General features: G+C 72.6%; 37 protein-coding genes (1 of these 37 running past the window's edge). 20 read left to right on the top strand and 17 right to left on the bottom strand.

Features of this window, described 5'->3' with window-relative positions:
* Window positions 1-2,481: the 3' portion of an insulinase family protein gene (locus FJ309_09085; GenBank protein ID MBM3954753.1), read on the top strand. Its footprint begins 288 nt before the window's first position; the window shows 2,481 of its 2,769 coding nt (coding positions 289-2,769); its start codon lies off the left edge, out of view; the stop codon is at window positions 2,479-2,481.
* Between the two features lie 11 nt (window positions 2,482-2,492).
* Here the strand turns inward: FJ309_09085 and FJ309_09080 are convergent, their stop codons facing one another.
* From FJ309_09080 to FJ309_09070, 3 genes are read right to left on the bottom strand one after another with little or no spacing between them, the layout of a single operon-like run.
* On the bottom strand, window positions 2,493-3,425 hold the full coding sequence (locus FJ309_09080) for a sugar phosphate isomerase/epimerase (GenBank protein MBM3954752.1): 933 nt from the start codon (window positions 3,423-3,425) through the stop codon (window positions 2,493-2,495).
* A 38-nt stretch (window positions 3,426-3,463) separates the two neighbouring features.
* A complete protein-coding gene (locus FJ309_09075; protein ID MBM3954751.1) occupies window positions 3,464-4,528 on the bottom strand; it encodes a beta-RFAP synthase in 1,065 nt (354 codons plus the stop codon).
* A 5-nt stretch (window positions 4,529-4,533) separates the two neighbouring features.
* Window positions 4,534-5,427 (bottom strand): DUF447 family protein, encoded by an 894-nt coding sequence (locus FJ309_09070; protein ID MBM3954750.1) that lies wholly within the window; start codon window positions 5,425-5,427, stop codon window positions 4,534-4,536.
* On the opposite strand from FJ309_09070, the gene FJ309_09065 reads away from it, so the two are divergent.
* From FJ309_09065 to FJ309_09050, 4 genes are all read left to right on the top strand, one after another.
* Window positions 5,401-6,882, top strand: a complete 1,482-nt coding sequence (locus FJ309_09065; protein ID MBM3954749.1) for a dihydropteroate synthase — start codon at window positions 5,401-5,403, stop codon at window positions 6,880-6,882. The genes FJ309_09070 and FJ309_09065 overlap by 27 nt on opposite strands.
* On the top strand, window positions 6,735-8,402 hold the full coding sequence (locus FJ309_09060) for an anthranilate synthase component I family protein (protein MBM3954748.1): 1,668 nt from the start codon (window positions 6,735-6,737) through the stop codon (window positions 8,400-8,402). The genes FJ309_09065 and FJ309_09060 overlap by 148 nt, the downstream gene beginning before the upstream one ends.
* Window positions 8,399-9,070 (top strand): aminodeoxychorismate/anthranilate synthase component II, encoded by a 672-nt coding sequence (locus FJ309_09055; GenBank protein MBM3954747.1) that lies wholly within the window; start codon window positions 8,399-8,401, stop codon window positions 9,068-9,070. The genes FJ309_09060 and FJ309_09055 overlap by 4 nt, the downstream gene beginning before the upstream one ends.
* A gap of 322 nt (window positions 9,071-9,392) precedes the next feature.
* On the top strand, window positions 9,393-10,943 hold the full coding sequence (locus tag FJ309_09050; GenBank protein MBM3954746.1) for an ammonium transporter: 1,551 nt from the start codon (window positions 9,393-9,395) through the stop codon (window positions 10,941-10,943).
* A 142-nt stretch (window positions 10,944-11,085) separates the two neighbouring features.
* Here FJ309_09050 and FJ309_09045 read toward each other — a convergent pair whose 3' ends face one another.
* Both FJ309_09045 and FJ309_09040 read right to left on the bottom strand, forming a co-directional pair.
* The gene (locus tag FJ309_09045; protein MBM3954745.1) at window positions 11,086-11,850 is read right to left on the bottom strand and encodes an SDR family oxidoreductase; all 765 of its coding nucleotides are present in this window, start codon (window positions 11,848-11,850) and stop codon (window positions 11,086-11,088) included.
* Window positions 11,847-13,544 (bottom strand): hypothetical protein, encoded by a 1,698-nt coding sequence (locus tag FJ309_09040; GenBank protein ID MBM3954744.1) that lies wholly within the window; start codon window positions 13,542-13,544, stop codon window positions 11,847-11,849. Before FJ309_09040 ends, FJ309_09045 begins: the two co-directional genes overlap by 4 nt.
* Window positions 13,545-13,858: 314 nt before the next feature.
* On the opposite strand from FJ309_09040, the gene FJ309_09035 reads away from it, so the two are divergent.
* Both FJ309_09035 and FJ309_09030 read left to right on the top strand, forming a co-directional pair.
* Window positions 13,859-15,109 carry a PLP-dependent transferase gene (locus tag FJ309_09035; protein MBM3954743.1) on the top strand — a complete coding sequence of 417 codons (1,251 nt, stop codon included), beginning with the start codon at window positions 13,859-13,861 and terminating at the stop codon, window positions 15,107-15,109.
* 248 nt (window positions 15,110-15,357) lie between these two features.
* On the top strand, window positions 15,358-17,271 hold the full coding sequence (locus FJ309_09030; protein ID MBM3954742.1) for a hypothetical protein: 1,914 nt from the start codon (window positions 15,358-15,360) through the stop codon (window positions 17,269-17,271).
* 245 nt (window positions 17,272-17,516) lie between these two features.
* Here the strand turns inward: FJ309_09030 and FJ309_09025 are convergent, their stop codons facing one another.
* Complete coding sequence (locus FJ309_09025) at window positions 17,517-18,947, bottom strand: hypothetical protein (GenBank protein ID MBM3954741.1); 1,431 nt, start codon at window positions 18,945-18,947, stop codon at window positions 17,517-17,519.
* Between FJ309_09025 and FJ309_09020 the strand changes: the two genes are divergently transcribed.
* Window positions 18,942-19,235, top strand: a complete 294-nt coding sequence (locus tag FJ309_09020) for a hypothetical protein (protein MBM3954740.1) — start codon at window positions 18,942-18,944, stop codon at window positions 19,233-19,235. The genes FJ309_09025 and FJ309_09020 overlap by 6 nt on opposite strands.
* Before the next feature lie 6 nt (window positions 19,236-19,241).
* Here FJ309_09020 and FJ309_09015 read toward each other — a convergent pair whose 3' ends face one another.
* Together FJ309_09015 and FJ309_09010 are read right to left on the bottom strand one after the other, a co-directional pair.
* Window positions 19,242-20,000 (bottom strand): hypothetical protein, encoded by a 759-nt coding sequence (locus FJ309_09015; protein MBM3954739.1) that lies wholly within the window; start codon window positions 19,998-20,000, stop codon window positions 19,242-19,244.
* A 496-nt stretch (window positions 20,001-20,496) separates the two neighbouring features.
* Window positions 20,497-21,957: a transcription termination factor Rho gene (locus tag FJ309_09010; protein ID MBM3954738.1), complete on the bottom strand. Its 1,461-nt coding sequence runs from the start codon at window positions 21,955-21,957 to the stop codon at window positions 20,497-20,499.
* Window positions 21,958-23,003: 1,046 nt separating this feature from the next.
* On the opposite strand from FJ309_09010, the gene FJ309_09005 reads away from it, so the two are divergent.
* A complete protein-coding gene (locus FJ309_09005) occupies window positions 23,004-24,314 on the top strand; it encodes a hypothetical protein (GenBank protein MBM3954737.1) in 1,311 nt (436 codons plus the stop codon).
* 60 nt (window positions 24,315-24,374) lie between these two features.
* Here the strand turns inward: FJ309_09005 and glpK are convergent, their stop codons facing one another.
* Window positions 24,375-25,907 (bottom strand): glycerol kinase GlpK, encoded by a 1,533-nt coding sequence (gene glpK, locus FJ309_09000; GenBank protein ID MBM3954736.1) that lies wholly within the window; start codon window positions 25,905-25,907, stop codon window positions 24,375-24,377.
* Window positions 25,907-27,625 (bottom strand): glycerol-3-phosphate dehydrogenase/oxidase, encoded by a 1,719-nt coding sequence (locus tag FJ309_08995; GenBank protein ID MBM3954735.1) that lies wholly within the window; start codon window positions 27,623-27,625, stop codon window positions 25,907-25,909. Before FJ309_08995 ends, glpK begins: the two co-directional genes overlap by 1 nt.
* Window positions 27,626-27,753: 128 nt before the next feature.
* On the opposite strand from FJ309_08995, the gene FJ309_08990 reads away from it, so the two are divergent.
* The gene (locus FJ309_08990; protein MBM3954734.1) at window positions 27,754-28,794 is read left to right on the top strand and encodes a hypothetical protein; all 1,041 of its coding nucleotides are present in this window, start codon (window positions 27,754-27,756) and stop codon (window positions 28,792-28,794) included.
* 34 nt (window positions 28,795-28,828) lie between these two features.
* Here the strand turns inward: FJ309_08990 and FJ309_08985 are convergent, their stop codons facing one another.
* From FJ309_08985 to FJ309_08975, 3 genes are all read right to left on the bottom strand, one after another.
* Window positions 28,829-29,974 carry a tetratricopeptide repeat protein gene (locus FJ309_08985; protein ID MBM3954733.1) on the bottom strand — a complete coding sequence of 382 codons (1,146 nt, stop codon included), beginning with the start codon at window positions 29,972-29,974 and terminating at the stop codon, window positions 28,829-28,831.
* Window positions 29,975-30,112: 138 nt separating this feature from the next.
* Window positions 30,113-30,430: a hypothetical protein gene (locus FJ309_08980; protein ID MBM3954732.1), complete on the bottom strand. Its 318-nt coding sequence runs from the start codon at window positions 30,428-30,430 to the stop codon at window positions 30,113-30,115.
* A 30-nt stretch (window positions 30,431-30,460) separates the two neighbouring features.
* Window positions 30,461-31,360: a hypothetical protein gene (locus FJ309_08975; protein ID MBM3954731.1), complete on the bottom strand. Its 900-nt coding sequence runs from the start codon at window positions 31,358-31,360 to the stop codon at window positions 30,461-30,463.
* 581 nt (window positions 31,361-31,941) lie between these two features.
* Between FJ309_08975 and FJ309_08970 the strand changes: the two genes are divergently transcribed.
* The 4 genes from FJ309_08970 (at window position 31,942) to FJ309_08955 (ending at window position 36,573) form a co-directional block, all read left to right on the top strand.
* Window positions 31,942-33,573, top strand: a complete 1,632-nt coding sequence (locus FJ309_08970; protein MBM3954730.1) for a sodium:proton antiporter — start codon at window positions 31,942-31,944, stop codon at window positions 33,571-33,573.
* Between the two features lie 69 nt (window positions 33,574-33,642).
* Window positions 33,643-35,100, top strand: a complete 1,458-nt coding sequence (locus tag FJ309_08965; GenBank protein MBM3954729.1) for a ribonuclease D — start codon at window positions 33,643-33,645, stop codon at window positions 35,098-35,100.
* A gap of 80 nt (window positions 35,101-35,180) precedes the next feature.
* Window positions 35,181-35,879, top strand: a complete 699-nt coding sequence (locus FJ309_08960) for a DUF1080 domain-containing protein (protein MBM3954728.1) — start codon at window positions 35,181-35,183, stop codon at window positions 35,877-35,879.
* A 154-nt stretch (window positions 35,880-36,033) separates the two neighbouring features.
* On the top strand, window positions 36,034-36,573 hold the full coding sequence (locus FJ309_08955; protein ID MBM3954727.1) for a peptide chain release factor-like protein: 540 nt from the start codon (window positions 36,034-36,036) through the stop codon (window positions 36,571-36,573).
* 96 nt (window positions 36,574-36,669) lie between these two features.
* Here the strand turns inward: FJ309_08955 and FJ309_08950 are convergent, their stop codons facing one another.
* Window positions 36,670-38,472: a DUF885 domain-containing protein gene (locus tag FJ309_08950; protein ID MBM3954726.1), complete on the bottom strand. Its 1,803-nt coding sequence runs from the start codon at window positions 38,470-38,472 to the stop codon at window positions 36,670-36,672.
* Complete coding sequence (locus FJ309_08945) at window positions 38,469-41,411, bottom strand: c-type cytochrome (GenBank protein ID MBM3954725.1); 2,943 nt, start codon at window positions 41,409-41,411, stop codon at window positions 38,469-38,471. The genes FJ309_08950 and FJ309_08945 overlap by 4 nt, the downstream gene beginning before the upstream one ends.
* Window positions 41,412-41,574: 163 nt before the next feature.
* Here FJ309_08945 and FJ309_08940 point away from each other — a divergent pair, with 163 nt between their 5' ends.
* The 3 genes from FJ309_08940 (at window position 41,575) to FJ309_08930 (ending at window position 49,027) form a co-directional block, all read left to right on the top strand.
* Entirely contained in the window at window positions 41,575-42,534 is a 960-nt protein-coding gene (locus FJ309_08940) for an aldo/keto reductase (GenBank protein MBM3954724.1), read from the top strand.
* Window positions 42,535-42,707: 173 nt separating this feature from the next.
* On the top strand, window positions 42,708-45,758 hold the full coding sequence (locus FJ309_08935) for a hypothetical protein (protein ID MBM3954723.1): 3,051 nt from the start codon (window positions 42,708-42,710) through the stop codon (window positions 45,756-45,758).
* Window positions 45,755-49,027 (top strand): hypothetical protein, encoded by a 3,273-nt coding sequence (locus tag FJ309_08930; GenBank protein ID MBM3954722.1) that lies wholly within the window; start codon window positions 45,755-45,757, stop codon window positions 49,025-49,027. Before FJ309_08935 ends, FJ309_08930 begins: the two co-directional genes overlap by 4 nt.
* A gap of 22 nt (window positions 49,028-49,049) precedes the next feature.
* Here FJ309_08930 and FJ309_08925 read toward each other — a convergent pair whose 3' ends face one another.
* Both FJ309_08925 and FJ309_08920 read right to left on the bottom strand, forming a co-directional pair.
* The gene (locus FJ309_08925) at window positions 49,050-52,394 is read right to left on the bottom strand and encodes a hypothetical protein (protein ID MBM3954721.1); all 3,345 of its coding nucleotides are present in this window, start codon (window positions 52,392-52,394) and stop codon (window positions 49,050-49,052) included.
* A 196-nt stretch (window positions 52,395-52,590) separates the two neighbouring features.
* Window positions 52,591-53,295, bottom strand: coding sequence for a sigma-70 family RNA polymerase sigma factor (locus FJ309_08920; protein ID MBM3954720.1), 705 nt, complete (start codon window positions 53,293-53,295; stop codon window positions 52,591-52,593).
* A 1,151-nt stretch (window positions 53,296-54,446) separates the two neighbouring features.
* On the opposite strand from FJ309_08920, the gene FJ309_08915 reads away from it, so the two are divergent.
* The 3 genes from FJ309_08915 to FJ309_08905 all read left to right on the top strand — a co-directional run.
* On the top strand, window positions 54,447-54,659 hold the full coding sequence (locus FJ309_08915; GenBank protein MBM3954719.1) for a hypothetical protein: 213 nt from the start codon (window positions 54,447-54,449) through the stop codon (window positions 54,657-54,659).
* Between the two features lie 184 nt (window positions 54,660-54,843).
* Window positions 54,844-57,033: a DUF4114 domain-containing protein gene (locus FJ309_08910; protein MBM3954718.1), complete on the top strand. Its 2,190-nt coding sequence runs from the start codon at window positions 54,844-54,846 to the stop codon at window positions 57,031-57,033.
* Between the two features lie 516 nt (window positions 57,034-57,549).
* Window positions 57,550-57,671: nuclease (locus FJ309_08905; GenBank protein ID MBM3954717.1), on the top strand; the 122-nt coding region annotated here is incomplete at its 3' end.

Here is a 57,671-nt window from a genome sequence, read left to right as displayed (position 1 = left end):
GAGGTGCCCAAGGCGCTCCGCGACCACGGCGCGAGCTTCAACGGCACGACCAACGTCGACCGCACCAATTACTTCGAAACCGTGCCGGCCACCGACGAGAACCTCGACTTCGCGATCCACCTCGAATGCGACCGACTCGTCAACAGCTTCATCAAGCGCGAAGACCTGCTGTCGGAGTTCACGGTCGTCCGCAACGAATTCGAACGGGGCGAGAACAGCCCCGAGCGCGTCCTCGCCCAGCGCGTCCAGGCGGCGGCCTACGAGTGGCACAACTACGGCAAGAGCACGATCGGCAACCGCTCCGACATCGAGCGGGTGCCGATCGACAACCTCCGCGCCTTTTACGAGCGCTTCTACCAGCCCGACAACGTCGTCCTCATCGTGACCGGGAAGTTCGAGGAGGAGAAGGCGCTCGCCCTGGCGGCCAAGTACCTCGGCTCGATCCCGCGCCCGTCGCGGAAGCTCAACACGACCTACACCGAGGAACCGGCGCAGGACGGCGAGCGGACGGTGATCCTCCGCCGCGTCGGCAAGGTCGGGTCGGTGATGATCGCCTACCACATGCCGGCCGCCGCCCACCCCGACTGGGCACCGCTGTCGATGCTCGCGAGCATTCTCTCGGAGGACAAGATCGGCCGGCTCGAGAAAAACCTCGTCGAGCCCGACATCGCCACCGGTGCCAGCGCGTTCGCCGACGACGCCCACGACCCCGGCTTGTTCAGCTTCATGGCACAGCCGGTCGAAGGGAAGCTCGACGAGACGGAGCGCACGCTGCTGGCGGTGGCCGAGAGCGTCGCCGAGACGCCGTTCAGGGCCGAGGAGCTCGACCGCGCCAAGCTCCGCGCGCGGCGCCGCGCCGAGAACACACTCGCCGACGCCGCCTCGATGTCGCAGGCGCTGTCGTCGGCGGCGGCGCTCGGCGACTGGCGGTTGTGGTTCCTGCAGCGCGACCGGATCGACGCGGTGACCGTCGACGACGTCAACCGTGTCGCCGCCACCTACTTCAAGCCCCACAACCGCACGATCGGCAAGTTCATCCCCGTCGAGGCGCCGCAGCGGCTCGCGGTCCCGCAGGTCGAGTCGATCGCCGAGGTCGTCAAGGACTACCGGGGTGGCGTGGCCCGCGAGGCCGGCGAGGCCTTCGACCCGACGCCCGAGAACATCGACCGGCGCACGAAGATCGTGGAGATTGACGGCATCAAGGTGGCCATGCTGCCGAAGAAGAACCGCGGCGACACGGTGTCGGTCGCGATGGCGCTGCGCTACGGCAACGAGCGCTCGCTCCACGGCCTGGCGACCGCCGCCGGGATGCTGCCGCGGATGCTGATGGCCGGCACGAGCAAGTACGACCGCCAGCAGCTGCGGCAGAAGTTCGACGAACTGGGCGTGCGTATGGGGGGCGGCGGCCGCGGCGGCCGGGGGGGTGGCGGTGGCGGTGGAGCGGGCGGGCTATCGTTCGGGATGGAGGCCAAGAAGGGCACGCTTCCCGACGCGATCCGGCTCCTCGGCGAGGTCCTCCGCGATCCGGCGTTCTCGGCGGAGGAGTTCGACCAGATGCGCGCCCAGTCGCTCGCCGGGATGGCGCGGATGGAGACCGAGCCGCAGATGCTCGCCGGCGTCAAGCTCGGCCGGGCGCTGTCTGACTACCCGCCCGGCGACGTCCGCCACGCGCGGTCGATCGAGGAGAGCCGGGCGGAGCTCGAGAAGGCGAATCTCGACGAGGTCAAAAAGCTGTACCGCGAGCAGCTCTCGGCGGCGGTCGGCGAGATCGCGATCGTCGGTGATTTCGATCCCGACGCCGCCCTCGCCGCGATCCGCGACGTCGTCAAGGACTGGAAGTCGTCGACGCCCTACACGCGAATCGAGCGGACGGCGAAAAAAGACCTCACCGGGGCCAAGGAGGACATCCTCACGCCCGACAAGGACAACGCCGTGTTCATCGCCGGGCTGTCGTTCCCGCTCGACGACGAGTCGCCCGACGAGATGGCGCTCGAGGTCGGCAATTTCATCCTCGGCGGCGGGGCGCTGTCGAGCCGGCTCGGCGACCGGATCCGGCAGAAGGAGGGCCTGAGCTACGGCGTCAATTCGTCGGTCAGCGTGCCGGCCCGCGGCGACGATGCCCGGTTCACGATCAGCGCGATCACCAATCCCGGCAACATCGACGCCGTCGAGAGGGCGGCGCTGGAGGAGCTGAAGCGTTTCATCCAGTCGGGCCCCAGTGAGGAGGAGCTGGCCGCCGCCAAGACGGCCTGGCTCGAGGCCCGCAAGACGGGTCGTTCGAGCGACGGCACGATCGTGGCGCAGCTCGTCAGCAACCTCGAACTCGGCCGGACAATGGCCCGGGTCGCGGCCGACGAGAAGCGCGTGGCGGAACTGACGCCGCAGCAGATCCAGGACGCCTTCCGCCGGCACGTCGATCCCGACAAGCTCGTGATCATCCGTGCCGGCGACTTCACCAAGAAGGCCGCGCCGGCCAAATGAAGCCGGTCCGGTCAGCCTGCCAGCGCCGTCCGCAGCGCCGCCAGGTGCCGCGGCACGGCGGCGTAGGGATCTTCGTCTTCTTCGTATTCGAGCGCCACGCGCCCCTGGTAGCCGGCGTCGCGCAGGATGCCGACGATCCGCCGTGCGTCAGCCGGCTCGGCCGGCACCCCTTCGGTGCGGCGGATCGACACCTTGTACTGGACGTTGACCGCATAGGGCGCGCAGTGCGCGAGGTCGGCGTAGGGATCGGCCGAGACGAAGTTGCCGGTGTCGAGGCTGATCCCGAGCCAGTCGCTGTCCACGCCGCGGACGACCGCGAGGAGGCCGTCGGGGTCGGCGACCACGCCGCCGTGGTTCTCGACGCCGAGCATCACGCCGCGCGTCGCGGCGTGGGCGGCGCACTCGGTGAGCGCGGCGATGCACTGCCTCCGCGCGGCGGCGTCGTCGAGGCCGTCGCCGGACGGCCCGGCGAAGACGCGCATGTGCCCGGCTCCGAGCAGCGCGGTGCGGTCGATCCAGCGCTTGACGTCGGCGATCTCGCCGTCGAGCCGCGGGCCGGCGGGGAGCGTGAAGCGGTTGCCGACGGCGGTCCCGGCGATCGCGATCCCGCGGAGGTGGGCCTGGCGGCGGAAGGCCGCCAGGTCGGCGTCCCCGACGGCGGGATCGAAGTAGTAGGCGGTCAGCTCGGCATCGCAGCCGTGGTCGGCGCAGTAGTCGATGAACCCCGGAATCGACAGCGCCCGCGCCGGATCGGCGACGGCCTGCGCCATGCCGCGCGACCAGGGGAAGTACTGCCGGAAGCCGTAGGCGGCAAGCGCGGGGACGAACCGTGGAGCACCGCGGCGTCGCGGCGGATCGGCGGCGGACAGGCCGCGCGGCGTCACCGCCGCCAGGGCCGTCGCCGCGATCCAGCCGCGCCGCGTCGTCTGACGGCATCCCGCCATGGCATTCCCGTCGCGTCCCATCGCTGCCTCCCTTCAGGTCACTCGACGACGCGCATCACGGCGCCGTCGGAGTCGAACTTGGCGATCGACAGTTCGAATTGGCCGGTGAGCCCGAGCGCCTCGAACTGCTCCACCACCGTCCCCGCCGAGGCGAGCGAGTCGCAGAGCGCCATCACCGCCGGTCCCCAGCTGCTCTGCGCCCGGCCGACGACCCCGAGCTCGCCGAGGAGCTCGATGAGCTGGGCGGTCGCCTCGGCATGCGGCTGCTGCGCGCTCTCCGCCGCGAACGGCTCGCCGGCCAACTGCCCATAGGCATGGACCGCCTCAGAGAAGGCGTCGAACCGCCCCTCGACCGCCGCCGGGAGCAGTTCGAGCAGCAGCAGCCGCGACAGCTCGGCGGAGATCTCCCGTGGCACCGGCGCGAGGCGTTGGAACGCCTGGCGCTCCGCCTCGCCCGACAGCCCTTCGGCGTTGCGTTCGACGATCACGACACAGCGCCAGGCGCTCGGCAGACGCACCCGCGCGACCATCGGCGAACGCGCTTGGTCGGTGCCGCGGTCGTCCGGGGAGGTGAACCGGCCGGCCTCGACGATCAACCCGCCGCGGGCGAAGCCGTAGAGGCCGACGCTCGAGCGCTTCCCGCGCCCAGCGGCCCGCGCCAGCGTTACCGCGTCGTGGGTCTCGAAGTGCAAGGGCTCCCCCTCGTCGGCGCGCGGACCGCCCCCTTCGCCCCCGGCGAGATGGAGATGACGCATCCCGGCGGCGACGGCGAGGGCGAGCTGCGTGCCGCTGCCGAGGCCGACATGGGCGCGCGGCACCGCCACCACCTCGATCTCGCAGCCCGCGTCGGCCGGCAGATCCCACGATCGGCTGCAGGCATGGGCGAAGCGCAGGGCGCGCTCGACGAGCTGGCCGCGGCCACGGAAGTCGGGGGCATTGCCCATCCGCAGGTGGACCCCCGGGCGGTCGACCATCACGCCGACGCCGCCGAACGAGCGGACGCTCGGCGTTCCGAACGAGAGCATCCCGAGGTGGAGCCGCGCCGGCGTCTTCACCTCGACGAGGCGGCCGGCGGATCGCGGGCGTGGGGAATCGGACGGCATGCGTGTCAGGGGATCGGTCGGTCCGCGCGGGCCCCCGCGGCGGAACCTGAGGAGCCATCAGCGTAGCCGGCGGCGGCGACCGCCGAAACCAACAACGCGAACGCGGCACGTTCGCGCTCCCCCGCCGTCTTGTCGATCGCCATCCGCAGGGCCTCGAGCCGGCGCCCGACCTCCGCCGCTCCGAGCAACGGGAGCCGCGAGACGTGCACGGCCCCCTCGACGACCGCGGCGGTGGCGCGGTTCCAGCCGAAGAACGGCCGCCCCTCGTGGACGTGGACGACCGTCGCGGCGAGCTGCTGGCGCGGCGTCGCCCGGTCGGCGACGCCGACGCGGAACTCGAACGCCCGGCAGCAGTCCTCGATGACCCAGCCCTCGACCGCCACGGCGGGCCGCACCGGCACCGGCACCTCGACCCCGGCGATCAGCCGGGCGAGGAGCAGGCAGTCGTCGGTGACGTGGAACACGCCGACCCCGTCGCGCGCCAGGTGGACGGCGGTCCGGCTGGTCGCGAACGGGAGGAGGACGAGGCTCGTCGGTCGGCCGCGCTGGGCCTCGTCGATCCACGGCCCCATCGGGGCGAGGTGCGCGCCGCCGTCGTCGGCGCGGGTCGAGACGATGCCTTCGAGGACCAGGGGCATGCGATGGCAGACGCAACGCGCCCGCGGGGGCGGGGAGGCGGGTTCGGGGAAGAGGATTCGTCCACCGGAAGCTGGCAGGCGGTGGCCCAGGGAATCGGCCGCCGGATGCGGCCGACGGCGACCCGGGAAACCCTCGGCGTTTCCCGCGGTCGCCACAGTGGACAAAGGCCACGGAGGGCTTTGTCCACCGACAGATAGAATACATGAGGGTTTTCCCGTCGTCGGACCGCCGCCGTGACCGCTTCCCGCGAACGCATCCATTTCGTCACCGGCCGGCTGGCGGAACCGTCGCTGCAACGCGTGCTGGCCGACCTCGGGCCGCGTGTGGGGTTCGATTACAGCGTCGACGTGCTCAACATCACCGTCGCGGCGTTGATGACGACCCCGTGGATCGCCCGGCGGCTGGCCGTGCCGCCGGGCACCGATCGCGTCGTCCTCCCCGGCTCGGTGTCGGGGCCGCTCGACGTCGTCGCCGCGGCGGCCGGTGTCCCCGTGGAGCGCGGCCCGGCCGACCTCCGCCGGCTCGACGAGTGGTTCGGCCAGGCGCGCACCGACCGCGACGGCTACGGCGCCCACGCGATCGAGATCCTCGCCGAGATCAACCACGCCCCGCGCCTGTCCCGCGCCGAGCTGCTCGCCACGGCGCGGCGGCTGGCCGCCGACGGCGCCGACCTGATTGACGTCGGCTGCGACCCCGGCTCGACCTGGACGGGCGTCGGCGACGCGGTGCGGATGCTCGTCGCCGAGGGGCTGCGGGTCTCGATCGACAGCTTCGACCCCGCCGAGGTCGGCGCCGCCGCGGCCGCCGGCGCGGAACTGGTGCTGAGCGTCAATTCCGCCAACGCCGCGGCCGCCGCCGACTGGGGCTGCGAGGTGGTGGCGATCCCCGACGTTCCCGACGATCTCGGCAGCCTCCTCGACACCGCCGACTTCCTCGAGCGCCGCGGGGTGCGTTTCCGCCTCGACCCGGTCCTCGAGCCGATCGGCTTCGGGTTCGCGGCGTCGCTCGGCCGGGCCCTCGAGCTGCGCCGCCGCCGCCCCGAGGCCGCGCTGATGGTCGGGATCGGCAACCTCACCGAGCTGACCGACGTCGACTCGGCCGGGATCAATGTCCTCCTGCTGGGCTTCTGCGCGGAGGTCGGGATCGGCTCGGTGCTGACCACCGAGGTGATCCACTGGGCGCGGTCGAGCGTGCGCGAGTGCGATCTCGGCCGGCGGCTCGTCCACCACGCGGTCACGCGGCGCACGCTCCCCAAGCACGTCGAGCCGGGGCTGGTGGTGCTCCGCTCGGGGCGGCCGCAGGCGCACGGCGACGAGGTCCTCGACCGCCTCGCCGCCGACATCCGCGATCCCAACTTCCGGATCTTCGCCGAGCGCGACGCGATCCACCTCGTCGGCGCGGGGCTGCACCTCGCCGACCGCGATCCCTTCGCGCTGTTCGAGCGGCTCTCGGCCGCGGGGCGGACCGACGTCGATCCGTCGCACGCCTTCTACCTCGGCTACGAGATGGCCAAGGCGGTCACCGCGCTCACGCTCGGCAAGGACTACCGTCAGGACCAGGCGCTCGAGTGGGGCCATCTGACGCGCGCCGAGATCGGCCACGGGCCGTCGCGCGCCGCGGCACGGGCCGCCGCTGCTGCCGTCAGCGCCGCGGCAGCGACCGCCGATCCCCGGCCGGCCGACCCGACACCCTCGCCCCCGGTCGAGGCGACGTGATCCCCCTTCCCTCCGCTCCCCGAATCGTCCGGCGCTGGTCGACGTCGTCCGGCGCCGTGGTCGCCGAATTGGATCCCGGCTGCTCGGCGGAGGATCTGTTCGTCCTCGGCGCCGGTCAGCCGCACCGGCTGTGGCTCGATTCGGCGCGCGTCGACCCGCCCGCCACCGTTCGCACCGAGCAGCCCCCGCCGCGCCTCGGGCAGGCGTCGTTCGTCGCCTTCGACCCGATCCACGTCGTGACGCTGCCGCGCACCGAGGCGACTCCCGCCGCCGCCCAAGCCGCACTGGCCACGGCGGCGGCCGTGCTCGCCGACCTCCGCACCGAGACGATCCCCGGCCTGCCGGCCTTTCAGGGAGGTCTGGCTGGGCTGCTCGCCTACGACTTCGGCCTGGCGCTCCAGGGGCTGCCGCTGCCGCCGGGGCAGGACGACGTGCCGCTGGTGTCGCTGGCCAGCTACGACGTGGTGTTCGCGTTCGACCATGACCTCGGCCGGGCCTGGGCGATCTCGCAGGGAGTGCCCGCGCGGGGCCCGGTCGCGCGCCGGGCGCGCGCCGAGGAGCGGCTCGACCGTCTGCTGGCGGCGCTCGGCACGCAGCCGCCGGGGCGCGCGGCCGACGGCCCGACCGCAGCGGCCGTCGCCGGCCATCCCCTGCCGTCGTTCCCGGCGGTCCATGCCAGCCACACCGCGGCGGCCTACCGGGGAATGGTCGAGGAGGCGATCGAGCTGGTCCGCGCCGGCGACATCTTCCAGGTCAACCTCGCCCAGCGCCTCGCGGTGGCGACGCACGTCGATCCGACGCGGCTGGCCTGCGCCGCGCGGGGGGGGAATCCGGCACCGTTCGCCGCCTCGCTCGAGCTCGACGGCCTCCAGGTGGCGAGCATGTCGCCGGAGCGGTTCCTCCAGGTGCGGGGCGGGATCGTGCGGATGCACCCGATCAAGGGGACGCGGCGGGTGATCGACAGCCCCGAGGCCGATCTGTTCGCCGGCGACGACCTCGCCGCCAGCGCCAAGGACCGGGCCGAGAACGTGATGATCGTCGACCTGGTGCGCAACGACCTGTCGCGCGAGTGCACCCCCGAGAGCGTCCGCGTCGAGGCGCTGTGCCGCCTCGAGCGCTACGCCTGCGTGCAGCACCTGGTGTCGATCGTCGCCGGACGGCTCCGCCCCGGGGCGACCGCGCTCGACGCCCTCCGCGCCGCCGTGCCGGGGGGGAGCGTGACCGGCGCGCCCAAGCACCGGGCGTGCGAGATCATCTCCGCCCTCGAGGGCACGGCACGCGGCTGCTACTGCGGCTCGATCGGCTACGTCGGCTTCGACGGCCGCGCCGATTTCAACCTCCTCATCCGCACCCTCGTGGCCCGCGCCGGTTCGCTCGAGTTCTCCGTCGGCGGCGGGATCACGGCGCGGAGCGACCCGGCCGCCGAACACGCCGAGACGCTCCACAAGGCGGAAGGGATCCTCCGTGTGTTGTCGGCCCTCGGCATCGCCGGCGACCGGCCCGGGGAGCGCCCCGCATGATCGTCGTCCTCGACAACCGTGACAGCTTCGTGTTCAACCTCGCGCGCTGCCTGCACCTCCTCGGCGTCGCGGTGCGGGTCGTGCCCGCCCACGGCACGGCCGTCGCCGCGCTCGAGCGGCTCGCCCCCGAGGCGCTCGTGATCTCGCCTGGCCCCTGCACGCCGGCCGAGGCCGGCTGCTCGCTGGAGGCGATCCGCACGCTCCGCGGCCGCGTGCCGATGCTCGGCGTCTGCCTCGGCCACCAGGCGATCGCCGCCGCCCTCGGCGGCCGCGTGGTCCGGGCCGACGAGCCGGTCCACGGGCGCACGAGCCCGATCCACCACGACGGCACCGACCTGTTCGCGGGAATCCCCGACCCGATGGCCGCCTGCCGCTACCACTCGCTCGTGGTCGAGGACCGCACGCTGCCGGCCGGCCTCGCCGTCACCGCACGGACCCCCGACGGCACCGTGATGGCACTGGCCCACGCCGCCGACCGGCTGTATGGCGTGCAGTTCCACCCCGAGTCGATCCTCACCCGCCACGGCTTCCGGCTGCTGGCCAACTTCCTCGACCTTGCCGGGATCCCGTGGCAGGCCGACATCGCGGCGCTCGAGCGCTGGCAGGGCCCCGGACCGGGAACCGGCGCTGCCGATCCGCTTCCCCCGGGTGCAGTCGTCACGTTCTGAAAGACGCCGCGAACCAGGACGAAAACCGCCCAGTCGCCCAGGAATGCGGCAGGAGGTGCGCAGTCACCGGGCGAACCGGTGACAGTCAGCCAACGCCTCAGCCCGGGCACGATCGCCGTCGGACCACCCGCGATCATCGTTTTTCCGCGATTTCAGCCGGTTTTCAGGACCCGTTCGCGATCGCCCGAGGCTGCTGCCGGGATCGCTGGCACGCGGTTTGCAATTCTCGCGGCCGGCGGAAGAGTCCTCGGGCATGAGGCCGGGGGACGAGAGGCGGATGGCGCACGGATCGCGCCGGTGACTTTCTGGTCATGAGGCGGACATGGATTGCTCGAAGTCGGCCCGCGCTGCGGGCCCGTGGGTTCGTGGTGCCCGAGAGGCGACGCGCTGGTGTCTCCCGGTGATGGTCGCGGCCCTGGTCGTGGCCCTGGGAGGTGTGTCGTTCGCCCAGGACGCGGCGCTGGCCGACGCTCCGGCGGCCGCGGCCACTGCCCCTCAGTCACCGTCGATCGACGAGATGGTGCCCAAGCTGTGGATGGCTGCCGACACCGTCTGGGTGCTGATCTGCAGCATGCTCGTGTTCTTCATGAACCTCGGGTTCGGCTGCGTCGAGTCGGGCTTCGCCCGCGCCAAGAACTGCGTCAACATCCTCTCGAAGAACTTCATCGTCTTCGCGGCGACGGCGATCGCCTTCTGGCTGTTCGGCTGGGACGTGATGTTCGGCAGCGGTGACGGCGCGTTCTACGGCAACTCAGGGTCGTTCATGGTCGGGGGTGCCGACAACTCCCCGGCGATGGGCGACCAGTACAAGGGCGTCTACTCGGCGATCAGCTGGGCGAACGTGCCGCTGTGGACGAAGTTCTTCTTCCAGCTCGTGTTCGCCGGGACGGCGGCGACGATCGTCTCGGGGGCGGTCGCCGAGCGGATCAAGTACCACGCGTTCATCCTCTTCAGCTTCCTGATGGCGCTGGTGATCTATCCCGTCACCGGCCACTGGATCTGGGGTTTCGGCTACCTCGCCAAGGAGTGGAACTTCTGGGACTTCGCCGGCTCGACCGTCGTCCATTCCGTCGGCGGCTGGGCGGCTCTCACCGGAGCGATCGTCCTCGGCCCCCGGATCGGCAAATATGGGTCCGACGGAAGGCCGCGGGCGATCCCCGGCCACAACATGACCGCCGCTTTCATCGGCTGCCTGGTGCTGTGGTTCGGGTGGTTCGGGTTCAATCCCGGCAGCACGATGAGCGTGGCCGCCGACGGCGGTGCCCTCGCCAGCCAGGTGGCCGTCAACACCAACACGGCCGCCGCGGCCGCGACGCTGACCGCGACGATCGCCGCGTGGCTCCTCCTCGGCAAGCCTGACATCGGCATGACGCTCAACGGCTGCCTCGCGGGGTTGGTGGCGATCACGGCTCCGGCCGCGTTCACCAACGTGACCTGCTCGGCGATCATCGGCGCGATCGCCGGCGTGCTCGTCGTGTTCGCCGTGCTGGCCTTCGACCGGGCCCGGGTCGACGATCCCGTCGGGGCGACGAGCGTGCACCTCGTCAACGGAATCTTCGGCACGCTGTGCGTCGGACTGTTCACGACGACCGACCTGTCGACCACCGTCCTCACCGGACCGTTCGGCAGCGCGGCCGCCGGCGGCCCGTACGCGGGACTGTTCTTCGGGGGAGGCACCAAGCAGCTCGTGGCCCAGATCGTGGGCATCCTCCTCGTGGGCGCCTACGTGGTCCCGGTGTCGGCGATCTGCTGGCTGATCCTCAAGGCAGTCGTCGGTTTGCGTGTGTCGCCGCAGGAGGAGATCGAGGGGCTCGACATCGGCGAGCATGGCAACGAGGCCTACCACGGCTTCGTCCTCACCCGCGCCGAGTGATCCCGGCCCGGACGAACCAAGCTGGCCGGTCCGCCGCGGCCTGACAAACCAGAAGGGTGCCCCAACGGCCTGGGCGGGCTACCGCCTCGCTCGCCCAGGCCGGGGCATTTTCGCTATCACGCCCGCGGGCTTGCTTCCCCTCTCACGCGCGGCGGAAGCCACCGTTGACCGGGACGACCTGCCCCGTGACGAAGGCCGCGTCGTCGGATGCCAGCCAGGCCACCGCCGCGGCGACGTCTTCCGGCGTGCCCCATCGGCCAAGCACGCTCTCGCGCATCGCCCGGCGCTGCCAGGCCTCGCTCGCCCCCTCGCCCCACGCCGTCCGGATCCACCCCGGGGCCACGCAGTTGACCCGCACCTGTGGTGCCAACGACCGGGCGAGGCTCCGCGTGAACGCCATCACCGCCCCCTTCGACAGGGCGAACAGTTCGCCACTGTCCCCCTCCATCCCGACCTCCACCTGGTCCCAACCGATCGTCACGATCGCCCCACCACGGTGATCGCGCATCCACGCGCCGAGCCCGCGCGCGAGCATGGCGGTGGCGACGACGTCGACGGCGAGCAACTCCTCGAGCTTGCGCGAAAAGGGCCACTGCGCCGCCGCGCCGGTGAGGACGTCGGCCCCCGCCACCGCCACGACGACGTCGATCCCCGGCAGTGCCGCCGTGACCTCCGCGACGAGCCCGTCGGCGGCGCCGGGACGGGCGAGGTCGGCGAGAAACGTGCCCGCATGGAGGGCCGGGTCGGGAAGTGCGGCGACGGTCGCCTCGGCGCCGGCAGCACTGCGGCCGTGGACGGCGACCCGGGCGCCGGCGGCGGCGAGCGCGACCGCCACGGCCCGGCCGATCCCGCGGCTGGAACCGGTCACCAACGCCGTCCGACCGGCGAGCGCGGCCGGGGTGCTCATCGGCCGTCCCGGACGGCGGCGGCGCGCTCCTCGGCCGCACCTCGCAACGGCACGATGAAGCACGCCGCCTCGGCGGCATTACGGACGAGCAACCGCTCGCCGGCGAGGCAGGGGTTGTTCCAGGTCTGACCGTCGAGAGCCGCGAGCCGGGCACGGACCCGCGCGGCCGTCGGGTCGGCGTCGAGGACCACGATCTCCCCCGACTCCGCCTGGACGAGGAGCAGGTCGCCGGCGCGGAGCACCTGCCCCTGCCCGTAGCGGCCCCCCTTCCAGGCGCGGCGGCCGTCGGCGACGGCGACGCACTCGAGGATCCCGTCGGACAGGCCGTAGACATGAGTGCCGTGGAGCACGGTGCTGGTGAACTTGGTCTTCAGCAGGCCGTTGTTGCGCCAGACTTCCTCCACCGTCCAGGGCACGGTGTCGGCCGTGGCGATGCGAAACAGCGCCGCGCCGAGGCCGTAGCCCTTGGAGAGGAGGAAGCGCCGGTCGTCGAGGAACACGGGCTGCGAACAGTTGGCGTCGGAGTTGCTGTGGCCGGGCCATTCGCAGCGCCAGACGGTGGCCCCGTCGGCAGGGTCGTAGCCCGCCACCTCTGCCTCGTTGCCCGACACGATCAGGCGCCGGCCGGCGAGCGTGACGACGATCGGCGAGGCGTAGCCGACCTGCCGGTCACCCGCCGTCCAGCGGCGCGTGCCGTCGGCACGGTCGTAGGCGACCAGCGAGACCGGCCCGTCGGCACGCGGTCCGCCCCCGGGCACGACGACGAGGTCGTCGACGACCAGCGGCGATCCCGCCCGTCCCCAGGTGACGGCCAGGGCGTGGGCCTCGGGGTCGATGCCGAGATCGTCGAGGATGTTCTTCTTCCACACGACGCGCCCGGTGGCGCCGTCGATGGCGTGAAGCCAGCCGGTGGCCCCGGCGGTGTAGACGATGCCGTCGTGGATCGCGGGGGTCGACCGCGGCCCGACGCCCCCGAGCACCGTCTGGTGGCGCGCCTCGACGGCAACGACCCACTCCTCGCTGCCGTCGGCCAGCGCGTAGCAGGCAACGACTTCCTCGGGACCACGCTGCTCGAGGGTCACGGCATGGTCGCAACAGGTGGCGAAGCTGCCCCACCCCGCTCCGATCGGCCGCCGCCACACCTCGCGCGGAGGGCGCGCCTTCCAGTCGGCGTCGAGCGCCACGTCGACCGTGCCGGTGCCGGCCGGGCCGAAGAACCGGGGCACGTCGGTGGCGGTCGCCTCCCAGGCCGGCGCTGCGGCTGCCGGCGCCGGCGACGCCCCCTTCCGCTCGAGGAGAAAGTCGGGCGAGGGCTGCCAGCGCCAGGCGAATTCCGGGACCAGATCCCCGGACACGCGCTCGATCCGGAGCGTCGCGACGGCCGCGGCGACGAGGGCGGCGAGGATGCCGGCGACCGTCCACTTCGTGCGGCGCGGATGGCCGCTGTCGCGGAGGAACCAGCTGACGAGGGCGACGAGCCCGGAAAACGACAGGATCAGCGTGATGATGTTGCGGACCGCGCCGTCGATGAGCGTGCCGAACAGCGTCTCCAGCCAACCGGCCCGCACCAGCGCCACGGCGGCAGCCAGCGAGGCCAGCGTCACCCAGACCCGCGCCGACGGCCACAGCGGACGCGGCAGCGACTCCGGCGCGGGAGACTTCTTGTCGGGACCACGCGTACGCGCTCGGGACACTTCCGGCCTCGTGGCGGGTGGGCGATCGGTCGCCAGCCGGTTCATCCCGGAACCGCGGCCGAATGCGTCGGCAGTGTAGCAGTCGCCCGGGCTCCCCCGGGCGTGTGCGGCCGGTGTGCCGGGCGTGTTGTCCGAGGTCTGCGCGCTGACTAGACTCCGAGGCCCGTGACCGGCGCAGGCGATCGGTCGGTCGCCGCCGAGGCCCGGCGGGCCAGCTGCCTCGGGTGGCCGCTCGGCCGCCGCCCGTCCGGGGTGATCGCCCGACTCCCACATCCGCCGCGGGATCGCGGCCCCAGAGACACGGACGCCGCTCCATGAACCGACCCGGCACGGGCGCTCCGAACCCGCGCCCCGGCGCCGACGCATCCGCGGCGCCCGCAGCCAGCGCCGGCGTCGGCCCGTCGACGACCGCCGTCCACGGTGGTGAGTCCCGCGACAAGCCGGGCAACTCGCTGACCGATCCGATCTTCGCGACGTCGACCTACACCTTCACCGACACCGACTCGATCGTCCGCTACATCGAGGAGAAGCAGCGCCGCGAGGAATACGGGCGCTACGGGAATCCCGGCGAGCGCGTCGTCGAAGCGAAGCTGGCGGCCCTCGAGGGGGCCGAGGCGGCGACGCTGTTCGCCTCGGGCATGGCGGCGCTGGTCGGCGTGCTGATGGCACATGCCAACGCCGGCGACGAGATCGTCTTTTTCGACGAGTGCTACCACCGCAGCCGGGAATTCTGCCGCCGCCACCTGACGCGCTTCGGGGTCGGATTCCGCGAGGTGGCGACCTGCGATTACGACGCGATGGAGGCGGCGATCACGCCACGGACCCGGTTCGTGGTCAGTGAATCGCCGACCAATCCACACCTCTCGGTGGTCGACATCCCGCGCTTCGCGGAGCTCGGACGGCGCCGTGGCGTGCTGACGCTGATCGATGCCACGCTCGGGACGCCCTACAACGTCCGCCCTGTCGAGGCGGGTGTCGACTTCGTCCTCCACTCGGCGACGAAGTATCTCGGCGGTCACAACGACCTGCTCGCCGGCGTGGTCCTCGGCTCGAAGGCGCTGATCGATCCGGTGCGCTACCTCCGCGGGATCATGGGGGGGGTGAGTTCTCCCCACGTCGCCTATCTCCTCGAGCGCGGCCTGAAGACGTTCGCCGTGCGGATGGAACGCCACAACGCCAACGGTCTGGCGGTCGCCCGCTACCTGGAGCGCCATCCGCGCGTCGAGCGGGTCTTCTACCCGGGCCTGGAGAGCCATCCGTTCCACGCCGTGGCGCGCGACTCGATGCGCGGCTACGGTGGTCTGGTGACGTTCCTGCTCCGCGATGCCGACTGGCGGCAGACGGCGGCCGTCGTCGACCGGATGAAGATCGCCCGGATCGGACCGAGCCTCGGGGGAGTCGAGACGCTGATCGAGCAACCGTTGGTGATGAGCTACTGGAACTACTCCCCGGCGGAGCGGGCCACGTTCCGGATACCCGACTCGATGATCCGGATGGCGTGCGGCATCGAGGACGCCGACGACCTGATTGCCGACCTCGGGCAGGCCTTGGCGCTGCCAGGGTGACGGCGCCCGCGCCGGCCGGGTCGCCTGCGGCCGCTTTTCTCCGGCCAGCCACGGTCGCCGCGGCCGATGCCGCCAACCGCCCAGTTTGCCGCTGCGCCGGGGCAGCCCGGTGAAGCGGGGGTGGATTTGTGCATCGCGTCGGTTTTGACGGAAGTTCCGTCCCGGCGGGAGACGATACCGCTGTCGATTGCAGCGACGTTGCCGCGCAGCCGGGATCCGGCGCGCGGGCTGTCGGGAGACCTCCGGCCATGCGTTTTTCCCCCCGCCTCCGATTCGTGATCGCCCTGGCGCTGTCGGCCAGCGTCGTTGAACTGCGTGCCGAGGGCGATGCCGGCAGCGACGGCCTGCGCTGGACGCCCCACCGCCGGTCGCTGGCGGGCGGTTCCGCCGACGAGCAGCTTTCGTCTCGCGACCCGACGACCACCGTCAATGCCACCCGCCCGGCCGCGGCGACCGCTGCAGCGCCGAGCCCGGCGTTGGCACCGAGCGCCGCGGCGGCGAGTGTCGCCCTGCCGGCGGGAGTGCCGGCGGTCGATCTGCGCCCACCGCGGGCCCCGGTCGCGGCCCGTCGGCCGGACCAGCGGCGCGCTCCGGCTGCGGCCGGTTTCGGAGAGAGCTTCCGGCGGGCGATCGATCCGTCGAACCCGGAGGGGATCTTCGGGACCGGCTTCAACCGCGCCCCGCAGGGGGAGGTCGGCCGGCCACTGCTCGGCGACGAGCGGCCGCAGGCCGCCCAGCGCCGCGTGACCCCCGCGACCGGCATCGCTCCGGCCCCGCGCGGCGCCGCGCCGGCGGGGCGGCAGGTTCCGCCGCAGGCCCGTGCCACCCGGCCGCAGCGTCTGGCCCTCAACGCCGACGGGATGCCGTCGGTGCTCTCGCAGCCGACGCCGGCAGCGCCGGCTCCCGCCGCGCAGCCCCTGCCTGCACCCCGCGTGACTGCGGAGTCAGGCGCGCCCTCGATTACCCAGTCGCCGACCCCCGCGCTCCCCGACACCTTCCCGGGCAGCCCCGGCGAGATCATCCTCGAGGATCCCTCGGCCGGCATTCCCTACGCCGACGACGGCGGGAGGGCTCCCGAGTTCTCCGACGGTGCCTACTTCGACGACGGCAGCGGCGGGCCGATGTTCCCGGACGGTGCGATCCTCGATGACGGCACGATGATCGACGATGGCTCGGGGATGATCGGACCCGGGTGGACCGGGGAGACGTTCCTCCACGTGCCGTCGCCGTACGACGACCCGTTCGCCTGTGAGGATGGCGAGCCGTGCGGCTGTCTGCCGTTCTACGAGCATGACGGCCGGATCTGCGCGTTCCTCCGCCGGTTCGGCAGGCCGTACTACGGCTGGCGCTGGTACCGCGACTTCTCCGCCAGTGCCGGCGTGACGTCGTTCCAGAATCCGATCGACCTCGGCCTGCTGGGCAACTACGGCTTCAACGAGTACGTCAACTGGGGCATGCCGTTCTGGAACGCACTCGGCATCGGCTGGCAGGTCGGGGCGCGCGGCGTCCAGTCGGACTTCCAGTCGACGACCGTCCGCCTCGGCAACCAACCGCTGTCCAACGGTGCCCGCAATCAGGTGTTCGTGACGACGGGCTTCTACACGCGGGCCTTCGAGGGGCGCGGCTTCCAGGGAGGCGCCGTCTGGGACTACCTCCGTGACGATCTCTACGACGACGTCGACCTGTCACAGGTCCGTGGCGAGGTGAGCTACGTGTGGGGCTTCCACGAATTCGGCTTCTGGGGTGCCGCCAACACGATGGGGCGGAAGAACGTCGGGCCGCTCGGACTGGTCGACACCGACACGATCGACATCTATGCGGGCTTTTACCGGGTGTTGTTCGGCGATGCCAATGAGCTGAAGGCCTGGGGTGGTGGCACCGGCCAGGGCGACTTCATCCTCGGCTCGCTGGTCCGGGCACCGATGAACCGCAGCCTGGCCCTCGAGGGGACGTTCACCTACCTGATCCCGCAGGCGTCGAAGACGATCCCGCTCAACAGCACCACGCTGCAGGGCTACTCCGGACAGGCGTGGAACGTCGCCGTGAACTTGGTCTGGTACCCGGCCTGCCGCGCCCGGCGCGGTCTGTCGAGCCCCTACCGGCCCCTGTTCGAGGTCGCCGACAACGGCAGCATGATCCGTACGCTGGCACCGGTCCGCTGACGTCGCGCGGACACTGCGCTCGCTACCCGCGGCACGGTCGGTGCATGTCGTCCTCGTGGGAGACCACGGAGAACGCCGCGAGGGCGCCTCCGGCCGCACGGGCCGGCCGGACGAGGGGGCGACGCCGGGCGGCGGGTTTCTGGTATTCTCCAAGGGTTCGACGTCCCGGGAGCTGGGAATTCGCGCCGCGGACCGCGGCTGGCCCCTGGGCCACACGCCGGTTTCCGACCGAACGGCAATCGCCATCACGGCGGCGTCGGACTTCGCAGCGGCGGCGCGGTCGCCGACCGGACGTCTCCGCCCATTTCCGCACGATCAGGAACCCGTTCATGGCCGACCACGACGATCCCTGGGGCTCGCTCGCCGAATCGCTGGGGGCGGCGCCCGCTCCCGAACCGAAGGCCCCACCGCCGGCGGCCCCACCGCAGCGTCCAGCCCCGCCAAAACCGGCTGCTCCCCGCGCGGCGGCCCCGCCGACCGCGGGCGACTGGTCGGGCCTCGACGACGCCCTGGGGCTGCCCCCCGCGCCAGAACCCCCGCCGCGCGCCATCGCGCGACCGGCCGGAGCCGTCGAGGCGCCGCGCACCGAGCCCCGGCCGGAGCCGCGGTCGCTCGAGCGCGACGAACCGCGCCGCGCCCCACGGCGGGAAGGTCGCGACGACGCCCACGAGCGCCGCCCGCGCCGCGGTCCGCCGCGGGCCGACGGACCTGACCGCCGATGCGACGACGACGGCGGACCACGCCCGGTCGTCGAGCGCGACGACGCCCGCGAGGCGTCTGAGCCGGCTGATGCGCTCCGCCCCGGCGGTTCCGACGAGCCGCGCCGCGACGACGAGCGTGGCGACGGGGATGGCCGGCGGCGCCGCCGCCGTGGGCGGCGCGGTGGCCGTGGGCGGCGGTCGGGTGACAGGGCCGAAGGGCCGTCGCGGGCCGAAGCGGTCGGCGGTGAACCGGGCGAAGCCGGAGCGCGTTTCGACCATGACGATCATGACGATCACGACCACGACCGGCACGGTGGGCGTGACGACGGCATCCGCCGCGGTGGCTGGGGGCCGGACGAGCAGCCCGGGGAAGCCCGTGGGCCGGGTGGTCGCGACCGCGCGGTGACCGGCGAATCCCGCCTCGTCGACGCCGATCGCGACGACTGGCGGGGGGGGCGTGACGACGGGCACGACGAGCATCCCGAAGACACCGCTGCGGCGCCCGCGGCTCGCGGTGAATCGACCGGTGAAGACACCCGCGACGACGACGGCCCGCGCCGCCCGCGGCGGCGGCGGGGGCGTCGTGGCGGCCGTGGGCGGTCGGGGCGTGAGCGCCCCTCCGATGGGGAAGGCGTGGCCTGCGAAGCACGGCCTCCTGCCGGCGATGACGGCGGTGACGACGAACCGCTGCCCGCCGGCTACGGCGTCCGGCCTCGAGCCCCGGAACGGCCGGAGCCGGCCGGTGAAGCACGGCCGGGGGATGGCGGCGAGGCGGGCGAGCGCCGCGGCCGACGCCGGCGCGATCGACGCAGTGGCGAAGCGACCGGTGACTCCGGCCGCCCCGGTGAACGGACCGCGGCCCGGTCGGGGGACTCGGCGACCGACGGCGCCGACGGCGGTCGGCGACGGGGAAGGCGGGGACGCCGGCGCCCGGGCGAAGTCCGCGGCGAGGGGGCGCGTTCGAGCGGCTTGCATCGTTCTCGACGCGACGACTTTGCTCCGGTCGCCGGAGGCCGCGACGAGGATGACGAGGGGCTCGAGTACCTCGGCATCGAGGACGGCGACGCCGCCCCGCGGCGGGCTTCGCGGCAGGATGCCCACGATGAGGACGACGTCCTCACCGAGAGCGGCCTCGGGTCGGTCCTCGACGTTCCCAGCTGGGTCGAGGCGATCGGCATCGTGATCGCAGGCAACCTCGACGCCCGAAGCCGGTCGCCGCGCGGCGACGACCACGATCGGGGCCGGTCGCGTGGTGGCCGCTGACCACCGTCACTTCATCGAGATCGCACGGGCCAGCGGCCGCAGGATCTGGTTGACGACGCATTCGTCGACCACCTGGAGGCCGACGCGAAACAGCCTGTCGAGTGCCTCCCCGTAGCCGCCGCTGCCGTCGGGCTGGCGGGGATCGAGACTTCCATACTGCCGCGCGGTGACGTACACGCTCAGCTGCTCCTCCGAGAACTCGCCGGTCCGCACCTGGAAGGCATTGGTCCGGGTCTCGGTGCTGACGCGCACCTGCACGCGGCAGTCCTCGTCGACGGCCACGGTCAGTGACGGCTCGTAGTTGATCACCCGGCAGCCCGGCACCTCGGCGACACGATCGAGTGCCGGACCGACGCCGAGGGCCTCGGCGAGCAGCGCGTTGTGGTTGCCGCGGAAGGCGAAATCGAATCCGAACAGCAGATCGAGCGCTTCGCAGTCGAGCGGGCTCACCGACAGCAGCGCCGGCGCGAGGTCGAGGACCAGCCGGTGCTGATCGAGAGCCGATTCGAGGGAGGACGGGTTGACCTGCCCGGAACAGAGCCGCTTGGCCTCGACCGCGGCCCAGCGGTAGCGCCCCTGATCCTTGTCTTCCTCGAGCACGAAGTCGCGTTTGTCGCGGCAGTAGAACTTCCGCATCGTCGGATACTTCTTCTGCAGACACTCGAAGAAGTGGAGGACCGTCTCCCGCTGGCCGGGAAGTTCCATCTCCGTGGCCAGGTTCATGTTGACGTAGAAATCGTCCGCCAGCGACGCATAGGGCGTCATGCGATGGATGCTCCTCGAACCGTGAACAGTTCCTTCGAGTATACGATCGCGGAAAACAATCGACCAAAACCCGATCGGCCGCCGAGCACTGGCACGATCGCCGCCCGGGTGGCCATAATCAGCTCCCTGCCAGTCACCCCGCCCTCCACGCCGGCCCCATGCCCGCCCCACTCCCTCCGACCGACAGGCCACGGCCTGCCCAGGCTGCCCCCGCCATCGCACCTGTTGATGCGCCGCTGTCGGCCGACAGGCTGTCGATCGAGCGCCGCGGCGACGCGATCGTGGTCCGCGTCCGCTCCGAGGGGTGCGGGGCCGATCGGCTTCCGGACGCCGTGTTTTCGTTCCGCTGCGGCGACCCGCAATATGCCCACTGGGCGAGCCGTCTCCCCGCCGATGAGCCGGACAGCCGCTCTCCGCCTGCAGGCCGCGGCTGAACTCCCAAAGCCCGATCAGCCGATGGCCGCAAGCACGGTGGCCGACGGCCTCATCAGAGCGGTCACTCGCCGGAACGGGAACTGGCGATCAGCGAGATGAACTCGCGGTTGCTCTTGAACTTGGCGAGCTGCTTGGTGAGCTGCTCCATGGCGTCGACATGGTGCATGCTCGACAGCGTCCGCCTGAGCATGTTGACGGCGTGCAGCGTGTCGGGGTCGAGGAGCTTCTCCTCGCGTCGGGTGCCCGACTGCGAGATGTCGATCGACGGCCAGACCCGGCGATCGGCGAGCTTCCGGTCGAGCACCAGCTCCATGTTGCCGGTGCCTTTGAACTCCTGGAAGATCAGCTCGTCCATCCGGCTGCCCGTGTCGACGAGAGCCGTGGCGACGATCGTCAGTGACCCCCCCTCCTCGAACACGCGCGCGGTCGCGAACAGCTTCTTGGGGATGTCGAGGGCCTTGATGTCTACGCCGCCGGACATGGTTCGACCGGTGTTCCCGACCCACTTGTTGAAGGCCCGCGCCATCCGCGTGATCGAGTCCATCAGCAGGAACACGTCCTTCCCCGCCTCCGCCATCCGCTTGCAGCGCTCGATCACCAACTGCGACAGCCGGACGTGGCTCTCGACGTCGCAGTCGAGGCTGCTGGCGAGCACCTCTCCCTTGACGGTGCGGCGCATGTCGGTGACTTCCTCGGGGCGTTCGTCGATGAGGAGCATCACCAGCGAAAGATCGGGGTGATTGGCGGACACCGCCTGGGAAACCTGCTGGAGGAGGACCGTCTTGCCGGTCCGCGGCGGAGCGACGATCAGTGCCCGCTGCCCCTTCCCCAGTGGCGTGAGCAGGTCCATGATCCGCGTCGTCAACGGCTGCTGGCCGGTCTCCAGACGAAGCCATGTCTCGGGGTTGATCGGCGTCAGCTGATCGAACGTCTTGACCTTCGGGTACTCGTCGGGCGCCATTCCCTCGACTTCGAGGATCTCGCGCACGCGCGGGCCCTGCTGGCGACGGCCCGGTTGGACCATCCCCTTGATGAACACGCCTTCGCGGAGACGGAACCGCTCGATCATCGTTCCGGGCACGAACGGATCGGTCCGTTCCCGGGTGTAGTTCGTCTCGGCGCTGCGGAGAAACCCGTAGCCGTTGGGGTGCATCTCGAGGACACCCGCGCCGGGCTGGAGCGGAATCGGCTCGCCGTTCTCGGCGACCTCCGGTTCGGCATCCGGGGCGCGCATCCCCTCGCCGTCCATCCCGACGGCGCCGGCACCGCTGACTGACGGCCCACCGCCGCCGCCACCGCCGCCACGGCGATAGCGACCGCGTCCACGGCGACCGCCGTAGCCATGGCCTCCCGGTCCGCCCCCACCAGCACCACCTGGAGCACCACCTGGAGCACCACCTGGAGCACCACCTGGAGCACCACCTGGAGCACCACCTGGAGCACCACCTGGTCCGAACTGGCCGGGCTGACCGCCCCCCATGCCCTGACGGCCATGCGACCGTGAACGCCTCCGCTTCGACATGTCTTCAGCACATCCCTCGGGAAAACCGAACTCTCGACACACGACTCGCCACCCGCGGCGGCGCTCGCTGGACCGTCGGCACCACCCGCCGAACTGCTCTAAGTCCCGAGGAAATTCGTGCCGACACCGGTCGGCACCGGTTCCCCGGGGTGTGGACTCGTCCCGGATCCAAAAGATCCGGGATCACCGTGCTCGGGATCGTCGGGACCGGAGGGCGAACGCCCCATCCGGTCCCACTGCCCGCTCCATCGGGCGTTCCCCTTCGCTCGTCGGATCGATCTCCCTCCCCGCCTCCCCGTTGGGTCTGCGGGGGTCGCAAACCGTCATCCGGTGGCTCCACGATCTCCCTTGCCCGCGGAGCACCGGCAGACTTGCCGCACCAGCATCGGCTAACGCTTCAGGACGCAGGCGGCATCCCGAAAAGGACTCCCGCCCGCCGGAGCATGCGCCACCTCCGTCGATGGCCGAACCGCCAGGAACGCGTCGCGAACCACCTGGCTCCCGTGGCATGCAGTGCGAACCGACTGGTCCACACTGGCGGATCCCGGCCGAAAACGGTCAGGATTCAGAACCACAGAAAGGCGAGGCTCCCGAAACGAGCCTGGACGAACGAACGAAAAGCCCCTGGACAGAGTGCCCTGTCACGAAGGGCCAGAGGGAAACGATCTCCTCTGGAACCCGTGCCGGAGCTTCCGAACGATGCTCGCGGGGACTGAGAACAGCCGCGTGGGATCGTTCGCCTGGCACCCTGTCTTGGCGAGCGGATTCGAGGCGGTGATATAAGCCTCTGTTCACCCCTTCACCATTGGTCGGTAGTATCCGCAGCCCCGCCGGCGGTGTCAAGGAGTCCACTTCCCCCGCCTGGCTGGGCCCGCCTGGTTTCTGCAGTTCCCCAGGGTTTCCAGGGAATTTACCCAGGATTCCGCCCGGCCATCGGCCCGGGCATTTCGACGCAACAGGTGCGATCCGAACGACCGATACAACCGGCCGGGGAGCGCCTCATGGCGTCTATCCCCACCGATCGCCCCTAGCCGAGAGCCAGTCCCATGCCAGTCCGGTGGTTCACCTGGGCCCGCCACTCCCGGCGGGTCGTCGGCACCTGGATCGCCGTGGCGACAGCGTTCGCCGGCCAGGCTTGGGCCGACATCCCATGGCACACCAACCTCGCCGGTGCCAAAGTCGCCTCGTCCGTCAGCCAACGGCCGGTGCTGGTGGTGTTCACGGCGGCATGGAGCGAGCCGAGCGTGGCCCTGGACTCGACCGCCCTGGCATCGCCGGAGGCGGTCGCGCTGCTCACTGCCTGCTACGAGCCGGTCCGTGTCGACGTCGATGCCGACCCCGGGCTCGCCCGGGCGATGGGGGTGGCCCACCTTCCGACCGCCTGCGTGATCGACCGCGATGAGCGCGTCGTCGCCCGCTTCGACATTCCCGCCGCGCCGACGGCCTTCGTCGCCGCCGCCGGTCGCGCGGTGCAGCAGGCGGCCCTGGCCACAGCTGCCACCGCCCCGGTCGCCCCGACCGGTGCCGGCCCCGCCGCGCCGGTCCCGACGGCTAGTGCCGTCGCACCCCAGCCCTCGGCGCCGGCCGCGCCCGCTGCCGACCAGACCCCGGCATTGGCCGCAAGCGCACCGGCGTGGCCTGCCGAGAAGGTGACGCGGCCGATGACGGCCGACGGCAAGGCCCCGGCGCTCGCGAGCCAGATCGAGCCTCCGGGAGCGGCCTCGACCACGCCCGCGGCGGAATCCACGGCAGCGGCCACTGTGGCCCCCGGCCCCTGGCTCGGTCAGTCGGCCCCCGCGGTTCCCCCGACACAGCCCCCGGCGAAGTCCGCGACGCGACTGCCGGCCTGGGATTCGTTTCAGCGGTCGATCACCGGTCTGTTCACCCGCCCCGAGAGCGCCACCAAGCCGGCGACCTCCGTCCCCCCTCCGACGCCCTCGCCGGTCGCACCGGCCGGATACACCGCGACCGACGCCGGTGTCTCGATGCCCGTGGGACTCGACGGCTACTGTCCGGTGAGCGTGATGGACAAAGGCACGTGGGTCGAGGGGCGGGCCCAATGGGGTGTGCGTCACCGCGGACGGACCTATCTGTTCGCCGGACAGGCCGAGCAGCAAACCTTCCTCGCCGCCCCGGACCGCTACGCTCCCGGGCTGTCGGGAGACGACCCGGTGCTGGCCTTCGACTCGGGCCGCAAGGTCCAGGGGCAGCGCCGCTACGGGATCACGTACCAGTCGCGGATGTATCTGTTCTCGTCCCCGGAAACGCGCGACACCTTCTCCGCCGATCCGACGCGGTACACCGCCCGGGTCACGGTCGCCGAGCGTCCTGCCGCCGAGCGCACGATCGTCCGCTGACCGGCGGCTCGCCGGTGCCAGGCGCTGTCACCGGGCGGCACGCGGCGACCGCTCCGCCGATCACGCCCGGGCGAGCTCGTCGAGCCAGCCGCGCGCCCGGCCGATCGCGGCATCCCACGCCCTCCGCCGCCGCGCCCGCGTCGTCTGATCCTCGACGGGGGTGAATCGGCCATCGAGCTGGGCGGCGCCGCGGACGTCGTCGTGGCTCGCGTACAGGCCGACGGCCAGGCCCGCCAGCAGGGCGGCTCCGAGGGCCGTCGTCTCGCGGACGACCGGGCGCTCGACCGGAATCCCGAGCACGTCGGCCTGGATTTGGAGGAGCATGTCGTTCGCGCTCGCCCCGCCGTCGACGCGCAGCCGGTCGAGCGGTTGACCGCTGTCGGCCTCGATGGCGGCGACGACGTCGCCGACCGACAGCGCCATCGCCTCGAGCGCCGCCCGGGCCACGTGCCCGCGACCGGTGGCCCGCGTCAGCCCGATCATCATCCCCCGCGCCGACGGATCCCAGTGGGGCGTGCCCAGGCCGGTCAGCGCCGGCACGATCACCAGCCCCCCGGAGTCGGGCACGCTGCGGGCGAGCTCCTCGACCTCGGCGCTGGTGCGGATCAGGCCGAGGCCGTCGCGGAGCCAGCCGACGAGCGCCCCGGCGATGAACACCGACCCCTCCAGGGCATAGGCCGGTGGCGCTCCGGGCCCCGCACCGCAGGTCAGTGTCGTCAGCAGACCGCGCCGGCTGTCGACGCGCCTCGACCCGGTGGCGGAGAGGAGGAACGCCCCGGTGCCGTAGGTGTTCTTCGCCGCCCCGGGGCCGAAGCAACCGTGGGCGTAGGCGGCCGCCTGCTGGTCGCCGGCACAGCCCCGCAGCGGGATTGGCGCGCCGAACCACTCCTCGGCCGACTCGCCGAACGAGCCGCTCGAGGGGCGGACGTCGGGGAGGATCGCCGGCGGGATGCCGAAGATGGCGCACAACCGCTCGCTCCAACGGCGCTCGTCGATGTCGTAGAGTAGCGTCCGCGACGCGTTGGTCGGGTCGGTGGCGTGGACGCGGCCCCCCGTCAGACGCCAGACGAGGAACGAGTCGATCGTCCCGAACAGCACCTCGCCGCGCTCGCAGGCCGAGCGGAGGCCGGGGATCGTCTCGAGGAGATGGACGATCTTCGTCGCCGAGAAATAGGGATCGAGCACGAGCCCGGTCCGCTTCCTGACCTCGTCCTCGACGCCCGCGGCCCGGAGCCGGGCGCAGACCGGGGCCGAGACCCGGCTCTGCCAGACGATCGCCGGCGCCACCGGCCGGCCGCTCGACCGCTCCCAAAGGACGGTCGTCTCGCGCTGGTTGGTGATCCCGATGGCGGCGACCGCATCGGCGCCGAGCCCCGCGCGGCCGAGGGCCTCCCGGGCGCAGCCGAGCTGCGTCCGCCAGATGTCCTCCGGATCGTGCTCGACGATTCCCAACTCGGCGCCCCCCGAACCGTAGTGCTGGGGAAACTCCTCCTGGGCCATCGCCACCGGAATGCCCGCGGCGTCGAAGACGATCGCCCGGCTCGAGGTCGTCCCCTGGTCGAGCGCCAGGACATGCCGCGCGGTGCCACTCATCAGCCCCTCCTGTCAGGTTGCCGGCCGTCGATCACCCGCTTCCCGTAGCGCCGTTCGAGATCCGCCACGAGCGGCCCGACCTCGTCGGCTGCCCCTCCGCCCCGTTCCGCGGCGAGCACCGCGGCGACCCCGTCGAGCGTCGTGCGGTGCAGCGGGCTGTCGAAGAGGAGCATCAGCCGCCGCTCCACCAGATCGGCCAGCGACCGGGCCCACTCCCGGCAAACGCAGTATCGCACGACCGCCGCCGGCAGGTGGGTGGCCGGGAGCAGCGCCGGCCCCGGCACCGGACCGCCGGCCACCGCGGCCGGCGCCAGCGCACCGAACAGCGCGACGGTCCGCTCGGCTGCCGCCTCGAGGCCGGCCCCCGCGGGGACCCCGGCGGCGATCAGCCCGGCGCGCGTCGCGGCGACCAGGGACGCCGTGCCGCCGGCGGCCGGGGAGCCGGGCAGCGGGCGGTCGCGTGAATCACCCTCCACCTTCCGGCCGAGCGTGGCGAGGATCTCACGGGCCGCCGATTCGGCAAGGCTCCGGCAGGTGGTGAGCTTGCCGCCGACGATCGACCAGGCCGGCAGCGCCGCGCGGGGGTGGCGGACGAGCATGTGGCGGCGTGTGATCCCGGCGGGCGCGCCCCGCCCTCCCGCCGGGAGCGGACGGACGCCGCAGTAGTGCTGGACGACGTCGTCGGCAGTCGGGGCATGGTCGGGAAACAGCCGCCCTGCCGCGGCCAGGAGGTAGGCGATCTCGGCCGGCTCGGCGTGCGCCTCCCAGGGGTCTCCCTGCCAGGGGATGTCGGTCGTGCCGACCAGCACCAGACGCGGGCCGAAGGGAAGCACGAACACGGGCCGGCCGTCGGCCGCCTCGGCGTAGACGCCGTGGTCGGCGAGGGCGGCGTGGAGCGGGGCCGAATCGATCACCAGATGGCTACCCTTCGTGCCCCCCACGAGACGCCCGTCCGCCTCGAGGCCGCGGAGCGGGCCGGCGAGCGCGGCGTCGACCCAGGCCCCGGTGACGTTCACCACGGCATCGACCGCCATCCGCTCGCCGAATCCTTCCCGATCCTCGAGGTGCACCGTCGCGTCGGATCCGATCCGCGTTGCGGTATGGGGGAGGATCCGGCACGAACGCCCCGCGGCCGCCGCCGCCGCCGCCGCGTCGACGAGCAGCTCGACCGTGAACCGCTCGGGGAATCGGAGTTGCGCATCGACGTACACCTGCCCGCGCGGAAACCGCGCCGTGTCCACGGCGGGCAGTCCCGCCGTGCCCGGCCGGACCCGGCGGTGGCGCGGCCAGCCCCCGCCGGAAAGCAGGTCGTACAGCGACAGTCCGAGACCGACGGCGATGCTGCCCCGCCCACGTGGCCCGCTCCAGCGCCGCGCCAGCCCCTCCCAGCCGACGATCCGCGCGGCGGCCGCGGCGACGCCGCCCCACCGCCCCTGGACCGGGAGGTAGAACGGCAGTGGTTCGACGAGGTGCGGCGCGAGCCGCACCAGACGGGCCCGTTCGGCGAGGCTCTCGCGGACCAGCGACACCTCGCCATACTCGAGGTACCGCAGCCCACCGTGGATCAGCCGCGTCGACCAGGCCGTGGTCCCGGCGGCGATGTCGTGATCGTCGGCGACGACCACGTTGCACCCGGCGAGGACGAGCTCACGGGCCAGCGCCGCGCCGTTGATGCCCGCCCCGACGACGAGCACGGTCGGTCGATCGGATCCAGGCATCGACCGCTCCCTCCGTGACCGTGGCCCAGGGACCGTTCCGGCCTGCCGACGCTCCGCGAGCGGGAATATACTCGCGCCGTCGCGGGCCCGGGTGGGCACCGCCCCGCCCGCGCGAGGATCGGCTTTCCATGGCGCGATTGGGACCGGCCAGGGGAACGGCAGAGCGTTGCCGGTGGTGGCTGGCGCCGCTCGTCGGCTGGCTGGCCGTGAGCGCCGGCGGAGACGCGCACCTCCGGGCCGACGGTCTCGACGACCCGGTCTCGGGCGCCTGGACCGCGGTCCCGGTCGCCGACCTGGCCCGTACCCTCGCAGAGCGTTGTGGCCGACCGGTGATCATCGATCGCCGTGTCGACCGGACGATCGCCGTCGACCTCGCGGCCGACGACGAACCGATCGCCAGTCTGCTCGCCCGCCTCGCCGCCGCCGCCGGGGCCCGCGCCGTTTCCCTCGAAGCCGTGATCGTCTTCCTTCCCCCGGCCGACGCGCTGCCCGTCGCCGCCGCCGAGAGGCGCCGGGAGCGCGACATTCGCGCGCTGCCCGGGGCGCTGCGGCGCCAGGCGCTCGCCGCGGCTCCCTGGTCGTGGCCCGACGGCGCGGTGCCGCGTGACCTCGTGCGTGACGAGGCTGCCGCCGCCGGAATCGCCCTGGTGGGGATCGACGACGTTCCCCACGACCACTTCCGCGCCGCCGCGCTGCCCCCGCTGCCGCTCGCCGAGCGGCTCGATCTGATCCTCCGCCAGTTCGATCGGCGCGTCGACTGGAGCACCCTCCCTGCCGACTCCACGGCCAGACCGCTCCGGCTGCCGATCGTCGCCCTCGGCGACGGTCTCGAACCGACCGGCCGCGACCGGCCGCCGCGCGAGCCGCTGCGACCATCGGGCGAGCGCCGCCCCGCCGCGGCGCGCGACCCGGCCCACGACCGGTTCACGCTCCGGGCCGAGGCCCCGCTCGGCGAATTGCTCGCGGCGGTGAGCGCACGCCTCCGCCTCGAGCTCGTCCTCGACGACGCGGCGCTGGCGGCGGCCGGCGTGCCCCGGGGACGGATCGTGCGCGTCGATGTCCGCGACGCCACCCGCGACGAGCTCCTCGACGCGATCCTCGGCCCGCTGGGGCTGCAAAGCCGGATCGTCGAAAAACGGCTCGAGGTCGGCGCCGCGGGCAAGCCGTGAGCGGGCGCGCCCGCAGCGAGCGGCCGGCCGGCCCTCAGCCGCCGCTGCCTGAAGCCCGTGACTGGACCGCGTCGAGGTTGCGGCGGGCGGCTTCGAACGACGGGTCGATCACCAGCGCCCGCTGGAACGACGTCGCCGCGTTGGCGTACTCGCGCTGCCGTGCCTGGGCGACGCCGCGGTTGAACCAGGCGGTGGCATCGGCCGGATCGCGCCGGATGGCGAGCTCGAAGTCGGTCTCCGCCTTGTCCGGCTCGCCGACGACCAGGTAGGCCAGCCCGCGGTTGAGGTAAGCGTCCATCACGCTGCGGTCCTTCTGGATCGCCGCGGAATAGGCCACGATCGCCTCGCGGGGGCGGTCGAGCTCCATCAGCGTGAACCCCTTCCACATCTCGGGCATCGGGTCGTCGAACGACAGACCCGACGCGTCGTCGAAGTCCTCGAGCGCGATCCGGTATTCACCGAGGCGAAACCAGGCGATCCCACGACGGAACAGGAGCGAGGGGTCGAACTCGTCGACTTTCAGACCGTTGGAATAGGAGACGATGGCGCCCTTGAGGTCGCCGAGCCGGCGCCGCACCATGCCGAGGGCGAGATGCGCGACGGTGCTCTTCGGGTCGGCGGCGACCGCCTTTTCGAGGACCGCAGCCGCGTCGCGGTAGTTCTTCGCCTTCTCGAGTTTCTCGGCCTCGACGAGGAACGGCTCTGCGGGCGACTTCGTCTGGGCCCCCATCCCGTCGAGGAGGTCGTCTCCCGCTTCGGGAAACGGCAACGGCAGCGCCCGTTCGCGACGGCCCCGGTCAGCGGCGTCGTCTTTCGGGGTCAACGGTCGTCCGGCGGGCAGTTCGGGGGGCACCGTCGGGGCGTCGGGGATCGGCCGCGGCGTCGGCGTCTCCGGCCGTGCGGTGCCGGGAGTCGCGGGGCGCGGCCGACCGGTGCCGAGCGGATTGAGCTCGTCCGCGAAGGGATCGTCTTCGGCACCCCCTTGCCGGGACTTCGGGGCGTTGGCGCCCTGCTGCGCGGCGATGGCCCGATCCGAAGCTGCCGCGAGAATGGCCAAGGCGACCAGACCGGCATTGCGGGCGCCGAGACGAAGACGAAACCACCGGGGGGCCATGGGATACGGATTCCGGGGGGAGGACGGGTCGGACCTGACGATGGCCGCGAGCATACCTTCGCCCATCCGGTGGATCGACCGCCGCGGGGTGCGGCGTCCACCCGCCCGGCGCGCGGTCCACCAACCCGCTTGATCGGTGCCGTCGGTCCCCCCGCACCGGCGCCGCCCGGACCTCGTCGGGAAGCCGCACTCCGCCCGCTGGCCTCAGGATGACGCCAGCAGGCCTCCGAGCCGCTCCTGGATCCCGTCGCGGATCGGCCCCTTGAACAGCAGGGCCGTGCCCGGGAGGTCGACTTGGACCACCAACTCGGCCACCTGGACCTCGAGGTTCCCGCGGATCTTCAGGCCGCGGACCACCAGGAGGAAGGCAAGCCGGTCGGCCTCGTCCCAGCTGGCGTCGAGATCCCCGAGCGAGTCGCCGAAATCACTCCGCGCCGACGCCAGGGCCGAGTCCAGCCGGCGCCGCACCTCGACCGGATCGAGCGAGTGCGGCACGCGTACTTCGAGTGTCTTCACGATCACGTCTCCAGAGTTTCCAGGCCGTCCCTGCCGTCACCTCGACCGGGGGTCGGCCCCGGCGGTGACGGCCGAGCACCGGCGCGCCCGCGCTGCGGCAGTGACCGCGGCACGCACGAGCCCCTCGTTCACGACCCCCAGACGACCCCCACAGCATACGGCGGTCCGCAGCCCGACGAGCGCTGCTCCGATCGCCACCGCTGCCGGTAGGTCGTCGAGCGTGAGGCTGCCGGCGAGCACGACCGGCAATCGCGCTTTGCGCGCCGCGTCGATCCAGCCCGCGAGCGATGCGGCAGCCGCGCCGGCCATCACGCTGCCCCGCGACTTGTCGGCCGTGTCGATCAACAGCCAGCGGCAGCCGAGCCGCGCCGCAGCCGCGACGACGGCGCGGGGATCGGGCGCCACCGCCACCTCGTGGTCGGCATAGGCGACCGCGACCGGCGCCGTCGCCGTCCCGAGCCGGGCGAAGACCGTGGCCAGGTCGCGCTCCCACGCCTGACGGTCCATGCCGGCCAACCCGACCTTGACGGCGGCGGGGGGCATGGCACCGGCGAGGGCTGCGACGACGTCGTCGAACCGACGAGCGAGGGCCGCGGGGCCATCCGCCAATTCACCGAGCGCGACCGTCCAGGGAACCGCTCCCGCGACGGCGCGGCCGACCGCTGCGACGGTCTCGGGCGCTGCGCAGCCGAGAGGCCCATGGCGCGGCTCCTTGACGTCGATCACCGCCGCGCCGCCGGCCAGCGCCGCGCGGGCCTCTTCGGAATCGCGCACGCTGACCAGCACGCCGCCGTTCATCGCGCCTGCTCCGCAGGCCGCGGTGCACCGAGGACGTCGCGCCGCGCCTCGACGAGCAGCCCCGACAGCCGCCGGGCGAGGTCGACCGAGAGCGGCTCGCACCACCGCCCGTCGAGGACCACCGCCCCGTCCTGCCATCGCCCCCACGCGCCCGGCGCGTGGCCTCCCGGAGCGGCAGTGCCGGCGGCGGGAGCGCCTTCGACGAGCGCCGCACACGCCGCCGCGTCGCGCTCGGCGCAGCGGATCACGAGCGTGCCGACGCGATGCGTGGCGGGGGACGCCGACGGCTCCCCGGCGAGCGCGTCGGAGCCGAGGAAGAAACACTCCACCGTGGCGACCGGCAGATCGGCCGTGCGCCCGGGCGCCACCCGCACCCGCAGCCGGTCGCCGCGGCGTTCGACCCGCGGCAGCAGCGCTGCCCGGGCGATGATGCCGACCGCGGTGGCGAGCACCGCTGCCAGCGCCGCCGCCCCAACCGCCGCCCCGCTCCACGGCCCGAACGGCGGCCAACCCGCCAGCCCGGCGACGAGCAGCCACACGATCGCCAACCCACCCCACTGCGCCGCGGCAGCGAGCCACACCGGCCGGGGGTTGGCCCGCAGCCAGACGGTCGAGCCGCCTTCCGCGCGCGGCGCAGGGGGCGTACCATCCTGGCCGGCGGTCGCGTCGCGATCCGTCATCGACCCCTTCCCGCACGCCCACTGCCGCTCGCCCGAGCCATGACCGCCACACCTCCGCCCACCAGCGACGCCTCCGCCGCTTCCGGTTCCGATTCCGGTTCCCGTCACGCCGCGGCGTCGGGCAGCGCCGGCGTGCTGGCGGGGCTGGTCGCGGTCCTCGTGGCCTATGCCGCGGCGGCGCTGGTCGGCTGGCCCCAGCATGGTCGCGACTTGATCGTCGCCGCACAAGCCGCCCACGGCCACGCTCCGGCGGCCGACGGCGATCACGGCGCCGATCACGGCACCGCGGCCGCTGCCGGGCATGCCGCCGCCCCGCCGCTGTGGACGGTCGTCCCGTTCGTCGCCCTGCTGGCCGCGATCGCGATCTTCCCGCTCACCCCCGCCCTCTCCCACAGGTGGGAACACAACTCGAGCAAGCTCGCCGTCGCCGGCGCGCTCGGCCTGGCGACCCTGGCGTTCTACTTGTTCCTCCACCGCCATCCGGTCGACATCCACTTCCCGGCCCATGCGGTCGCCGCCCCCGCGGCCGGCGGGCCTTCGTGGGGGATCGGCGGCGCGGTGCTCGCCAACGCCCTGTTGGCGGAATATGTCCCGTTCATCACCCTGCTGTTCGCGCTGTTCGTGATCACCGGCGGCGTCCGCATCGAGGGGGATCTCGTCGCCACTCCAAAAGTCAACACCGCGTTCATCGCCGCCGGCGGCCTGCTGGCGAGCTTCGTCGGCACCACCGGGGCGGCGATGCTCCTCGTCCGCCCGCTGCTCGACACCAACAGCGAGCGGCGCCACGTCGCCCACACGCTCGTGTTCTTCATCTTCGTGGTCTGCAACTGCGGCGGCCTGCTCCTCCCGATCGGAGATCCGCCGCTGTTCCTCGGCTACCTGGAGGGGGTCGACTTCCTCTGGACGCTGTCGCTGTGGAAGCCGTGGCTGGTCACCAACGGCCTGTTGCTGGCCATCTACTGGGCGTGGGACACGTTCTTCGCCCACCCGCGCGAGTCGTTCGGCGACATCCGCCGCGACGTCCGCGCCGCCACGCGCCTGCGGATCTCGGGATTGTGGCCCAACGCGCTGCTCCTCGCAGCCGTCGTCGCCGCCGTCGCCCTCCTCGACCCGTCGAAGCCGCTCCCCGGGACCGCGTGGCATCCCTGGGTGTTCCTCCGCGAGGTGATCCTCGTGGCGCTGGTCGCGGCGTCGCTGGCCTTCGGCAGCGCCGACATCCGCCGGCGCAACGCCTTCACCTACGGGGCGATCCTCGAGGTGGCGGCGCTGTTTCTCGGGATCTTCGTCTGCATGCAGCCGGCCCTGGCGATCCTCGCCGAGCAGGGGAGCCGGCTCGGGCTCGATTCGGCCCGCTCGTTCTTCTGGGCCACCGGCATCCTGTCGAGCATGCTCGACAACGCTCCCACCTACCTCGTGTTCTTCAAGGCGGCCCAGGGCCTCGCCGCCGACGGGCCGACGGTCGCCGGCGTCGAGGTCGGCCGGCTGGCCGCGATCAGCCTCGGGGCCGTGTTCCTCGGGGCGATGACCTACATCGGCAACGGGCCGAACTTCATGGTCAAGGCGATCGCCGAGCAGTCGGGCGTGCGGATGCCCAGTTTCTTCGGGTACCTTGTGTACAGCTTCGGCGTGTTGCTGCCGATCTTCGCCCTGGTTTCGTTCCTGTTCCTCTGACGCCGCTCCTCCCCCGCCCCCGTTGCCGGCCGACCGGATCCCGTCACCCGGGACCGCGACGCCGCCCTCATGCCAACCACCCCCGGCAGTTTCGAACACGTCACCACCGCGGCGGGCCTCGACCGGCTCGTCCGCCGTCTCGCCGACGAGGCCCATGTCGCCTTCGACACCGAGTTCGTCTCCGAGCACACCTACCGCAGCCAGTTGTGCCTCCTCCAGGTTGCCGCCCCGGGAACGCTCGCCGTCGTCGACACGCTGGCGGTCCGCGAGCTCGATCCGTTCTGGGAGTTGTGCCTCGATCCCGAGCGGACCGTCGTCGTCCATGCCGGCCGCGAGGAGATGGGGTTCATCCTCCACGCCGTCGGCCAGCCGCCGCCGCGGTTGTTCGACGTCCAGGTCGCTGCCGGGATCGTCGACCACGAGTACCCGGCCGGCTACGGGGCCCTCGTCCGCCGCCTGCTCTCCGTCCAGACCAACAAGGGTGAGACGCGCACCGACTGGCGGAAGCGTCCGCTGTCGCAGGCCCAGCTCGACTACGCCCTCGACGACGTCCGCCATCTCGAGGCGATGTGGCAACGCCTCGAGGAGCGCCTCGAGCGCCTCGGCCGGCGCGTTTGGATGGACGAGGAGATGGCCACCTGGCAGGAGGACGTCGCCGAGAGCTTTACCCGCAAGCGCTGGCGGCGGATCTCGGGGCTCAACGGCCTGTCGCGCCGCGAGCTGGCCGTGGCCCGCGAGCTGTGGCATTGGCGTGACGCCGTTGCCGAGGAGCGCGACATGCCCCCGAAGCGAGTCCTCCGCGACGACCTGCTCGTCGAGCTCTGCAAGCGCAAGAGCGCCGACCCGACCGGCATCGCCGCGATCCGCGGGATGCAGCGTTCCGATCTCCGTCACATCATGAAGGGGCTGTGCGCCGCGGTCGACCGCGGCCTCGCCCTGCCCGACGAGGAATGCCCAGGTGGGGAACGCTTCCAGGCCCCGCCCGCGCAGCTGGCGGTGATCGGCCAATTCCTCGTCACGGCGATCAACGGTCTCTGCCGCCAGGTGTCGATCGCCCCGGCGCTGGTGGGCACGGCCGGCGACATGCGCGAGCTGCTGTCGTGGAAGCTCGGCTACTACGACGGCGACCGTCCGCCACTCCTCGCCACCGGCTGGCGCGCCGAGGTCGTCGGCGATCTGGTCGACGATCTGCTCGCCGGCCGGGCGGGCCTGCGGATCGCCGACGTGACGGCGTCCGATCCGCTGGTCATCGAGCGCTTCGCCGGCGCGGTGAGCTCCCCGCCGATCCCGCCCCCCCCGCGCGACGACGCCAGCCGGCGCCGCCCGCGCCGCGGCCGCCGCCGCGGCCCTCCGCGCCCCGACGACGCTGCCGACGTGCCCTGCGACCGCCGTCCCCCCGACGCCCCGCCCGAGGACCGCGCTGCGGCCGCCGCCGCGGCGGCGCGGCAGCGCGCCGAGCAGGAGCGGGCCCGTCGTGAGCAGGCCGCGCGCGAGGAGGCCGAGTTCGGCTTCGGCCCGCCGGGTTGACCAGGTCGCGGCAGGCAGGTCTGCTCGGGCCGTGCGGCGCCCCCGAGCGGCGTCCGCTTCCCCGCACCGTGAGGTCCCCGATGCTCCGCCGTGCCGTTCCCACCCTGCTCCTCGCCACCCTCGCCCTCGTCGGCCGCGCCGACGACGACGGCTTCTCGCGCTGGTTCGCCGACGGCCGCCTCGACGACTTCCAGGTGGTGAGCGGTTCGGCCACCTACGAGGTGCAGGACGGCATCCTCGTCGGCACCACCGCCGACGGCAGCCCCAACACGTTTCTCGCGACGCGGAAGCCGGTGAAGAACTTCGAATTGCGGTTCGAGGTCAAGGTCGACGACGAGCTCAACTCCGGTGTCCAGGTGCGCAGCCATCTCGCCGCCGAGGGGGAGCAGCCGGAGGGGGCCAAGGGAAAGCTCCCCGCCGGGCGCCTCTACGGACCGCAGTGCGAGATCGCGATCGACGGCACCGCCGGCAATTTCTACGACGAGGCGCGGCGCGGCACCTGGTGGAGCATCCTCACCGGCACCGACGCGGTCCGCACCGAGGCGGCCACCAAGGCGTTTCGCAAGGGGGAGTGGAACGCCTACCGGATCGTGGTCGAGGGAGACCACTACCGCAGCTGGGTCAACGGCGTGCCGACCGCCGACTTCCGCCAGCCGCACGACCCCGAAGGGCACATCGGGTTCCAGGTTCACGGGATCGCCAAGGGGAGTGGCCCGTTCCAGGTCCGCTGGCGCGACGTGCGCTTCAAGGCCCTTCCCGAGCAGACCGTAAAAAAGTGATCGGCCGCCGGATGCGGCCGACGGCGACCCGGGAAACCCTTGGCGTTTCCCGCGGTCGCCTGAGTGGACAAAGGCCAGGGATGGCTTTGTCCACGGACAGCGAGCAGGCCGGCCCGGCCGCTGGCCGTGACGGGCCCGACCCCGGAGGTCGCCCGTGCCCCCCCCTGACCCGCACCCCGCCGCGCTACCGCCGGCGGCGCTGCTCGCCGACTGCGACGAGACGCGTACGCGCCGCAGCGGCCCGGGGGGCCAGCACCGCAACAAGGTCGAGACGGCGGTGATCCTCCGCCACCGGCCGACGGGCCTCACGGCCGAGGCCTCGGAACGGCGCAGCCAGGCGGAGAACCGCGCCGTGGCGCTGCGCCGCCTCCGCCTCCGCCTGGCCGTGGCGACCCGCGCGGCCGCGCTCCCCGACGACGCCACCCCGCGAAGCGGCCCAGCGGCACCTTCGCGCCTCTGGCAGAGCCGGGCTCGCGGTGGCCGGATCGCCGTCGCCGACAGCCACGACGACTTCCCGTCCCTCCTGGCTGAAGCCCTCGACGCCCTGGCCGCCGCCGACTGGGACGCACGCGCCGCGGCAGGCGGTCTCGGCGTGACACCCACGCAACTGGTGCGCCTCGTGGCCCGTGAGCCGACGGCCCTCGCGGAGCTCAACCGCCAGCGCGCCACCCGCGGCCTCGCCGCGCTGCGGTAAGCGCCCCGTTCGAAGACGTGTTCAAAGTGACGCAGGGCGACGGTTTCGGGCCACAGGTCGTGCCGGAGGTGGCTCGCTCGGCGACGGCACACCTCCCTACCGGGGCTGCTTCAACCGCTCGCGCACCAGCTGCGGCAGATACTTCACCGGCACCGAGCCGTTGGACAACACCGCCTCGTGGTAGCGGCCGAGGTCGAAGGCGTCGACCATCTCGCGCTGGATCTCCTGGCGGAGCCGGTGGTGGGCGGTGCGGCCGGCGAAGTAGGTCGAGAGCTGCACCGAGCTCTGCTTGGCGCGGACGATCTTGAGCCGCGCCTCCCCCTCCGATTGGAAGGCCTCGTTCATCAGGAAGTCGAGCGCCCGCTCGTCGGACCAGTCTTCGCAGTGCATGCCGTGGTCGAGGATCGCGTTGGCGACCGCGCGGAGGAAGAACTTGAGCTGCATCAGCCGCAGCGCCGGGTCACCGGCGCCGTAGCCCTCGTCGAGCATCATCTGCTCGGTGTACACCGCCCACCCCTCGATGAACGTCCCCGACTGGAGCACGCGCCGCACCAGCGACGGGCAGCGGTTGGACCACTTGAGCTGCACGTAGTGGCCTGGATAGGCCTCGTGGATCGTGAGGATCTGCAGCATCCGGTCGTTGTATTCCTCGAGGAAGCTCCGCACCCGGGCGGCGTCCCACGACGACGGCGGCGGGCTGATCGCGTAGGTGCTCGCCCCCTGCGGATCGAGCGGCAGCGCGTTTTCCAGGTAGGCCAGCGAATTGCCCCGGCGGAACTCCGGCATCTCGACGATCCGGCAGCGGTCGGGCTCGGGGAGGCGGAGGATGTCGCGCGTGCGGATGAAGTCGCACAGCCCCGCCACCGTCTCGCGCGCGTCGCGCACGAGCGTCTCCGGCTGGCCGTGGTCCTGGTTGACGGCGTCGACCACCGTGGCGATCAGTTCGCGCCGGCCGGCTTCGTCGTCCGGCGGCACCGGGCGGCCCGGCCGGAAGCGGTGCCACAACTGCCGGGAGACGAACGCCATGTCGTGGCGCACGCGCTCGAACTCGCGCCGTGCCTCGGCGACGACGCGCTCGGCGTCCCACCCCATGTCGAGGACCAATTCCAGCTTCTTCGAGAACCTCTCCGGGCCGAGCCGCCACTGGCCCCGCGCCTTGGGCAGCAGCTCCTTCTCGAGGAATTCCTGGTGGCGGCGCAGGGCCGCGACCACCGGCACGGCCGCGGCGCGGAGCGCCGGCAGCTGCGGCGACTCGCCGACGAGGTCGAAGATCTGCTTCTCGTAAAACGCGATCGAGCCGCGATTCTGTTGGTTCGCCGTCTCGAGCATCGTCGGCGCGGGGTCGGTGAGCGACGTCCGCGCCGTCTCGAGCAGCGCCGGCACGAGCTTCATCCGGGCGATGCAGTTGGCGACATTGGTCTCCTTCGGCAGCGTCGACTGCGTCAGCAGCGAGAACACGCTGTCGGTCGAATAGCTGCCGTAGACGCGCGCGTCCTGCTCGAAGGCGGGCTCGTTCTCCGCCAGCCAGATGTTCCGCACGAGGTCGTCGCGGAGGATGTCGCGGTCGAGCCGGCCGTCGGCCGACAGGTCGGCGGTCGCGAACGCCGCGTCGAGCTTCGCCAACTGCCCCTTCCAGAGCTCCAGCCACCGCGCCCGCGCCGGCGCGGAGATGTCGTCGAGGAGGTGGTCGAAGCGGTGGTCGCCGAGGAGCGTGGCATCGAGCGGGCGGAGGGCGAACGTGGCGTCGAGATGGGCCTGGAAAAATGCCGCCAGCCGCTCGTCGGCCGATTCGCCGCGCGCCGGCGCGGCCGCGCCGGCGAACGCGACGGCCCCCAGGCTCACGACGGCCACCAGCAAGCACCGCGACGCACGCGCGCGGCTCGGAAAGACGGCGTTCATCGGCAACTCCCCAGGTAGGCGAGCAGATCGGCAGCCTCCTCCGCGGACAGGTCGCGAAGGAGGTGCGTGGGCATCAACGAGACCGGCTGACTGACGAACACCTCGACATCGCCGCGGGCGATCGGGTGGTCGCGCCCCTGGGTGTCGCGGAGCACGATCCGCTCTTCGGAGCGCTCCTGGAGCAGGCCGGTGTGGACCGTGCCGTCGGCCGCTTCCACGTACCAGGTGGCATATTTCGGGTCGATCGACTTCGACGGCTCGACGAGGCTGTCGACGATCTGTGCGGCGGACAGGCGCCGGCCGACATCGGTGAGGGCCGGCCCCACGTCGCCGCCGTCGGCGCCGATCCGGTGGCAGGTGCGGCACGACAGCGCGCCTGTCATGTACAGGCGCCGGCCGCGCTCGGCGTCGCCACGCAGCGCGAGCAGGTCTTCGGCGCGAATCTCGCTGCCGAGCCGCCGCGGCCGAGCCTCCTCGGGAACGAAGCGCAAAAACAGGTCGCGGAGCCGCGGGTCGGACTGGCCGGTGCCCCAGGCGATCGCCGCGCGCCGGGCCGGCTCGTCGAACACTCCGGTCTCGAGGTCCCGCAGCACGCGAAGCGCCGCCCCCGGTGTCGGCTCCGCCGGCGGGGTAAACGCGGCCGCCGCGGCCCCCTCCGCCGCCACGGCGGCGGCGAGGCTCGCGATCCAGTCGCCGATCAGCGCCAGGCCGCGCTCGTCAACCACCGTGGAACCGAAATGCGGCATCCGGCCACGGCCGAGCGTCGCCATCCGGTAATAGAGGACCGAGCGCGTCGGATCGCCGGGCGCCACGAGCCGGGCGTCGGCGATCCCGAGGTCACCGTGGACTGGGCGCTGGTCGACAAGGCGCGTCCGCTCGAGGGCCATGTCGGCGCGGACGTCGAACTCCGAGGCCCCGCCGCCGCCCCGGAGGTGGCAGTGGGCGCAGTTCATCTGCAGGTAGCTCCGCGCCCGGGCGGTGAGGTCGGCGGCGGGATCGTAGGGATCGGCCGGCGCCACGAGCCCCGCCGCGGGGGGCGCGGCGAGGAGGCCCAGCTCGTGAAACAGCGCGAGCTGGTCCACCGTGGCCCCGTCTCCGGGAGTGCCTTCGGGCCGGGGCACGGCCCGGGCGAGCTGCGCGGGGATGAAACCATACAGCGATCCGCCGCGCGTCGTATGGCAGATCAGGCACTCGGTGCGGCCGACGACGCGGTACTCGCGCGTCTGAGTTGCGGCCGGACCGTCGGCGGCCAGCGTCAGGCGCACCGTCGCCCCGTCGGCCGGCACCATGTCGGCATCGGTCTGGGCCTCGTTCCACAGGTAGGAGTAGGCGTTCCAGTCGGCGCCCGTGAAGTGGAGGATCTGCGTCTCGATCCGCCGCCGGCTCGACGGATCGCCGGGGCGCGTCTCGAGCGCGATCGTCTTGGCGAGGACGCCGTCGGCGGGAAACCGGTACTTGCCGCGGATGAACCCCTGCTGCGGGTTCTGCCGGTCCTCGACCGTGAGAAGCGAGTCGCCGGGGAGGGCGACGAGCCTGGTTGCCGCCGTGCCGTCGGCCCAGGCTTCGGCGCTGATCGAATAGGGCACGACTCCGGGTGCCGGGCCGGCGCTGGCCGTGTCGGCAAACAGGCCGGTGTCGCTGAGGCGCGTCGGGAAGGCGGCGTTGGCCGGAGGGGCCGGCTGCGGCACGAGGCGGTGGAGCGTGCCGCTGTCGTAGTCGAGGAGGAGCGGGTCGCCGGCGTGATCGAGGCCGAAGCTCGACAGCGCCAGCGACGTGTCGGCCAGTTCGCGGTGCTCCGTGACGCGCGTGCCGTCGTACCGCAGTCCCCAGATCCGCCCCGTGACGTAGTCGCCATACACGTAGGCACCGGTCAGCTCCGGCAGCCGCGACGAGGCGACGACGTGCCCCCCGGTGATCGACCGGGCGACGGTGTGGGGCTGCGCGACCAGCGGCGCTTCGATCGGCTCGGGCCCGCGGGGCCGGTCGCCGACGACCGGCTGCGATCCCTCCATGATGCTCCAGCCGTAGTTGCCGCCGCGCTTGACGTCGTAGAGCATCTCCCACAGCTCCCAGCCGACGTCGGCGACGAGCAGCCGGCCGGCCTCGTCGAAGCACATCCGCCAGGGGTTGCGCAGGCCGTAGGCCCACACCTCGCCGCGGGCTCCGGGGCGCCCGACGAAGGGATTGTCGGAGGGAATCGCGTAGGCCAACGCCGGCGCCGTGCCGCTGGCCGGCGTCGTCCGGTCGACGTCGATCCGCAGCACCGAGGCGAGGAGATCGTGGATCGACTGGCCGGTGAGCGAGGCGTCCGGGGGCGTGGCATCGCCGCTGTCACCAGCCGAGACGTACAGCATCCCGTCGGCGCCGAAGACCAGCGCGCTGCCGTTGTGGCCCCCCGACAGCCACGTGATCACGACCTGCTCGCTGGCCGGATCGATGACCGGCGGATCGCTGGCCGACACCGTGAAGCGCGAGACGCGCGTCCCCTCCGGAAGCTTCGGCGTCAGGGCGTAGACGACGTAACAGAAGCGGTTGTCGGCGAAGCGCGGGTGGAAGGCGATGTCGAAGACATGGTCGAGCCCCGGCACGGCGCCGAGGTCGAGGGCGAGATCGGCCCGGGGGGGCTCGTCGCCGCCGGCCACCGCGCGGAACGTGTACACCTTCCCCTTCTCTTCGGTGACGACCAAACGGTCGGTACCGGGGAGGCGGACGACGGCCGTCGGATGGTCAAACCGCAGCCCGGGGAACAGCGCCTCGGTCCCATAGGGTGGGGGCGGCTCGGGGGTGCCGGTGATCCGCGAACCGACCCACGGAACGCGCCGCTCCCCCGACCCACCGGGCGCGGGGTCGGCGCCCCGGCCGGGCGCGGCAGCGGCGCAGTACGACACCCACACGACCAGGGCGGTCGACCACCTCCAACGACCGGGAAGCATGGGCATGGGCGTTCTTGCGCGGCGGCACGGGAACGCGGCGCTCTCGACACGCCGCGCGGCCCCGGCACCATGATAGGACGCTTTTCCCTTCGTCTGGCACCGCCGACTGCGGGGGCCACCCACCGCCGCGCGTGACGGCGCCGCCACTCCATCCTCTAAAACCCGATCGATGCACCTGCGCCGCCTCGGCAACTCGGACCTCTTGATCACGCCGCTCGGGTTCGGAAGCTGGGCGATCGGCGGCCCCGGCTGGCCGTTCGCCTGGGGCGGGCAGGACGACGGCGACAGCAGCGCCGCGATCCACGAGGCCCTCGACCTGGGGTTCAACTGGATCGACACCGCCCCGGTCTACGGCCTCGGCCATTCCGAGGAGGTCGTCGCCCGGGCGCTCGCCGGGCTCCCCGCCGGGCGGCGGCCGCTGCTGTTCACGAAGTGCGGCCGGGTGTGGAACGAACGGCGCGAGGTCGGCAAGCGGCTCACCGCGGCGAGCATCCGCGTTGAGTGCGAGGCGAGCCTGCGGCGGCTCGGCGTCGACTGCATCGATCTGTACCAGATCCACTGGCCCGAGCCCGACGAGGAGGTAGAGGAGGGCTGGGCCGAGTGCGCACGGCTGGTGCGCGACGGCAAGGTGCGCTGGATCGGCGTCAGCAATTTCAGCGTCGCCCAACTCGAGCGGGCCAGCGCCATCGCGCCGGTGACGTCGCTCCAGCCCCCCTACTCGCTGCTGCGCCGCGACATCGAGGCGACGATCCTTCCCTGGTGCTCTGCCCACGGCGTCGGCGTCCTCGCCTATTCGCCGATGGCCTCGGGGCTGCTGACGGGAGCCTGGTCGCACGCACGCTTCGCGGCGCTCGCCGCCGACGACTGGCGCAAGGAGAAGAACCCGCTGTTCCAGGAGCCGCAGTTCTCGGCGCACCTGGCGTTCGTCGAGCGGCTCCGCCCGCTGGCCGCGGCCCGCGGGATCTCGGTCGGCGCGCTGGCGTTGGCCTGGGTGCTCGGCCACGGCGCGGTGACCGCGGCGATCGTCGGCGCGCGGCGGCCCGGGCAGCTCGCCGAGCTCGTCACCGCGGCCGACGTCGCACTGGCCTCCGCCGAGCGCGACGCGATCACGGCCCTGCTCCCCGGCTGACCGGCCGATCCGGCTGCCCGCTGTCCGTGGACAAAGCCGTCCGCGGCCTGTGTCCACTCTGGCGACCGCGGGAAACGCCGCGGGTTTCCCCGGTCGCCGTCGGCCGCATCCGGCGGCCGGGCGCTTTTCCCACGGGCTGCTAGACTTCCGTCCACCCCCGCCTGGAAGGATCCATGGCCCGTCGGACCGCCGCGCCCGCAGCCCCCGCCACGGCTGGCAGCCCATCGGCCGCCACAACGCGAGCCCCCTCCCCCTGCCGGCTCCACCGGCTCGACGTCGGCTCCGGCGTCCTCGCCGCCGCGGTCGAGTGGCTGCTCGCCCGCGCGGGCGCCGATCCGAGCGTCGACGGCGGCGCCACGCCGGTCGCCGACCTCTCCGGCTGGCTCGTCGTCCTCCCGGGGCGCGCGGCGGGGCTGCGGCTCAACGAGCTGCTCGTCGCCGCGACGGCGGCACGCGGCCTGGCGCTGGTGCCGCCGCGGATCACGACGCCCGGCGATCTGCCCGAGTGCCTCTACGCGCCCGGCAAGCCGCTCACCGACACGCTGCTCGAGACGCTCTGCTGGTCCGGCGCGATCGCCGCCGCCTCGCCGCGCGATCGCGACCTCGTCGTGGCCGGCCTCGGCGGCACCGCTGCCGACACGCCTCCGGCCGGCGATCGGCTCGTCGACGCCGGCGCGGGGATGGTCGCCCTCCACCGGGAGCTGGCCTCGCACGGTCTCGACTTCGCGTCGTTCGCCGCGACCGCGGCCGAGAAGCTCCCCGCCTTCGCCGACGACGACCGCTGGCTGGCGCTGGCACGGCTCGAAGCCGAGTACCTCGGCTGGTTGAAGGGCCTCGACGCCTGGGACCGGCAGACGGCGCGGCGGAAGGCGATCGGCAACGGCGAGATCCGCTGCGACCACCGGATCGTGCTCGTGGCGACGGTCGATCTCGACCCACTCCAGCGCGATCTGCTCGCCGCCCTGCCGGCGGGCTGCGATGCCCTCGTCGCCGCCCCGCCGACGATGGCCGACGCCGAGTTCGCCGCCGCGTTCGACGACTACGGGTGCCTCGTGCCCGCCGTCTGGGACACCGCGCCGATCGCGCTGCCGCTCGACGCCATCGCCGTCGTCGAGGACGCGGCCGGTCAGGCCGACGCCGTCATCGACTGGCTGCGAAGCCTCGGCGGGCGCCGTGCCGCCGACGAGATCACGATCGCCGCCCCCGATTCGGCGCTCGTTCCCGAGCTCGAGCACCGGCTCCGCGGCGTCGGCCTGAGCGGGCGGGCCGCGGGGGGCCGCACGGTCAAGCGCTCGACGCCGTGGCATCTGCTCGAGGCGATCCTCGGCTGGCTGGCGGATGGCGGTTTCGCCCCCTTCGCCCGCCTCCTCCGCTGCCCCGACGCCGCCCGGCTCCTCGCCGAGCGCACCGGCATCGCGCTTCCCGCCGCCGTCGCCGACGAGATCGCCAACCGCCACCTCCCGCTCGCGATCGACCGCCGGCTGCTCGCCGAGGCCGCCGCGGAAGCGCGCGATCCCGCCGCCAGCCCCGAGCGGCTGTTCCTCGCCCTCCTCGACGCCGCCGACGGCTGGTTGGCGGAGCTGGTCGCCGCCACCCGCGCCCTCGGCAAGCGCGCCCGGCGCGGAAGCAGCGACCGGCAGCGGGCCCTCGATTGGGCGGCGGCCATTCGCGGCGTGGTCGGTGCGGCGCTCGGCGACCGGATCCTCGACCGCGACGCCCCCGGGGAACGGACCGTGGTCGTCGCCCTCGAGTCGCTCGGCGAATTGCTGGCCGAGATCGAGACGCTCCCCGACGAGCTGGTCGCCGCGGTCGGCCCGGTCGGTCTCGGCCACGTCCTCCTGGAGGGGTGGGGGCGACGGCTCGTGCCCGCGCTTCCCGATCCCGAGGCGGTGCCCATCGTCGGCTGGCTCGAAGTCGCGCTCGACGACGCCCCGGCGCTGGCGATCACGAGCGTCGTCGAGGGAGTCCTGCCCGGGGGCGTGAGCCGCGACCCGCTCCTCCCCGATCCGCTCCGGCAGGCCGTCGGCCTCCCCGACACCAACCGCACCGCCGCCCGCGACGCGTGGAGCCTGGCGCTGGCGGCGACCTGCCGCCGCGATCTGCTCGTGATCGTGCCGCGCCACCACGTCGACGGCGCCGCCGCCGTCCCCAGCCGGCTCCTCTTCCGGCGCCCGGCAGCGGAGCTCGTCGCCGCCGTGCAGCGGATCTGCAGCCCGGCGCCGCCGCAGCCGGCACCCTCCCCCGGTGCGACCGGGCGCCTCGCGATCCCGCATCCCGACTCGTTCGCCCCCTTCCTGGCGCTGGCTCCCCAGGAGACCGCCGGCGCCGAGCCCGCCGCGGAGGCCGCAGCGAAGCCGCGGGAGTTGGCCGTGACGTCGCTGCGGAGCTACGTCGCCTGCCCCTACCGGTTCTGGCTCAGGCATGTCGTCGGCCTGCGGACCGTGACCGACGACGCCCTCGAACTCGGTGCGCTCGAGTTCGGCACGCTGCTCCACGAGTGCCTCCAGCGCTTCGCCGCCGATCGGGTGCTCGCGGCATCGACCGATCCCGAGGCGCTCGCCGCCGCTCTCGGCGGCCTCCTCGACGACCTCGTCGCCTCGCGCTACGGGCCCGCCGCCCTCCCGGCAGTGGAGGTCCAGGCCGCGCTCGCCCGGCGCCGGCTCACGGCCTTCGCCGTCGAGCAGGCGCGGCGAACCGCCGCCGGATGGCGGATCGCGGCCACCGAAAGCGAGGTTCACGGGACGCTCGACGTCGACGGCACGGCGGTGCCGATCGTCGCCCGGATCGACCGCATCGACCACCACCCAGCCACCGGCCGCTGGGAGATCCTCGACTACAAAACCTCGGCCCAGGGGCGCCCGCCCGACCGGGTGCACCGCAAGCGCGGCGCGTGGATCGACTTCCAACTCCCCCTCTACCGCCACCTCGCCGGGGCGACAGGAATCGCGGCCCTCGCCGCGGCGTCTCCCGAGGCGATCGCGGTCGGGTTCTTCAACCTCCCCGCCCGTGCGGAACACACCGCTGTCGTCGTCGCCGATTGGACCCGCGCCGAGCACGAAGCGGCGCTCGCGGCCGCCGCGGAGGTGATCCGCGGCATCCGCGCCGGCCGCTACTGGCCGCCGAATCCGGACGGTGCCGCGTCGTTCCCGGAGTACGACGCGATCTGCCAGACCGATGCGATCGTCGACGACGGCGACGATGACGACGACGGGGGTGCCGGATGAGCGCAGGCAGCGCCGCGCCGCGTCCCTCCGACGGCCCGGGCACGGACCGGTTCGTCGCCGTCCGCGCCAGTGCCGGCACGGGGAAGACCCACGCCCTGACCACGCGCTTGATCGCCCTGCTCGCCGACGGCACACCCCCCGAGGAGATCTTCGCCGCGACGTTCGCGCGGAAGGCGGCCGGCGAGATCCTGGCGCGCGTCCTGCGCCGGCTCGCCGACGCCGCCGACCCGGCACGGCCGGACGCGACCGCGCGCCTCGCGGGCGACATCGGCGCCCCCGGGCTCGGCGCCGAGGCGTTCCTCGGGATCCTCGCCACCCTCACCGGCGCCCTCGGTCGGGTGGCGATCGGCACGCTCGACGCGTTCTTCGTCTCCGCCGCCGACGCGGCACGGTACGAGCTCGGACTGCCCGAGGGATGGGGCGTGGGGAACGAGGCGGAGGTCGCGGGCCAGCGCCGCCGGGCGATCCACGCCGCGCTCCAGGACGGCGAGGCGACCGCCGCGGCGCTGGCGACGCTCCTCGTCCAGGCCTCGGGAGGGGGCACGACGCGCGGCCTGGAAGACGCGGTCGGGGGGATCGTCGCCGACCTCGCCGCGCTCCACCGCCAGGCCGACGCGACCGCCTGGGAGCCGCTCGCCGTGCCACCGGCCCCCGCCGCCGCCGATGTCACGGCGGCCGTGGCTACGCTCCGCACGGTGGCGTTTTCGCACAAGAAGATCGCCGCGGCACACGAGGCCAGCCTCGAAGCCTTCGAAGCCGGGCGGTTTCGCGACTTCCTCGGCAGCGGGATCGCCGCCAAGCTCGTCGCCGGCGAGACGACCTACTACAAGAAGCCGCTCGCCGACGAGGTCGTCGCGGCGTATGGCGTGCTGATCGCCGTCACCCGGACGGCGGTGATCGCCCGGATCGTCGAGCAGACGCGGGCGATGCGCGAGTGGCTCGACCGCCACGCCACCGCCCTCGACGGCCTCGTCCGCCGGACCGGGGTCGTGTCGTTCGACGACGTCACGCGGCTCGTCGGCGACGCCGCCGCCGACGGCACGCTCGACGCGGCGCGGTGGCGCGGGATCCCGTTCGCCAAGCACCTGCTCCTCGACGAGTTCCAGGACACGTCGCTCGGGCAGTGGCGCGTCCTCGAGCGCCTCGCCGAGCACACGGCGACCTCCGGCGGCACGTTCTTCGCGGTCGGCGACTCCAAGCAGGCGATCTACGGTTGGCGCGGCGGCGAGGCGACGCTGTTCGAAGCCCTCGGCGGGTTCTTCGCCGCCGGTCCGGTGCCGCTGCGGGAACAGTCGCTGCGCGAGAGCTGGCGATCGAGCCCGGCGGTCCTCGAAGCCGTCAACGCGCTGTTCGGCGCGTTGGCCGGTTGCCCGCAGCTCGCCGACGCGCCCGAGGTGGTCGCCGAGTGGAACCGGTCGTTCCATCCCCATGTCGCCGCCGCGCGCAACCGCGACCTCGCCGGCTGGGTGCGGCTGCGCACCGCACCGGCCGACGACGGCTCCGCCGCCGACCTGTTCCGCGCCGCCGCCGACCGCGCCCGCGACCTCGCCACGGCCAATCCGGGGCGGACGGTGGCCGTGCTCGTCCGCACCAACGCCGGCGCCGAGCAGGTGATCGCGCGGCTGCGCCGCGACGGGATCGCGGCCAGTGCCGAAGGGGGGCAGCCCCTCTCCGACTCACCCGCGGTCGAGCTGCTCCTTTCGGTGCTGTCGCTCGTCGACCATCCCTCGGACACCGTGGCCCGGTTCCACGTCGGCGCCTCGGTGCTGGCCGGCGACTTGGCCCTCGACGGCGCCGCCGCCGTCGCCCGTGAGCCGTCGCCCGCGTTTCTCGCCGCACTCGACCGGGTGCGCCGCCGGCTCGTCGACGACGGCCATGCGGCCGTGCTTGGCGACCTCGCCACGCGCCTCACGCCCGCCGCCGGTGCCCGCGACGGCCGGCGCCTCGAGCAGCTCCTCGTCATGGCCCGCGACCACGACGTGCGCCATGGGGGCAGCGCGGGCCTGGTGCGCACCGCCCCGTTCGTGGCGCGCGTCCGCAGCGAGCGCGTCGCCGACCCCGAGCCGGCGGCGATCCGGGTGATGACGATCCACAAGTCGAAAGGGCTCGAGTTCGACATCGTCGTCCTCACCGACCTCGACCGGAAGCTCGTACCCCACCATCCGCGGGTCGTGGTCGATCGTCCGGTGGTCCGCGGCCGGGCGCTAACGCCGATCCGCGGGCTGCTCACCGGCCTCAACGGCGACGTCGCACCGCTGCTCCCCGCCCCCTGGCCCGACTGCCACAGGCGCGCCGCCCACCCGCTGCTCCGTGAATCGATCAGCACGCTCTACGTGGGGATGACGCGTGCGATCCAGGCGCTCGAGGTGATCATCGCGCCGGCGGGGCCGCGGTCGGGAGCGGCACCGCAGACGATCGCCGGGATCCTCCGGTCCACACTCGGGGCCGGCGCGGCCGCGACCCCCGACACGCTCCTCTACGCCGTCGGTCACCGGACCGATCCCGCCGACGACCGACTCCCGACGGCCACGGCTACGGCGGCCACCGCGCCGGCCAGCGCCGTCGTCGGCCCGGTGGGGCTCGCCCCGCTGCCGCCCACGGGCCGGCGCCGCGGCAGGGCCTGGCGGACGCCGTCGGGGCAGGAAGGGGGCAGCGCCGTGGCCGCGCGGGCGCTCCTCGATGCCGGTTCGGTCGCCGCCCGTGCGGTGGGCACGCTGCTCCACACCTGGATCGAGCAGGTCGGCTGGCCGGCAACGCTCCCCGACGACGCCACGCTGGCGACCATCGCGCGCGACCACCCGGCGGTGGCCGATCAGGTCGCCACGCTCCGCGCCGACTTCCGGCGGATGTGCGCGGCCCCGGCGATCGCCGCGCTGCTCGCCGAACCCGCCCCCCTCCTTCCGGAGCGGCTGGTGCGGACCGGCCTCGCTCCCGGTCCGGCCGTTCCGGTGCTGCGCCGCGAGCGCGGCTTCGCGCTGGCGGTCGACGACGGCCTCGTGCAGGGAATCGTCGACCGCCTCGTGGAGTGGCACCGCGACGGCCGGGCGGTGGCCGCCGAGGTGATCGACTTCAAGTTCGACGGCATCGGCGATTCGGCGCGCGCGACCCCGGCGGAGCGGCAGCGGATCCGCGCCGACAAGACAGCGTTCTACACCCCGCAGCTCGAGGCCTACCGCGATGCGGTGGCCAGGCTGCTGTCGATCGACGAGCGTCACGTGACGACGACGCTGGTCTTCATGCGTTCCGCGGCGGTCGTCGAGTTGGCTTGAGCGCGACGACGGCAGGGACGACTCAGCGCTCGGCCGGCTGGGGAAACCGGACGACTCCCGTCCAGCCGTTGTCGCCGCCGCGGGCACCCACGATCACGAGCAGATCGGCACCGTCGGCCGCGACCCCGAAACAGGCCCCGCCGACCGTGGCTCCCGGCCGGATCTCGTCGAACACCGTCGTGGTCCGCACGTCGGAGAACCGCACGCAGTCGGCGTCGGCCGAGAGGAGGACGAGCCCCTCCGGCGACCACTCGAGCGCCCGGATGCCGTGCGTGTGCCGGGCGAACGTGCCGACCGGCAGCCCTGTCGCCGTGTCGAAGCACAGGACCTCGCCGACGTGGGTGCCAATCGCGAGACGCGTGCCGTCGGGGCTGACGGAGACGCGTGTCACGCTCCCGGTCGATGGCGGCAGCTCGACCAGCCGGCGCCCGGTGCCGCGCCGCGGCACGCCGGCGTCGGAGGTCTCGTAGAGCGTCACCGTCTTCGCCGTCGCCACGGCCAGTCGGCCACCGGGGCCATGGGCAAGGGCATGCACCGCGATCCCGCTGCCGGTGTCGTCGAGCGTCTCGAGCACGCCGGTGTCGTCATGCCACCGGAGCAACCGGCCGTCGCGCGCTCCGATGAGCAGCTCGTCGGGCGCCGTCCACAGCATCGCCTCACCGATGACGTCGGCCGGGATGGGGCGCGTGACAGCGCCCAGGCGCGTCGTGATCTCGAACGTGCCGCCGCTGGTCGCGATCCGCCCGGAACTCGACTCGGCGGAGATCCGCTCGCCGGGCCCGGCTCCGACCAGCGTGATCGACGGCGTCGTGATCTCGTCCGCGCCGGTCGACGACGGCAAGAGCGGTCCGACGACCCCGAACCGACCGCCCCCCAGCGCCGCGACGCCCATCAGCGGCCCCCGCGGGGAGGGCAGCTCGTGGACGCCGGCCAGGCCCCGCGAGCTGTCCGCGTCCCAGCGCCGCAGCGTGCCGTCGTTTCCGGCCGAGAGGATCGTGCCACGCGGCTCGAACGTCACGTCCCACACGCGCCCGGGATGCCCGACGAACGTCGTCACGGGTGCGCCGTCGGCAGCATCGAACAGCCGGACCACGCCGTCGCGGCAGCCGGTCGCGATCCGCGCCGCGTCGGGCGAGAACCGGCAGCCCGCGACCCACACCGGATGCAACGGCAGCGATCTGACCAGCGTGCCGGAAGGGAGATCCCACAGCCGCGGCTGTCGATCGGTGCCCGCAGTCACCAGCCGCGTACCATCGGGACTGGCCGCCACGCTCGTCACCTTGCCGGCGTGCCCCTCGAGCTCGCACTCCACCATCCCGGTCACCGCATCGCACACCACCACCCGCCGGCCACAGGCCACGACGATCCGCCGGGCGTCGAGATACGCCAGGCACTCGATCTCGGGATCAGCCGCATCCTCGGCGCCAGGATTCCCACCGGCGGCGGCGGCGAAGGGATCGAGCGCCCGAGGGGTGGACGAGCCATCGGGGGTCCACACCCACACTGTCCGTCCCTCGCCCCCGACGGCCACCGCCATGCCGTCGGGCGCCCAGCCGACGCCGAACAGCGGACCGTCGGCAAAGTCGCGCTCGGCGACGAGCGCGCCGGTCGCCGTGTCGGACACGGCCGCGCGGCCGTCCTGGCCGACACTGGCGACGCGCATCCCGTCGGGGCTGAGGGCGACGTCGTTGATCTCGTCGTGGGGCCGGGTGACGACCGGCGGCCCGTCGACCGCCCCATGGTCGTCGAGCCGCCACACGTGCAGCCGGCCGTCAGCAGCCCCGGCAGCGACCGTCCGACCGTCCGGCGCGACGACGACTTTGTGGAGTGGGGCGCTACCGGCCGGAAGCCGGTCGAGCTCGCCGTTGCAGCGGGCCAGCAGCCACCGCCCGGCAACCGACCCGGCGAGCGCCGGATCGAGCGACCGGCAGTCGTCGAGCTGGCGCAGCGCCCCGGCGGCATCCCCACCGGCCCAGGCCTCGAACCCGCGCCGCAGCGTGGCCGCCGCCTGGTGGCCGCGGATCTCGGCCGCCCGGCTGTCGAGCAGCGTCTGCTGCCGCTGCTGAACGACGACCATGCCACCGGCGACGACGATCGCGGCGACCGCCACGCTCGTCGCGACGGCGATTCCCGGGCGGCGGCGTGCGGCGCGCCACACCCGCGTGGCGACCCCGAGCGGCCGCACGAGCGTCGGCTGGCCGGCCAGAAAGCGGCGCAGGTCGGCGACGAGATCGGCGGCGGTGGCGTAGCGTTCCGAGGGGCGCTTGGCGCGGCAGCGGAGCCCGACCGCGGCGAGGTCGGCGGGCACCCCGGTAACGATCCGGTCGGCGGCCACCGGCTCGGCAAACAGCACCAGCCGCAGCGTCTCGGCCTCGCTCGCCCCGGCCTGGCAGCAGCGCCCCGTGAGCAGCCGGTCGAGGAGCAGGCCGAGCGAGTGGATGTCGGTGGCGGCGCCGACCGGCCCGATCGCGTGGTCGACCTGCTCCGGGGCCATCCAGGCCGGCGTACCCACCCGGGTGCCGGAACGCGTGAGGTCGGTGACGTTGGCGCGCTTCGCCTCGTCGGCGAGCAGCTTTCCGAGGCCGAAGTCGCCGAGCTTCACCTTCCAGCGGCCACCGCCCGGCGCGGCACCGGGTTCCTCGAGGACGCCGTCGGGATCGGCGACGAGGAGCACGTTGGCCGGTTTGATGTCGCGATGGACGATGCCGAAAGCGTGCGACGCGGCGAGCGCGTGGACCACGCGCGCCGCGGTGCGCGGCTCGAGCGCGCCAGGGCGGGAGTCGAGCCAGTCGGCGAGGCTGCCGCCGGTGCAGAATTCCTCGGCGATGAACAGGCAGCCGTCGGCCTCCCCCGCCTCGTGGATCGTGACCACGTGGGGATGGTCGAGCCGCGCGGCGAGCTCCGCCTCGCGGAGAAACCGGCGCCGTGCCCCGGCGGGCAGCACCGCCTCCGGCCGGGCGACCTTGAGCGCCACGCCGCGCTGGAGCCGCGTGTCGAGCGCCTCGTAGACCCGCGCGAACCCGCCGCGCCCCACCTCGCGGACCACGGCGAACCGGCCGATCCGCAGCGGCATCGCCCCCTGATCGGCGCCGGCGTTGCCCGCCTGTTCGGCGGCCATCTGCCGGAGCAGCAAAATGGCATCGAGCCCCGCAGGGAGATCGGGCTCCGGCGAATCCTCCCCGCCGGCTTCGCCCTCGCCGGGTGGCCGATGCCCCGCGAGCCGGTCGTCGATGTCGGCGAGGCGCGCGGCATCGGCGGGCAGCGCTTCGTCGGCGGGAAGGGAGTCGCGCCGTGGCGGCTCCGTGGGGGCCGGTTCGCGGGGCGTCGGCGCCTGCTCACCGCAGGGAATCGGCGTGTCGGGTGCCATCGCGTGATCCCGTTCCCTGTCGCGGCGGGCAGCTCCCGACCGGTTCGGGAAGCTCGTCCTCCACCCGCTGCCGGAGCGTGGAACCAATCATCCGTGACCGGTTTCCGTCGCAACACACCGCCGAACGACCCACGATCACTCCGAGGTGTCGGCCGCCGCCTCTAGCGCCGGATCACGATGTCCACAACCGGCCCCGTCAGCCGTCGCCGGCGCTGAGTGCAAGCTGCAGCCGTTTCACAGCACGGTACCACAGCTTCCGCACCGCGTTGTCGGACCGACCGAGCCGGACGGCGATCTCGGCGAACGGCAAGTCTTCCCAGTAGCGGAGGCGCATGACCTCGCGCGTTTCGGCACCGAGCGTGTCGAGCACGCGGGCGACGACCATGGCGTCGTCGCGGCGGATCGCCGACGCCTCGGTGGGGCGCGTGGGGGCGGTCGGGGAGCGTTCCGGGGCACGCGCCGCGGCCGAGCCGGGCCCGAGCACCACGGCACGATCGTACGACCGCTGCCGGCGCAGCGCGTCGAAGACGTCGTTGGCAAGGATCGCGCGGAGCCAACCATAGAACTCCGCCACGGTCGTTCCCTGAAACGAGGTTAACGCGGCGTGGGCGGCGACGGTCGTATTTTGGACGACGTCGGACGGCGCCAGGTGGGCCCGGACCTCGGTCGGGATCCGGCCATCGGCAATCCGGACGAGGTAGCCGCGGGCAGCGACGAGCAGCTCGCCGAGCGCGCCAGGCTCATTGCGGCGGGCGGCGGCGATCAAGTCGCCGAGCCTCCGCTCGTCGGCCAGGCAGGCCGACGCGATCGGAGACGCAGCCGAAGCGTCGGCCGACAGCAACGAAACCGGTCCACAACCGTCGTCACGAGTCCCGCACGTCCCTGCCGTCGGTTGAGGCATGCCCCCTCCTCACCCCCTTCCCCGGGGAACTCGTCGGCAGCCTACCGCGGCCCTCCGTTTCTGCCATCTCCGGGAAAAACGCAAGAAAAAAATTCTCGTGGCTAACTTTCGCCGCGCCGTGCGTCTCTAGAGATGGAGAAAGGCGTGCGGGCACTGGGCCCGGCGCCACTCCCGGTTGCAGGAAGGGAATCGATCACCGATCGACGCCCTCCGGCACACCGGCAGCACGGCCCGCACCATCGACCGGCACCTGGAGATGGCCCGGGACGAGGAGACGCGTCCTGAACCGAATCGGCCAGTGCAGCCTCGAGAGCGTGGCCGCTGGGTGGCGTCTGCCCCCGGCGGCCGCGCCATGGCTCGGGGGCACCGGGAGGGTCTGTCGTGGTGCGGGGGATGTTTGTCCGAGATTCGACGTGAACGTGTCCTGAAATCGATCAAGGAACCGCTCCTGCAAGCACCCGCTGTCGTGTTTCGCCTCGTGCGAAACTGACGAACTGGTCACACGTGTCACGGTGACGAGTGGTGCGGCGGTTCCGCGCCCGCATTCGGCCTTCATCGGCCGGGTGCCGGGCCATGCTCCGATCGATCGGAGCATGCGGCGGCTTGGCTGCGCCGTTCCCGAGCCGCTCGCGCGGTGCTTGCTCTCGCACGGTCTCCTGCGCCCGCCGTCAGGCAGCGCGCTGGCGAGCCGTCGCGCCGGCATGCCTCCGGCGGGAATCGTCCACGCGAAAGGCGCGGGAGATACCGCGCTTTCCGGGTGGCCGACCGCCGCCGCGCGCGGCGGAGCCGTCACGGCCGTGACCGGGTCGATCGCCACTCCACTCGTGGGGCTCTCCGTCCGCGTGCGCCGCGCCGGATGGACGCCGCGCCTGGGGTGTCGGTCGGCGCCGGTGACCGGTTCGGCGTTTCGCACGGTGCAGCGCCGCGGGTGTGCGCGGGGGCTCTTCATGGAGCCCATCCGATGCCGACGATTCCGCCTGTCACGCTCCGCGTCCTGTTCGACGCGGTGTGTTCCAATCCCCGTGTCACCGGCGGCGACCAGCCCCCGGGGGGCGTGGACAATGCGCTCGCTGCCTCGTTCGCGACGCCGCCCGGACACATCGCCCGTGCACGCCTGACTCGCAGCGTTACTGACGTCACCGGCGGTTGCGATGCCACAGAACGTGCACGCGCCGGATGGCAGCGCGACGGCCCTCGGCAACCTGGCGTTCACCGTCGTGATCTCGATCGACGGCCTCGTCGGGCAGCCGCGCCGCGCGCTCACGCGGACAGAGGCAAAGCCGTTCATCGGCAGCAACGCAGTCGACATCGGCGCGTCCCGGACTGCGTTCTGCGGCAGTCACGTCCGCCGCCAGTCACGGTAACGAACCTGCCGAGCGCGACGGCACGCGCTTCGGCAGTCCGCCGTACCGCGATGTACCCGATCTGGAGATCAAGGCTGCCGGAGCGCTCGAGCAACGTCTCCATGGCGTTGCCCGCAGCGGAGCCTACGCAACCGTCTTCACCCGCTTCGTAACCGCACCCGATTCGACCGCAACCCCATCACTCATGTTCGCCATCACTTCCCCAGGAGGCCTGCTCGTGTTTCACTCCCGTTCCCGTGACAATGACTTCTCCGCATCGCTGCCACTGGACTCCCTTGACTCGTATCAGTGGCTTGGCGCCCGCGACCGACCAGGTCCGCATGGAAGTCCGCTCCCGGCCGCATCGATTTCCGCGCGGCTCACCCGCTTGCCGCCGCCTCGCGCACAACGTTGGCGTTGCGTGAGCCTGCTGTCAGCTTTCATCGCCATCTTCGGAGTCAGCCGGATCTGGTGCGGAAGTGCCTCGGCGATCGGTATCGACTGGGTCACCGTCGGCGACTCTGGCAACCTACCCGACGCCTACGGATACGGTGCGGTCGCCACTTCATACCGCATCATGAAGAACGAATTGACGAATGACAATTACGCGGCGTTCCTCAACGCAGTCGATCCCGAGGGCACGAACCCTGCCGACACATACTCCTCACTGATGAGATTCTTCGGTGGAATCGAGAACACCGGAATCACTTCCGGCAGTCGATATCTCGTCAAGCCCAACATGGGCGACAAGCCGGTCACGTTCACGAGCTGGTTCAATGCCGCTCAGTTCGCCAATTGGCTTCAGAATGGAGAGCAGACATACCCTTCCAGTGCTGCTGGTGCGACGGGGGTCAACCAGGGCGCCTATACAATCACGAATATCGCCAGTGGTATAGCGCCACAAAGGAACTCCGCAGCGGTCTTTTGGGTTCCCAGCGCCGACGAGTGGAAAAAGGCCGCGTATTTCAAAGGAGGGGCCGCGGCGGCAGGGTGTTGGACATACCCGACGCAAAGCGACTCGCCCCCGACCGCAGTGATGGCGACTTCGACCGGCATCGGCATGCTCGGAGGGATCAGTCCGGTCCCCGGCGGAAACTCCGCGAACTTCAATCGCGGAGCTGACTGGGGCGGTAAAGATGGCAATGTGACCACGGTAGGTACCAATGGAGGCCCGAGCACGTACGGTGCCTTCGACATGGGCGGTAATGTCGCTGAATGGACCGACGAGGCAGGCTTCGACGCAACTCGCCGCATTCTGCGCGGCGGGAATTTCGCGTTCGATTCAGCGGCGATGGCAGGGTCATCAAAATCTGACGCCGGGGCCGCGGCGCGGGGTGATTTCTTCGGGATCCGGCTCTCGGCGATCGCTCCAACCTCCATCCCCGTGATCGATCCAAGCGCAGCGGGCACCGTCGTCGCCATCGTCGCGGGGTTCCTCGCGTGGTTCGAGCGGCGGCGCGGCCGGCGCGGGGCCTCCGCCGCAGCGAGACAGTCGCCCACTGCTCCGCAAAGGCGGGCGCCGCGGATCCTGATGACCGCCGCGCAGGCTGCGGCAGCCCTGGCCGCGGCGCTGATCCTGGGCCGACCGGTCGCCGCCGCCACGACCGACACGGTGCAGTACCTGTCGTCACCGGCCAGCTACGGCGCGGTGCGAAACGGGTTGAACCTGGAGTATGGTACCAACGCGTTTCCCCCCCTCACCGAGACGGCGCTCGAGGCCTATCAAGTCCAGGGCTCGGGGCCGGTCACGCTCACCTTCCGGATGCATGCCGACACCGGCTCGTTCCGGTTCAATTTCGGCTACTACAAGTACCTCCCGGCACTCAACTCCATCGACACGAGTACGACGGCGGGAAAACAGGCGTATGCCACCACCGCGCTCGCCGCGGGCAACGCCGTGCTGGTGTTCAACGACGTCATCCACGATCCCGGCGCGACGACGACCAAGACCGTCAACGGCGGCGACCTGCTCGGGTTCTTCCTGATACCTGACGATACGCTGGCGAACTTCCAGACGAGTCCGGGCAGCTTCGCCGTCACCGGAGTCGGCTCGGCGACGTTCGGGATCGGCGGTCCCAAGCGCTGGCCGTTCTTCGGCTACGCGGCGGCCAATCCCGGTGGCAGGGATCAGTTGATGAGCTTCGCAGGGACGTCGAAGGCCACCGGGAAGCGCTCGAACATGTTCGCGTGGGAAGACATCTCCCGCGCCTCGCTGCCCGGCGACTTTTACTGTGACAACGCGTTCAACGACCTGATCTTCGCGGTCGAGGGAGTCGAGGCAGCGGTGACGAGTCCTGCCGCGATCCCCGAGATCGACCCCGCGGGATTGGCGGGCGTCGTGGCCCTCGTCGCCGGTGCCCTCGGCCTGCGGGAGCGGCGCCGGTTTACCCTTTGACATCTTGCGACACCGCGCCGCGCCCGGAGACAAAACCGGGCGCGGTGGCGTGTCGCGCGGGGTGGCCGCGGTGCCCGGCCAGCATCGCGAGGGCGTCGCCCAAACGTGACACGCCGACGCGTCGTCCTGGGCTCGCCCGCGCCGATCGGACCTTGACCGCCGCTCGACGCGGCCCGCGCATGAAAAAAGCCCCAGTTACGGGGCTCTTTTCGTCGATTTCACTCGGGAAAACTAGAGCGGAGGGCACGGGATTCGAACCCGCAACCCCTTTCGGGGCATCTGATTTACAGTCAGAGTCCGATGACGCTTTTTTGCGATGTTTTTTGGGGTTACCGTATTGCTGGGCTACTGTTGGGCTACCGCGGCGTGGCAGGCAGGCGGCTCTGTTGGCGCTGATCTCGAGGACTGGTCGCTTTGCCGGCAGGCGGGCGGGCAGTGGCCTAGGGTTTGCGTCGCGCCTGGCTCGGGTACGCTGATGAACCCACCGGGTGCGGGGTGTCGCGAGGAACCCCGCCAATGCGTCCCGCCATTGCCATCGCCCTATCCCTTGTCCTGGCCTCCGTCGCCTTCGCCGGCACGCTCACCGGGAAGGTGGTGAAGATCGTCGATGGCGACATGATCGACGTGCTCGACGGCTC

This window comes from Planctomycetota bacterium (genome assembly GCA_016872555.1).
Taxonomy (GTDB): Bacteria; Planctomycetota; Planctomycetia; order Pirellulales; family UBA1268; genus F1-20-MAGs016.
Note: the sequence above shows the minus strand (reverse complement) of the source record. Positions and strands in the feature narration are given on the sequence as shown.

Coding starts and splice junctions, on each gene's coding strand:
- FJ309_08995 (MBM3954735.1), bottom strand. CDS start 27,625: ATGCCTGGATCCGATCGACCGACCGTGCTCGTCGTCGGGGCGGGCATC.
- FJ309_08945 (MBM3954725.1), bottom strand. CDS start 41,411: ATGCCCATGCTTCCCGGTCGTTGGAGGTGGTCGACCGCCCTGGTCGTG.
- FJ309_09035 (MBM3954743.1), top strand. CDS start 13,859: ATGAACCGACCCGGCACGGGCGCTCCGAACCCGCGCCCCGGCGCCGAC.
- FJ309_08925 (MBM3954721.1), bottom strand. CDS start 52,394: ATGGCACCCGACACGCCGATTCCCTGCGGTGAGCAGGCGCCGACGCCC.
- FJ309_08940 (MBM3954724.1), top strand. CDS start 41,575: ATGCACCTGCGCCGCCTCGGCAACTCGGACCTCTTGATCACGCCGCTC.
- FJ309_09075 (MBM3954751.1), bottom strand. CDS start 4,528: ATGCCGTCCGATTCCCCACGCCCGCGATCCGCCGGCCGCCTCGTCGAG.
- FJ309_09025 (MBM3954741.1), bottom strand. CDS start 18,947: ATGCAAGCCGCTCGAACGCGCCCCCTCGCCGCGGACTTCGCCCGGGCG.
- FJ309_08915 (MBM3954719.1), top strand. CDS start 54,447: ATGCCACAGAACGTGCACGCGCCGGATGGCAGCGCGACGGCCCTCGGC.
- FJ309_08990 (MBM3954734.1), top strand. CDS start 27,754: ATGGCGCGATTGGGACCGGCCAGGGGAACGGCAGAGCGTTGCCGGTGG.
- FJ309_09005 (MBM3954737.1), top strand. CDS start 23,004: ATGCCAGTCCGGTGGTTCACCTGGGCCCGCCACTCCCGGCGGGTCGTC.
- FJ309_08985 (MBM3954733.1), bottom strand. CDS start 29,974: ATGGGCGAAGGTATGCTCGCGGCCATCGTCAGGTCCGACCCGTCCTCC.
- FJ309_09010 (MBM3954738.1), bottom strand. CDS start 21,957: ATGTCGAAGCGGAGGCGTTCACGGTCGCATGGCCGTCAGGGCATGGGG.
- FJ309_09055 (MBM3954747.1), top strand. CDS start 8,399: ATGATCGTCGTCCTCGACAACCGTGACAGCTTCGTGTTCAACCTCGCG.
- FJ309_08910 (MBM3954718.1), top strand. CDS start 54,844: ATGTTCGCCATCACTTCCCCAGGAGGCCTGCTCGTGTTTCACTCCCGT.
- FJ309_08950 (MBM3954726.1), bottom strand. CDS start 38,472: ATGAACGCCGTCTTTCCGAGCCGCGCGCGTGCGTCGCGGTGCTTGCTG.
- FJ309_09015 (MBM3954739.1), bottom strand. CDS start 20,000: ATGACGCCCTATGCGTCGCTGGCGGACGATTTCTACGTCAACATGAAC.
- FJ309_08930 (MBM3954722.1), top strand. CDS start 45,755: ATGAGCGCAGGCAGCGCCGCGCCGCGTCCCTCCGACGGCCCGGGCACG.
- FJ309_08970 (MBM3954730.1), top strand. CDS start 31,942: ATGACCGCCACACCTCCGCCCACCAGCGACGCCTCCGCCGCTTCCGGT.
- FJ309_09030 (MBM3954742.1), top strand. CDS start 15,358: ATGCGTTTTTCCCCCCGCCTCCGATTCGTGATCGCCCTGGCGCTGTCG.
- FJ309_09045 (MBM3954745.1), bottom strand. CDS start 11,850: ATGAGCACCCCGGCCGCGCTCGCCGGTCGGACGGCGTTGGTGACCGGT.
- FJ309_09070 (MBM3954750.1), bottom strand. CDS start 5,427: ATGGATGCGTTCGCGGGAAGCGGTCACGGCGGCGGTCCGACGACGGGA.
- FJ309_09050 (MBM3954746.1), top strand. CDS start 9,393: ATGGATTGCTCGAAGTCGGCCCGCGCTGCGGGCCCGTGGGTTCGTGGT.
- FJ309_08965 (MBM3954729.1), top strand. CDS start 33,643: ATGCCAACCACCCCCGGCAGTTTCGAACACGTCACCACCGCGGCGGGC.
- FJ309_08920 (MBM3954720.1), bottom strand. CDS start 53,295: ATGCCTCAACCGACGGCAGGGACGTGCGGGACTCGTGACGACGGTTGT.
- FJ309_08935 (MBM3954723.1), top strand. CDS start 42,708: ATGGCCCGTCGGACCGCCGCGCCCGCAGCCCCCGCCACGGCTGGCAGC.
- FJ309_08975 (MBM3954731.1), bottom strand. CDS start 31,360: ATGGCAGGACGGGGCGGTGGTCCTCGACGGGCGGTGGTGCGAGCCGCT.
- FJ309_08960 (MBM3954728.1), top strand. CDS start 35,181: ATGCTCCGCCGTGCCGTTCCCACCCTGCTCCTCGCCACCCTCGCCCTC.
- glpK (MBM3954736.1), bottom strand. CDS start 25,907: ATGAGTGGCACCGCGCGGCATGTCCTGGCGCTCGACCAGGGGACGACC.
- FJ309_09080 (MBM3954752.1), bottom strand. CDS start 3,425: ATGGCGGGATGCCGTCAGACGACGCGGCGCGGCTGGATCGCGGCGACG.